Source organism: Aeromonas sp. FDAARGOS 1403 (assembly GCF_019047325.1).
In the GTDB taxonomy this organism is placed as follows: Bacteria; Pseudomonadota; Gammaproteobacteria; order Enterobacterales; family Aeromonadaceae; genus Aeromonas; species Aeromonas dhakensis.
The window spans coordinates 2,821,320-2,877,997 of sequence record NZ_CP077249.1; the positions used below are offsets into that span (position 1 = coordinate 2,821,320).

At 62.2% G+C, this 56,678-nt stretch carries 51 protein-coding genes and 1 other RNA gene (1 of these 52 only partly in view); 39 read left to right on the top strand and 13 right to left on the bottom strand.

Going from position 1 to position 56,678, the window contains the following annotated elements; translation table 11 throughout:
• The first annotated feature begins 118 nt into the window (after positions 1-118).
• Entirely contained in the window at positions 119-1,318 is a 1,200-nt protein-coding gene (gene emrD / locus I6L33_RS13350; protein WP_005299692.1) for a multidrug efflux MFS transporter EmrD, read from the top strand.
• A 149-nt stretch (positions 1,319-1,467) separates the two neighbouring features.
• On the opposite strand, the gene ssrS is transcribed toward emrD, so the two are convergent.
• A non-coding RNA gene (gene ssrS / locus I6L33_RS13355) (6S RNA) lies at positions 1,468-1,650 on the bottom strand.
• 16 nt (positions 1,651-1,666) lie between these two features.
• Positions 1,667-1,999 (bottom strand): cell division protein ZapA, encoded by a 333-nt coding sequence (zapA, locus tag I6L33_RS13360; protein WP_005299694.1) that lies wholly within the window; start codon positions 1,997-1,999, stop codon positions 1,667-1,669.
• Between the two features lie 173 nt (positions 2,000-2,172).
• On the opposite strand from zapA, the gene I6L33_RS13365 reads away from it, so the two are divergent.
• The 6 genes from I6L33_RS13365 to gcvP all read left to right on the top strand — a co-directional run bounded on the left by I6L33_RS13365 (position 2,173) and on the right by gcvP (position 10,680).
• The gene (locus tag I6L33_RS13365) at positions 2,173-2,742 is read left to right on the top strand and encodes a UPF0149 family protein (RefSeq protein WP_216972683.1); all 570 of its coding nucleotides are present in this window, start codon (positions 2,173-2,175) and stop codon (positions 2,740-2,742) included.
• Between the two features lie 183 nt (positions 2,743-2,925).
• Positions 2,926-4,143 carry a 2-octaprenyl-6-methoxyphenyl hydroxylase gene (gene ubiH / locus I6L33_RS13370; protein WP_216972684.1) on the top strand — a complete coding sequence of 406 codons (1,218 nt, stop codon included), beginning with the start codon at positions 2,926-2,928 and terminating at the stop codon, positions 4,141-4,143.
• Between the two features lie 88 nt (positions 4,144-4,231).
• Positions 4,232-5,467, top strand: a complete 1,236-nt coding sequence (locus I6L33_RS13375; protein WP_216972685.1) for an FAD-dependent 2-octaprenylphenol hydroxylase — start codon at positions 4,232-4,234, stop codon at positions 5,465-5,467.
• A 479-nt stretch (positions 5,468-5,946) separates the two neighbouring features.
• On the top strand, positions 5,947-7,044 hold the full coding sequence (gcvT, locus tag I6L33_RS13380; RefSeq protein ID WP_216972686.1) for a glycine cleavage system aminomethyltransferase GcvT: 1,098 nt from the start codon (positions 5,947-5,949) through the stop codon (positions 7,042-7,044).
• A gap of 116 nt (positions 7,045-7,160) precedes the next feature.
• On the top strand, positions 7,161-7,550 hold the full coding sequence (gene gcvH, locus I6L33_RS13385; protein ID WP_010634317.1) for a glycine cleavage system protein GcvH: 390 nt from the start codon (positions 7,161-7,163) through the stop codon (positions 7,548-7,550).
• A 253-nt stretch (positions 7,551-7,803) separates the two neighbouring features.
• Complete coding sequence (gcvP, locus tag I6L33_RS13390) at positions 7,804-10,680, top strand: aminomethyl-transferring glycine dehydrogenase (RefSeq protein ID WP_216972687.1); 2,877 nt, start codon at positions 7,804-7,806, stop codon at positions 10,678-10,680.
• A gap of 182 nt (positions 10,681-10,862) precedes the next feature.
• On the opposite strand, the gene I6L33_RS13395 is transcribed toward gcvP, so the two are convergent.
• Positions 10,863-12,161 carry an anaerobic sulfatase maturase gene (locus I6L33_RS13395; RefSeq protein ID WP_216972688.1) on the bottom strand — a complete coding sequence of 433 codons (1,299 nt, stop codon included), beginning with the start codon at positions 12,159-12,161 and terminating at the stop codon, positions 10,863-10,865.
• Between the two features lie 112 nt (positions 12,162-12,273).
• A complete protein-coding gene (locus tag I6L33_RS13400) occupies positions 12,274-13,815 on the bottom strand; it encodes an arylsulfatase (RefSeq protein WP_017765927.1) in 1,542 nt (513 codons plus the stop codon).
• 468 nt (positions 13,816-14,283) lie between these two features.
• Between I6L33_RS13400 and I6L33_RS13405 the strand changes: the two genes are divergently transcribed.
• Positions 14,284-15,033 (top strand): class I SAM-dependent methyltransferase, encoded by a 750-nt coding sequence (locus I6L33_RS13405; protein WP_216972689.1) that lies wholly within the window; start codon positions 14,284-14,286, stop codon positions 15,031-15,033.
• Positions 15,034-15,124: 91 nt separating this feature from the next.
• On the opposite strand, the gene I6L33_RS13410 is transcribed toward I6L33_RS13405, so the two are convergent.
• Positions 15,125-15,370 carry a hypothetical protein gene (locus I6L33_RS13410; protein WP_005299713.1) on the bottom strand — a complete coding sequence of 82 codons (246 nt, stop codon included), beginning with the start codon at positions 15,368-15,370 and terminating at the stop codon, positions 15,125-15,127.
• 109 nt (positions 15,371-15,479) lie between these two features.
• Positions 15,480-16,811: a GAF domain-containing sensor histidine kinase gene (locus I6L33_RS13415; protein ID WP_005299715.1), complete on the bottom strand. Its 1,332-nt coding sequence runs from the start codon at positions 16,809-16,811 to the stop codon at positions 15,480-15,482.
• 171 nt (positions 16,812-16,982) lie between these two features.
• On the opposite strand from I6L33_RS13415, the gene I6L33_RS13420 reads away from it, so the two are divergent.
• Positions 16,983-18,275, top strand: coding sequence for an MFS transporter (locus I6L33_RS13420; RefSeq protein WP_099358398.1), 1,293 nt, complete (start codon positions 16,983-16,985; stop codon positions 18,273-18,275).
• A gap of 63 nt (positions 18,276-18,338) precedes the next feature.
• Here the strand turns inward: I6L33_RS13420 and ahpF are convergent, their stop codons facing one another.
• The 3 genes from ahpF to I6L33_RS13435 form a co-directional block, all read right to left on the bottom strand.
• Positions 18,339-19,925 carry an alkyl hydroperoxide reductase subunit F gene (ahpF, locus tag I6L33_RS13425; protein WP_025201838.1) on the bottom strand — a complete coding sequence of 529 codons (1,587 nt, stop codon included), beginning with the start codon at positions 19,923-19,925 and terminating at the stop codon, positions 18,339-18,341.
• Between the two features lie 125 nt (positions 19,926-20,050).
• Positions 20,051-20,617 (bottom strand): alkyl hydroperoxide reductase subunit C, encoded by a 567-nt coding sequence (gene ahpC / locus I6L33_RS13430; RefSeq protein ID WP_005299724.1) that lies wholly within the window; start codon positions 20,615-20,617, stop codon positions 20,051-20,053.
• Between the two features lie 661 nt (positions 20,618-21,278).
• Positions 21,279-21,725 (bottom strand): CBS domain-containing protein, encoded by a 447-nt coding sequence (locus I6L33_RS13435; RefSeq protein WP_017765922.1) that lies wholly within the window; start codon positions 21,723-21,725, stop codon positions 21,279-21,281.
• A 211-nt stretch (positions 21,726-21,936) separates the two neighbouring features.
• Between I6L33_RS13435 and queA the strand changes: the two genes are divergently transcribed.
• From queA to nlpI, 7 genes are all read left to right on the top strand, one after another.
• A complete protein-coding gene (gene queA, locus I6L33_RS13440) occupies positions 21,937-23,004 on the top strand; it encodes a tRNA preQ1(34) S-adenosylmethionine ribosyltransferase-isomerase QueA (protein ID WP_010634307.1) in 1,068 nt (355 codons plus the stop codon).
• Between the two features lie 121 nt (positions 23,005-23,125).
• Positions 23,126-24,262, top strand: coding sequence for a tRNA guanosine(34) transglycosylase Tgt (gene tgt / locus I6L33_RS13445; RefSeq protein ID WP_010634306.1), 1,137 nt, complete (start codon positions 23,126-23,128; stop codon positions 24,260-24,262).
• 50 nt (positions 24,263-24,312) lie between these two features.
• Entirely contained in the window at positions 24,313-24,648 is a 336-nt protein-coding gene (gene yajC, locus I6L33_RS13450) for a preprotein translocase subunit YajC (protein ID WP_005299732.1), read from the top strand.
• Between the two features lie 18 nt (positions 24,649-24,666).
• Positions 24,667-26,520 carry a protein translocase subunit SecD gene (gene secD, locus I6L33_RS13455; protein WP_005299734.1) on the top strand — a complete coding sequence of 618 codons (1,854 nt, stop codon included), beginning with the start codon at positions 24,667-24,669 and terminating at the stop codon, positions 26,518-26,520.
• A gap of 9 nt (positions 26,521-26,529) precedes the next feature.
• Positions 26,530-27,477 carry a protein translocase subunit SecF gene (secF, locus tag I6L33_RS13460; RefSeq protein WP_005299746.1) on the top strand — a complete coding sequence of 316 codons (948 nt, stop codon included), beginning with the start codon at positions 26,530-26,532 and terminating at the stop codon, positions 27,475-27,477.
• Between the two features lie 99 nt (positions 27,478-27,576).
• On the top strand, positions 27,577-27,945 hold the full coding sequence (locus tag I6L33_RS13465; protein WP_010634304.1) for a rhodanese-like domain-containing protein: 369 nt from the start codon (positions 27,577-27,579) through the stop codon (positions 27,943-27,945).
• A 132-nt stretch (positions 27,946-28,077) separates the two neighbouring features.
• Positions 28,078-28,983, top strand: a complete 906-nt coding sequence (nlpI, locus tag I6L33_RS13470) for a lipoprotein NlpI (RefSeq protein ID WP_017765919.1) — start codon at positions 28,078-28,080, stop codon at positions 28,981-28,983.
• A gap of 197 nt (positions 28,984-29,180) precedes the next feature.
• Here the strand turns inward: nlpI and I6L33_RS13475 are convergent, their stop codons facing one another.
• Both I6L33_RS13475 and I6L33_RS13480 read right to left on the bottom strand, forming a co-directional pair.
• The gene (locus I6L33_RS13475; RefSeq protein ID WP_201988561.1) at positions 29,181-30,053 is read right to left on the bottom strand and encodes a U32 family peptidase; all 873 of its coding nucleotides are present in this window, start codon (positions 30,051-30,053) and stop codon (positions 29,181-29,183) included.
• Between the two features lie 12 nt (positions 30,054-30,065).
• Entirely contained in the window at positions 30,066-31,061 is a 996-nt protein-coding gene (locus I6L33_RS13480; RefSeq protein ID WP_005299752.1) for a peptidase U32 family protein, read from the bottom strand.
• 190 nt (positions 31,062-31,251) lie between these two features.
• Here I6L33_RS13480 and I6L33_RS13485 point away from each other — a divergent pair, with 190 nt between their 5' ends.
• Entirely contained in the window at positions 31,252-31,791 is a 540-nt protein-coding gene (locus tag I6L33_RS13485) for an SCP2 domain-containing protein (RefSeq protein ID WP_025201837.1), read from the top strand.
• On the opposite strand, the gene I6L33_RS13490 is transcribed toward I6L33_RS13485, so the two are convergent.
• A complete protein-coding gene (locus I6L33_RS13490; RefSeq protein ID WP_010634300.1) occupies positions 31,738-32,154 on the bottom strand; it encodes a hypothetical protein in 417 nt (138 codons plus the stop codon). The genes I6L33_RS13485 and I6L33_RS13490 overlap by 54 nt on opposite strands.
• 180 nt (positions 32,155-32,334) lie before the next feature.
• Here I6L33_RS13490 and trmJ point away from each other — a divergent pair, with 180 nt between their 5' ends.
• The 21 genes from trmJ to I6L33_RS22195 all read left to right on the top strand — a co-directional run bounded on the left by trmJ (position 32,335) and on the right by I6L33_RS22195 (position 51,582).
• Positions 32,335-33,063: a tRNA (cytosine(32)/uridine(32)-2'-O)-methyltransferase TrmJ gene (gene trmJ, locus I6L33_RS13495; protein WP_017765915.1), complete on the top strand. Its 729-nt coding sequence runs from the start codon at positions 32,335-32,337 to the stop codon at positions 33,061-33,063.
• A gap of 93 nt (positions 33,064-33,156) precedes the next feature.
• Positions 33,157-33,660: a Fe-S cluster assembly transcriptional regulator IscR gene (gene iscR, locus I6L33_RS13500; protein ID WP_011705634.1), complete on the top strand. Its 504-nt coding sequence runs from the start codon at positions 33,157-33,159 to the stop codon at positions 33,658-33,660.
• A 57-nt stretch (positions 33,661-33,717) separates the two neighbouring features.
• Positions 33,718-34,932 carry an IscS subfamily cysteine desulfurase gene (locus I6L33_RS13505; protein ID WP_005299763.1) on the top strand — a complete coding sequence of 405 codons (1,215 nt, stop codon included), beginning with the start codon at positions 33,718-33,720 and terminating at the stop codon, positions 34,930-34,932.
• A gap of 54 nt (positions 34,933-34,986) precedes the next feature.
• Positions 34,987-35,370, top strand: a complete 384-nt coding sequence (iscU, locus tag I6L33_RS13510; protein ID WP_005299770.1) for a Fe-S cluster assembly scaffold IscU — start codon at positions 34,987-34,989, stop codon at positions 35,368-35,370.
• Positions 35,371-35,385: 15 nt separating this feature from the next.
• Positions 35,386-35,709: an iron-sulfur cluster assembly protein IscA gene (gene iscA, locus I6L33_RS13515; RefSeq protein WP_005299772.1), complete on the top strand. Its 324-nt coding sequence runs from the start codon at positions 35,386-35,388 to the stop codon at positions 35,707-35,709.
• Positions 35,710-35,830: 121 nt separating this feature from the next.
• Positions 35,831-36,349: a co-chaperone HscB gene (gene hscB, locus I6L33_RS13520; RefSeq protein WP_201892101.1), complete on the top strand. Its 519-nt coding sequence runs from the start codon at positions 35,831-35,833 to the stop codon at positions 36,347-36,349.
• Between the two features lie 28 nt (positions 36,350-36,377).
• Positions 36,378-38,225, top strand: a complete 1,848-nt coding sequence (gene hscA / locus I6L33_RS13525; RefSeq protein WP_216972690.1) for a Fe-S protein assembly chaperone HscA — start codon at positions 36,378-36,380, stop codon at positions 38,223-38,225.
• A 1-nt stretch (position 38,226) separates the two neighbouring features.
• Positions 38,227-38,565 carry an ISC system 2Fe-2S type ferredoxin gene (gene fdx / locus I6L33_RS13530; protein WP_005299781.1) on the top strand — a complete coding sequence of 113 codons (339 nt, stop codon included), beginning with the start codon at positions 38,227-38,229 and terminating at the stop codon, positions 38,563-38,565.
• A gap of 157 nt (positions 38,566-38,722) precedes the next feature.
• Complete coding sequence (gene pepB, locus I6L33_RS13535) at positions 38,723-40,027, top strand: aminopeptidase PepB (RefSeq protein WP_216972691.1); 1,305 nt, start codon at positions 38,723-38,725, stop codon at positions 40,025-40,027.
• The gene (gene pepB / locus I6L33_RS13540; protein ID WP_010634294.1) at positions 40,024-41,307 is read left to right on the top strand and encodes an aminopeptidase PepB; all 1,284 of its coding nucleotides are present in this window, start codon (positions 40,024-40,026) and stop codon (positions 41,305-41,307) included. The genes pepB (I6L33_RS13535) and pepB (I6L33_RS13540) overlap by 4 nt, the downstream gene beginning before the upstream one ends.
• Before the next feature lie 272 nt (positions 41,308-41,579).
• Positions 41,580-42,008, top strand: a complete 429-nt coding sequence (gene ndk, locus I6L33_RS13545) for a nucleoside-diphosphate kinase (protein WP_005299787.1) — start codon at positions 41,580-41,582, stop codon at positions 42,006-42,008.
• A gap of 168 nt (positions 42,009-42,176) precedes the next feature.
• Entirely contained in the window at positions 42,177-43,280 is a 1,104-nt protein-coding gene (locus I6L33_RS13550; RefSeq protein ID WP_005299790.1) for a bifunctional tRNA (adenosine(37)-C2)-methyltransferase TrmG/ribosomal RNA large subunit methyltransferase RlmN, read from the top strand.
• 12 nt (positions 43,281-43,292) lie between these two features.
• A complete protein-coding gene (tapF, locus tag I6L33_RS13555) occupies positions 43,293-44,084 on the top strand; it encodes a PilW family type IVa pilus biogenesis/stability lipoprotein TapF (protein ID WP_017765910.1) in 792 nt (263 codons plus the stop codon).
• Entirely contained in the window at positions 44,074-45,015 is a 942-nt protein-coding gene (gene rodZ, locus I6L33_RS13560; protein WP_043170955.1) for a cytoskeleton protein RodZ, read from the top strand. Before tapF ends, rodZ begins: the two co-directional genes overlap by 11 nt.
• Positions 45,016-45,025: 10 nt before the next feature.
• The gene (gene ispG / locus I6L33_RS13565) at positions 45,026-46,141 is read left to right on the top strand and encodes a flavodoxin-dependent (E)-4-hydroxy-3-methylbut-2-enyl-diphosphate synthase (RefSeq protein ID WP_010634291.1); all 1,116 of its coding nucleotides are present in this window, start codon (positions 45,026-45,028) and stop codon (positions 46,139-46,141) included.
• Between the two features lie 138 nt (positions 46,142-46,279).
• Entirely contained in the window at positions 46,280-47,557 is a 1,278-nt protein-coding gene (gene hisS, locus I6L33_RS13570) for a histidine--tRNA ligase (protein ID WP_201876914.1), read from the top strand.
• A gap of 3 nt (positions 47,558-47,560) precedes the next feature.
• Positions 47,561-48,211 carry a tetratricopeptide repeat protein gene (locus tag I6L33_RS13575; protein WP_010634289.1) on the top strand — a complete coding sequence of 217 codons (651 nt, stop codon included), beginning with the start codon at positions 47,561-47,563 and terminating at the stop codon, positions 48,209-48,211.
• Positions 48,204-49,388, top strand: a complete 1,185-nt coding sequence (bamB, locus tag I6L33_RS13580) for an outer membrane protein assembly factor BamB (protein ID WP_010634288.1) — start codon at positions 48,204-48,206, stop codon at positions 49,386-49,388. Before I6L33_RS13575 ends, bamB begins: the two co-directional genes overlap by 8 nt.
• 74 nt (positions 49,389-49,462) lie before the next feature.
• The gene (der, locus tag I6L33_RS13585; RefSeq protein ID WP_005299803.1) at positions 49,463-50,962 is read left to right on the top strand and encodes a ribosome biogenesis GTPase Der; all 1,500 of its coding nucleotides are present in this window, start codon (positions 49,463-49,465) and stop codon (positions 50,960-50,962) included.
• Between the two features lie 107 nt (positions 50,963-51,069).
• Complete coding sequence (locus I6L33_RS13590) at positions 51,070-51,303, top strand: zinc ribbon domain-containing protein (protein WP_017765904.1); 234 nt, start codon at positions 51,070-51,072, stop codon at positions 51,301-51,303.
• Positions 51,304-51,393: 90 nt separating this feature from the next.
• Positions 51,394-51,582, top strand: a complete 189-nt coding sequence (locus I6L33_RS22195) for a hypothetical protein (RefSeq protein WP_017780036.1) — start codon at positions 51,394-51,396, stop codon at positions 51,580-51,582.
• A 77-nt stretch (positions 51,583-51,659) separates the two neighbouring features.
• On the opposite strand, the gene mltF is transcribed toward I6L33_RS22195, so the two are convergent.
• On the bottom strand, positions 51,660-53,150 hold the full coding sequence (gene mltF, locus I6L33_RS13595) for a membrane-bound lytic murein transglycosylase MltF (protein WP_216972692.1): 1,491 nt from the start codon (positions 53,148-53,150) through the stop codon (positions 51,660-51,662).
• A gap of 149 nt (positions 53,151-53,299) precedes the next feature.
• On the opposite strand from mltF, the gene purL reads away from it, so the two are divergent.
• Positions 53,300-56,678, top strand: the 5' portion of a protein-coding gene (gene purL / locus I6L33_RS13600) for a phosphoribosylformylglycinamidine synthase (RefSeq protein WP_216972693.1). It continues 527 nt past the right edge of the window; 3,379 of the gene's 3,906 nt are visible here — the first part of the coding sequence; its start codon is at positions 53,300-53,302; its stop codon lies off the right edge, out of view.

The following is a 56,678-nucleotide window of genomic DNA, read 5'->3' on the forward strand; positions in this document are numbered from 1 at the left end:
GGCCGGTGCGGGTTCTCCGCCTTGAGTTTTCACCTTTGATTGACCCTGTTTGTTGGATCCCCTCTGCGGTTTTCTGCCAGAGGCGGGCAGCCTTTCGATGATTTTTCGGGACTGAGATATGTATCGGCACAGTTTTTATCCGCTGTTTTTTCTGACCATTCTGATGGTCGCTGTGGGCCAGATGACCCAGACCCTCTACGTGCCCTCCATTCCCATGATGGCGGGGGACTTCAACGTGGCCTCCGGCCAGCTGCAGGCGGTGATGGCTTGCTACCTGATCCCGTACGGCCTCTCCCAGTTTGTCTACGGCCCCTTGTCGGATCGCATCGGGCGTCGTCCCATCATCATCATCGGCATGATGGTGTTCCTGGTGGGTACCCTGACCATCCAGCTGATCCCGAGTTTCATGGCGCTGCTGGCGGGCAGCTTCATCCAGGGGCTGGGGACCGGGGCCGGCGGCGCCATGAGCCGCACCCTGATGCGCGACCGCTACACCGGTGCCGAGCTCAACCGGGCCAACAGCCTGGTGAGCATGGGGGTGATCTTCTCCCCGCTGCTGGCCCCCGTGCTGGGTGGCTGGCTGACCGAGTTGTTCAACTGGCGTGCGGGCTACTGGTTCCTGTTCGGCTTTGGCGCCGTGGCGACCCTGGCCATACTGGCCTGGTTCGTCGAAACCTTGCCGGAGGAGGCCCGTCAGCAGCCGCTGCGAGTCGGTGCCGCCTATCGCCACGTGCTCGGCAACCCGCGTTTTCAGGGCAACCTGCTCTGCCTGATGGCGACCTTCGCCGGTCTGGCGGTGTTTGAAGCGGCCGCCGGCGTGCTGCTGGGAGACGTGCTCAAGCTGAGTGCCCGCACCGTCAGCGTGCTGTTCGTACTGCCGCTGCCCGGCTATCTGTTCGGTGCCTGGCTCTCCGCCAAGCTGAGTTTTCGCCTGAGCCAGGGCAAGCTGATGCGCCTTGGCATCGCCTTCCTGGCGCTGGGGTCACTCATCATCCTGCTGCCCGGTCTGTTCGGGATAGTGAGTGCCGCTTCCCTGGTGGGTGGGGCTGCCGTCTACTTCATCGGCAGCGGCATCCTCTATCCGACTGCCACCTCCTGCGCCATCGAGCCCTTCCCGGGCCAGGCGGGCACCGCCGGTGCCATCCTCGGTGGCATGCAGAACCTGGGGGCCGGCATCGTGACCCTGCTGGCGGCCTGCTTCCCGATGGAGGGGCAGGTGACCCTGGGCGCCATCATGACACTGATGGTGCTGATCGTGGCGCTGAGCTTCCTCTGGTTGCGCCACCACGGTTCGCCCCACGAGCAGATGGCCGTGTGAGCCTAATGATGTGAAAAGACCCGCCCGAGTTGGCGGGTTTTTTATGGGCCGCCGCTGGGGGCTGATATGCCGGGTGACGGAAGCGGGGGAGGGGACTGCCGCGCAGGCAAAGAAAAAGCCCGTCACACTGGTGACGGGCTTTTTGCTGTTGGTACCCCGGAGATGCCGTTGCCGGTTTGGGCCCTTGAACCGTCGGTTCAAGGCGGGGATCGGATCTGACCGCAGGCTTCTCGGTCGTGCCGAGCATGCGCAATAGCCAGAAGGCAGATCCCCTGTTTGGTATGAATATCGGCTCGGGGACTTGAACCGGCTGACAAACACCCCAGGGAATTTCAAAAACGTTGCGAGTTAGGGTTGTACGCCTTCGTCGCTGGATTCGCCATATTGTCCGTGCTCGATCAAGGCCGCTTCGATGGTGCGTTGCAGCATCTTGATCCGCTTGTCCATGGTCTCAGAGTATTGGTGATTCTTGTCTTTTTCAAGACAGAGCTCATGGCAGAAATTGAGTGCTGCCATCACCGCCAGCTGTTCATTGCTGGAGACCTTGGAGCGTTGACGCAGCTCGATGAGTTTATCAGTCAGCTGGTCGGCGGCCTGGCGCAGGGCATCCTGCTGTCCCAGGGGACAGGATACCTTGTAGGGACGTCCCAAAATGACGATTTCTACGGCCTCTGTGCTCATGCCTTCCTCAATACGGCGGAGTGTCATTCCGCCTTTATCCACGTGGACAACTGGGCGGGACTATATAGCGCAGATGCAGAAGTTTCAAGGCCTTGCTGGCTCTGGAAGGGGGAGAATGCTAGGATCCTGACCATTAATTCTGCATATTTGCCTGAACTTTGAGCGGATCTCCGATGAGCAAAACGAACCCCCTGAAATACGCGGCCGTGGCCGACCTGATGGAACAGCACGAGCTAATGGCAACGGCTGTAGAGGCCCATGGCGTGATCTGCGGTCTGGTGTGCGGTGGTGTGGCCCTGGACGACAAGAGCTGGCTGCCCCATTTCAACGATCTGGTCAACGACGGTTTCGGTCTGCCGGCCCCGGTGCGCCAGGTGATGACCGAGCTCTATCATGAGGTGATCGAGAGCCTGATGGCCCAGAAAGGGGTCGAGCTGCTGTTGCCAAGCGACGAAGCGCCCCTCGACGAGCGCATCGATTCGCTGGTGGACTGGTCTCAGGCTTTTCTAGCCGGTTTCGGCGTGGTGCAGCAAGAGCTCTCCAAGGCCTCCGAAGAGCTGCAGGAGATGATCCAGGACATCGCCAGCATCACCCAGGTCTCCGCCGAGTTCGATCAGGAAGATGAAGAGAACGAAGCCTCCTTCCTGGTGCTCTACGAGCACGTGCGCCTCGGGGTCATGATGGCGTTCGAGGAGTTTGGCAAGCGGCCGGATGCCCCGAGCACCCCGCCGACCCTGCACTGAGTCGAGCAAGTTCGAAAAAGAGCGCCTGGTGGCGCTCTTTTTACATCTGGATGTTGCCCGCGCCGGCCGGCTGTGATGAGGCAAGTAACGACAGGGACTGCACTTTTTTGCCCGTGGCTTCGCATCCCGACCCCACGCTTTGTGTTAGCATGACCCCACGTTTTCAGCTTTTCCCCTGATCTCATGTCTCAATCTGATCTGAACCACGTCGATGTGGCCATCGTCGGTGGTGGAATGAGCGGCGCCGTGCTGGCGCTCTCCCTCGCGGCCCTGCCAGGGCCCAAGCCCCTGCAGATCCTGCTGCTGGAGGCGAGCGCTCCCGAGCTCAATGCACACCCCGGCTTCGATGCCCGCGCCATCGCGCTCTCCGCCGGCACCTGCGAGGCGCTGACCCGGCACGGGCTCTGGCCCCGTTTTGCCCCCCATTGCAGCCCCATCACCCGCATTCATGTGTCGGATCGGGGCCACTTCGGCCAGGCCGGATTGACGGCTGCCGAGTATGGCCTGTCTGCCCTCGGCCAGGTGATCGAGCTGTCGGCGGCGGGCATCGAGTTGCAACAGGCGATCGCCGCCTGCCCGCAGATCCGCATGCTGTGCCCGGCCCAGCTCGAACGGGTGGAGCCGCTGACGGAGGGGGTGAACCTGACTTTGGCGGACGGCGAGCGTTATCAGACCCGTCTGCTGGTGGCGGCCGATGGCGGCAACTCCTTCGTGCGCCAGCAGTGCAAGCTGGCGGTGAGCCGTCACGACTACGGCCAGAGCGCCATCATCGCCACCGTCAAGACGGCCGAGGATCCGGCCGGTCAAGCATTCGAGCGTTTCACCCAAGGGGGACCGCTGGCCCTGCTGCCGATGCAGGGGGGGCTCTCCTCCCTGGTCTGGAGCGTGGCGCGGGATGAGGCGCCAGCCTTGATGGCGCTCGATGACGCCGCGTTTCTGACCCGCCTGCAGCAGGCCTTCGGCTGGCGCCTCGGCCGCTTCCTGCAAACCGGCCAGCGCCACGTCTATCCGCTGGTGCTGACGGTGGCCGACTACCCGCTGGCGCAGCGCACCGTGCTGGTGGGCAACGCCGCCCATCTGCTGCACCCCATCGCCGGCCAGGGCTTCAACCTCGGCATGCGCGATTTGGACCTGCTCACCCGCGCCGTCGGTCAGGCCCTGGCGGCGGGGGAGGATATCGGCAGCTTCAAGGTGCTAAACGGTTACTGGCAGCAGCGCAAGGGGGATCAGGCGCAGACGGTCTGGCTCACCTCCTCGCTGGCCCAGCTCTTCTCCAATGAGCACGACCCGCTGGTGGCGGGCCGCAACCTGGCGCTCTCCCTGATGGGGCGGCTGGCTTGCCTCAAGGCACCGCTGGCCTCCCGCACCCTGGGCTTTGTTGCCGACCTGTGCCGCCCCTGAGACGGGTCACAGCTTGCGTATTGAAGGGGTCAGCCTGCGGGCGTGCCCTCGCTGATCCCGGCGATCAGCCCTGAAAGGATATAAAACGATGCAGATGCAAAACGTGGATGTGGTGATTGTGGGGGGCGGCATGGTGGGCCTGGGGCTCGCCGCCGCGCTCAAGGGGAGTGCGCTCAAGGTGGCCGTGGTCGAGGGCCAGCTGCCGACCCCCGCGCTTGACGAGGCGCCGGACAACCGGGTCAGCGCCCTGAGTCTGGCCAGCCAGCGCATCCTGCAGCAGGTGGGGGCTTGGCGCGGCATTGAGGCCCGCCGCCTGCAGCCCTACGTGCAGATGGAGGTGTGGGAGCAGGACAGCTTTGGCCGGATTGCCTTTGATGCCGCCAGCCTGCGTCAGTCCGAGCTCGGCCACATCGTCGAGAACCGGGTCATCCAGCTGGCGCTGCTGGACGCTATCGAGGGGGCCAACAACATCCAGCTGCTGAGCCCGGCCCGGGCGAGCAGCCTGCAAAGCGGCGAGGCGGGCTCCCTGCTGCTGCTGGAAGATGGCCGCGCGCTGTCGGCCAAACTGGTGGTGGCGGCCGATGGTGCCCACTCCTGGGTCCGTCGGCAGGCTGACATTCCGCTCACCAGCTGGGATTACGGCCACCATGCCCTGGTGGCGACGGTACGTTGTGCCGAGCCCCACGAGGCGGTGGCGCGTCAGATCTTCACCCCCGAGGGGCCGCTCGCCTTCCTGCCCCTGTGGCAACCGGATCTCTGCTCCATCGTCTGGTCGCTGCCGGCCGCTCGTGCCGAGGCGCTCTGTCAGTGCGACGACGAGCAGTTCAACCGCCAGCTCACCACCGCGTTCGACGGCCGCCTCGGCCTGTGCCAGGTGGAAGGGGCGCGCAGCGCCATCCCGCTCACCGCCCGCTATGCCCGTGACTTTGCCCGCGAACGGCTGGTGCTGGTGGGGGATGCCGCTCACACCATACACCCGCTGGCGGGGCAGGGGGTCAACCTGGGGCTGCTGGACGCCGCCGCCCTGGCCGAGCAGATCCTGCGCAATCAGGCGGCGGGCAAGGATATCGGTCTGCTCGCCAACCTGCGCGGCTACGAACGCTGGCGCAAGAGCGAGGCGGCCAGCATGCTGGCTGCGATGGAGGGGCTCAAGCGGCTGTTTGCCGGTGCCAACCCGCTCAAGAAGCTGGTGCGCGGGGCGGGCCTGTGCGCCTTCGACCTGTTGACGCCGCTCAAGCAAAGCGTGATCCGGGCCGCCATGGGGTTAGAGGGTGAGTTGCCGGCCTTGGCCAAGGGGAACAATTTGCCGACCCGGCCGAAGTAAGAGGATGATCCGGGCCGCCATGGGGCTGGAGGGAGAGTTGCCCGCTCTGGCCAAGGGTGAAAAAATCTAATAATACTCGGGTGTTTTCACAACAAAACTAATGTGAGGAGGCTGATGACCCGGTTTGGGCATCAGCCTTTAATCTGGGCTGGCAGCGAAACGTTTTTCTCCAAATTGTGACGAAACGGTAAAAATCGAAATTTAATATCGTCATTACCGAGTTTGGTCTGTTTTTATCACTGTTTTTACCTTAGTGTCTGGAGTCTGTTGACTGGCGGTGGATTAGTTTTTTTTGAGCGGCATGCGCGTCCGCTTGGCATATAATCCGCTGCGTTCAAGGAATCACTCCGGCCTTGCGGGCCGGAACGAGCACAGACTCAGGCACTCTCTGCTCTTGCTGCGACCCCGGTGAACCGCCGGAGGGCGGCCGGGCGGGGCGGATCGTGAGTGTTGTCGCGAACGCTTAAGGAAACACAGCGATGATCCAGACTACAGTACTGCATCCCAAGCACCTGGAAGCCGGCGCCAAGATGGTGGACTTTCACGGTTGGGAAATGCCCATCAACTACGGCTCACAGCTGGAAGAGCACCATCAGGTGCGCACCGATGCCGGCATGTTCGACGTCTCCCACATGACCATCGTCGATTTGACCGGCGAGCGGGTCAAAGCCTTCCTGCAACACCTGCTGGCCAACGACGTGGCCAAGCTCACCCTCTTTGGCAAGGCCCTCTACAGCGGCATGCTGACCCCGGAAGGCGGCGTCATCGACGACCTCATCACCTATTACCTTGGCGAGACCTTCTACCGCCTGGTGGTCAACTCCGCCACCCGCGAGAAGGATCTGGCCTGGATCCGCCACCATGCCCAGGACTTCGGGGTGATCGTGACCGAGCGCCCAGAGCTCGCCATGATCGCGGTGCAGGGGCCCAACGCCAAGGCCAAGGCGGCCAAGGTGTTCAGCGCCGAACAAAATGCCGCACTGGAAGGCATGAAGCCCTTCTTCGGCGTGCAGGCCGGCGAGCTTTTCATCGCCACCACCGGCTACACAGGTGAAGACGGCTACGAGATCGTGGTGCCGCAAGAGCAGGCGTGCGATCTGTGGCAGGCGCTGCTGGACAACGGCGTGGCCCCTTGCGGCTTGGGTGCCCGTGACACCTTGCGCCTCGAGGCCGGCATGAACCTCTACGGCCAGGACATGGACGAAACCGTCTCTCCGCTGGCCGCCAACATGGCCTGGACCATCGCCTGGGAACCCAGCGATCGCCAGTTCATCGGCCGCGCCGCGCTGGAAGCCCAGAAAGCCGCCGGCAGCCAGCCCAAACTGGTGGGCCTGGTAATGGAAGAGAAGGGCGTGCTGCGCAGCGGCATGCCGGTCACCTTCACCACCGCCGCTGGAGAAGAGCGGGAAGGTGTGATCACCTCCGGCTCTTTCTCGCCCACTCTGGGCTACAGTATTGCCCTGGCGCGGGTGCCCCGTGATATCGGCGAGCAGGCCTCGGTGGAGATCCGCAAGAAGCTGGTCACCGTGAAAGTGACCAAGCCGGCTTTCGTGCGCAACGGCCAGAAGCTGGTATAACGACCCCATTGCGGCGAAGGGACTGCCCTTCGCCAGACCCCCTTGCCCCGGCAACGCCTGTCGAACGCGCCGGGGACAAGTGATCCAAGTGATCCAAGTGAATAAAGGAAGCACAAATGAGCCATATCCCGAGCGAACTGAAATATGCCACCTCCCACGAGTGGATCCGTGTCGAAGCCAACGGCGAGGCCGTGGTCGGTATCACCGAGCACGCCCAGGAGCTGCTGGGTGACATGGTGTTCGTCGATCTGCCGGAAGTGGGCAAGCAGGTCGGTGCCGGTGATGACTGCGCCGTGGCCGAGTCGGTCAAGGCCGCCTCTGACATCTACAGCCCGGTGAGCGGCGAGATCCTGGCCGTCAACGAAGAGCTGGAAGGCAGCCCCGAGCTGGTCAACTCCGACCCCTACGGTGCCGGCTGGCTGTTCCGCATCAAGCTGGACGACGCGGGCGAGCTCGCCAACCTGCTGGATGCCGAAGGCTACCAGAACGTGGTGGACGAAGAGTAATGCCCCCGGGCCCTGCCAATCGCGCAGGGCCCGTTTGTATGCATGCCCGTCGGCCAGGAGGCCGGCCGGCGAGGGTGAAGTCGTCCGTCCCGGTTTGCCCACGGCCAACCGGACAGCCGCAAGACGACCCCCTGTCGCTATGAGCGACATCCGGTGCCGGCAGGGGCCACCCTGCCACCCGAACATGAGTGAAGCCGGCCGAGGCCGGCTGTCAGGCACTTAGTTATCAGGACTTTTTATCAGGAATAGGGAAATGACCCAGTCACTGTTTGAACTCGAGCAAAAAACCGATTTCATCCGCCGTCACATCGGGCCGGGTGAGGAAGATCTGCGCGCCCTGCTGGCCGTGGTGGGCGCCGAGAGCCTGGACGATCTGATTGAGCAGACGGTCCCCGCCGCCATTCGCCGGCCGGGCCCGCTCGGCATCGGTGCCTCCATGACCGAAGTGGAAGCGCTGGCCAAGCTCAAGGGCTATGCCGCCCAGAACAAGGTGGCCAAGAGCTACATCGGCATGGGCTATCACGACACCCACGTGCCCCACGTCATCCTGCGCAACGTGCTGGAAAATCCGGGCTGGTACACCGCCTACACCCCGTACCAGCCCGAGCTGGCACAGGGTCGTCTCGAAGCCCTGCTCAACTTCCAGCAGCTGACCCTGGATCTCACCGGCATGGATCTGGCCAGTGCCTCCCTGCTGGATGAAGCCACCGCCGCCGCCGAGGCGATGGCGCTGGCCAAGCGGATGGCCAAGTCCAAATCCCACCTCTTCTTCGTGGCCGACGACGTGCACCCTCAGGTGATCGACGTGGTCAAGGAGCGGGCGGTTCACTTCGGCTTTGACGTGGCAGTCGGCCCGGCCGAGCAGGCCTGCGCCGAAGAGGTGTTCGGTGCCCTGTTCCAGTACCCCACCACCACGGGGGAAGTGAAAGATCTGCGGGCGCTTATCGCCGCGGTGCAGGCCCAGAAAGGGCTGGCCTGCGTCAGCGCCGACATCTTGTCGCTCCTGCTGCTCAAATCCCCGGGCGAGCTGGGGGCCGACGTGGTGCTGGGCTCGGCTCAGCGCTTCGGCGTGCCCATGGGCTACGGTGGCCCCCACGCCGCCTTCTTCGCCACCCGCGATGCCTACAAGCGCTCCATGCCGGGCCGCATCATCGGCGTCTCCAAGGATGCCCGTGGCAAGGCCGCCCTGCGCATGGCGATGCAGACCCGCGAGCAGCACATCCGCCGCGAGAAGGCCAACTCCAACATCTGTACCGCCCAGGTGCTGCTGGCCAACATGGCGAGCTTCTACGCCGTCTACCACGGCCCGGTGGGACTGAAAACCATCGCTTCCCGCGTGCACCGTCTGACCACCATTCTGGCGCTCGGTCTGAAGGCCAAGGGCGTGGCCCTCAAGCATGCCAGCTGGTTCGATACCCTGACTGTGCTGACGGGCGAGAAGGCTGCGCTCATTGCCAAGGCCGAAGGGCTCGGCATCAACCTGCGCGCGGATCTGGACGGTGCGGTGGGTGTCTCCCTCTCCGAGACCACCACCCGTGGCGATGTGGCCGAGCTGTTCGATCTGTTCCTGGGCACAGGGCACGGTCTGGACATCGAGGCCCTCGACAAGGCGGCCCAGGCCCATCACGCCATCCCGCAGGATCTGCTGCGCACCGACGCCGTGCTGACCCACGAGGTGTTCAACAAGTACCACTCCGAGACCGAGATGCTGCGCTACATCCACCGTCTCGAAGCCAAAGATCTGGCCCTCAACTACGCCATGATTTCGCTCGGCTCCTGCACCATGAAGCTCAATGCCACCGCCGAGATGATCCCGGTGACCTGGCCCGAGTTTGGCAAGCTGCACCCGTTCGCCCCGCTGGCCCAGGCCAAGGGTTATCAGCTGCTGCTGGCCGACCTCGAAAACTGGCTGGTGAAGGTGACCGGTTACGATGCGGTCTGCATGCAGCCCAACTCCGGCGCCCAGGGCGAATACGCCGGCCTGCTCGCCATCAAGAAGTACCACGAGTCCCGCGGCGAGGGGCATCGCGACATCTGCCTCATTCCGGCGTCCGCGCACGGTACCAACCCGGCCTCCGCCCAGATGGCGGGCCTGCGGGTCATCGTCACCGCCTGTGACAAGTCGGGTAACGTGGATCTGGACGATCTGCGCGCCAAGGCCGCCGAGGCGGGGGATCAGCTTAGCTGCCTGATGGTGACCTACCCCTCCACCCACGGGGTGTACGAGGAGACCATCAAGGAGGTGTGCGACATCGTTCACCAGCACGGTGGTCAGGTTTACCTGGACGGTGCCAACATGAACGCGCAAGTCGGGCTGACGGCGCCGGGCTTTATCGGGGCGGACGTGTCGCACCTCAACCTGCACAAGACCTTCGCCATCCCTCACGGCGGTGGCGGCCCGGGCATGGGCCCCATCGGCGTGAAGAAACACCTGGCGCCGTTCGTGGCCGGTCACGCCGTGGTCAAGACCGACAAGGAGAGTCGCAACAACGGCGCCGTGTCGGCGGCACCGTTCGGCTCGGCCAGTATCCTGCCCATCAGCTGGATGTATATCGCCATGCTGGGCGACGAGGGGCTGAAGAAATCCACTCAGGTGGCCATCCTCAACGCCAACTACCTGGCCAAGAAGCTGGGTGAATCCTTCCCCGTGCTCTACTCCGGGCGCAACGGTCGGGTGGCTCACGAGTGTATCCTGGATATCCGCCCGCTCAAAGAAGCGTCCGGCATCAGCGAGATGGATGTGGCCAAGCGCCTGATGGACTACGGCTTCCACGCGCCGACCATGAGCTTCCCGGTAGCGGGCACCCTGATGGTCGAACCGACCGAGTCGGAATCCAAGCGCGAGCTGGACCGCTTCGTGGAGGCGATGACCGCCATCCGTGCCGAGATCGCCAAGGTGCAGGACGGCCACTGGAGCCTCGCCGACAACCCCCTGGTGCATGCTCCGCATACTCAGGATGACGTGATGGACGCTGAGTGGAATCGTGGCTACAGCCGCGCCGAGGCGGTGTTCCCGTCGGACGCCGTGCGCGCCGCCAAGCTGTGGCCGTCGGTCAACCGCATCGACGACGTCTACGGCGATCGCAACCTGTTCTGCTCCTGCATCCCGACCGAGGACTACGCCAAGTAAGCGCAGAGGTGCTCAGCGTGACCTGGTAAACAATGACCTGGTAAAAAAGGCCCTGCATCGGCAGGGCCTGGTCGGGCAATAGGGCTGAGCAGAGCTATCAAGGTGTCAAAATCCGAAACCCGTTGGCGGGTTTCGGATTTTTTTATGGGCATTTGGTAGACCCGGAACCAGGGCCTGCCGGCTTATCTGCTCTGCTGCTGCGTCGTCAACACCTGGGCTATGCCTGCCAGTATGGGGGCGGCGTAGTCGAAGAAGTGCTTGATCCCGGGGCAGAGGTAGTTCAGGCCAAGCTCGCCATCCGGGGCCCTGACCAGGCGATTCTTGGGGCATTCGCCCCAGCAGAGCGTCAGGTAGGGGCACTGGCGGCAATATTCGGGCAGACTGTCCCGCTTGGACATGCCAAAGGCCTCCTGGCGGGTGGAGAAGGCCATGTGGCTCAAGGGGCGCTGTTTGATATCCCCCAGCCGGTACTCCGGATAGACGAAGTGATCGCAGGAGAAGACGCTGCCATCGTGCTCGATGGCCAGGGCCTTGCCGCAAAACTCGGCGGTGACGCAGAGCTGGGAGGGGTATCCCATGGTCTGGGCCACGGCGGTTTCGAACAGATTGACCAGTACGCGCCCCAGGTCGTTGTTGACCCACTCCTCGAACACGGTTGCCAGAAAGGTGCCCCAGTCATCGGGATCCACCGACCAGTCAGTGACGATCGACATGGGGTGACCGGGTTTGCTCAGCTCGCTGCCGACCAGGGGCAGCATGCTGTCGTTCCAGAATTGCGGGGCCGTGCGTTTGAAGTCGCTGGCCTCGACGCAGGGGGTGAACTGGATGTAGCTGGCCCCCAGCTCCCGGGTCAGAAAGCGATACACCTCGAGGGGATATTTTGCATTGTGCCGGTTGATGACGGTCAGGGCATTGAAGGGAACCTGATGCTGGCGCAGCAGCGCGGCCGCCGCCATCACCAGATCGAAGGTGGGTTTGCCGCTGCGGGTCACCCGGTATTTGTCGTGCAGTGCGCGGGGCCCGTCGATGGAGAGACCAACCAGAAAGCCGTGTTCCTTGAGAAACCGGCACCACTCGTCATTGAGCAGGATGCCGTTGGTCTGCAGGTCGTTGCGGATGCTGACCCCGGGCGGGCAATGCTGTTGTTGCAGCGCCACTATCCGGCGAAAGTAGTCGATGCCGAGCAGGGTCGGTTCACCGCCCTGCCAGGAGAAGACGATCTCGTCGCCATCCTGCCCCTCTATGTAGCTGCGGATGAAGGTCTCCAGCGTCTCTTCATCCATCCTGGGTTGTCTCGGTTGATGGAGCAGATCTTCCTTGTGCAGGTAGAAGCAATATTGGCAATCAATGTTGCACTTGGAGCCACCCGGTTTGGCCATGACGTGGAAGCGGCGGGCATAGGCGCCGCTGCTGTCACGGCTGGCGGTTTTGAGCGGGGTGACGTCCAGGTGCGTGGTGTCACGGGTCCGGATCTTGTTCATCGTTACTCTGCTGGTGGCGGCGGGCGAGGTCGGTCCGGGGTGGGTGCCTGACGAGGTGCCCAGCTCTGCCGCATGAAGAAGATGGCGGAGGGATAACCCTCCGCCGCGTGGTTTACTGCTGAGTTTTCTGCATGGCTTCCTGAATGACCTTGGCCATGTCGAAGGTGGTACTCCCCTGAACCGGCGGATACTTGACCAGGGTGTTGACGTGCTCGCCGACCATCTCGCTGACCGGTGCCAGCATCCAGGACATCTTCTGCAACAAGTGGCCGTTGGCATCGACGGAGTCGTAACTCTCGAACGGATCGGCTCTCAGGTTGTAGAGCTTGGGCTTGGAGAGCGGGGTGAGGTTGTCATAGTAGTTTTCGGCCACCGCGAAGTGGAACTTCCAGGGGCCGACTCGCACCGCAGAGAGCTTGTCCTCGAAGTAGTAGAAGATGGAGTCGCGAGCCGACTCCTTGCTCTTGCCTTCCCAGTAGGCGAGGTTGTTGACGCCATCTATGTACTGCTTCTTCTCGTCCATCATCTTCTTGTTGACGTCGGGGACACCCGCTGCCGCCGCCAGGGTGGTGAAGAGATCCTGGTGACCCTGGATGCCGTTGAGCACGCCACCCGCCGGGATCTGGGCCGGCCAGCGCGCCATCATGGGCACCCGGACGCCCCCCTCATAGGTGGTCATCTTCTCGCCGCGAAACGGCGTGGTGGCGCCATAAGGCCAGGAGGAGTGTTCCGGACCGTTGTCGGTGGTATAGATGACGATGGTGTTCTCTTTCAGCCCCCGTTTTTCCAGCTCGTCGAGCAGATAGCCGATGTCGCTGTCGTGCTGCATCATGCCGCTGCCATGGTAGTCGTATTCGCTGGTGTACTGCTCGGCTGCGTAGCGCCACTTGTCGTTGAGACGGGTATAGAGGTGCATGCGGCTGGTGTTGACCCAGGTGAAGAAGGGCTTGTCTTCCTTGATCGAGCCGTCGATGAACTTGAGGGCGGCCGGGATCATCTCGGCGCGGTCGAACTCCTTCATCCGCTCCTGACCCAGCGGGCCGGTATCGGTGCACTTCTGTTTGCCGACTTCGCCGAAACGCGGGTCAACCGTCTTGTCTTCGGTCTCGGTGGCATAGCAGTGCAGGACGCCGCGGGTACCGAACTTCTTGCTGTACGCCTCGAGCGAGCCTGAATACTGTTTGGCAAAATTCTGGTAATCCCGTTGCTCGTGTTCTTCCTGGGTATTGAGGTGATAGAGGTTGCCGAAGAATTCGTCGAAGCCGTGGACGGTCGGCAGGGCAAAGTTGTGATCCCCCAGGTGGTTCTTGCCGAACTGACCGGTCTTGTAGCCGACGGCTTTGAGCACTTCGGCCAGAGACGGGGACTCTTTCTTCAGGCCCAGGGCGCCACCTGGCATGGCAACCGTCGTCATGCCGGAGCGAATGGGGTACTGGCCGGTCAGGAAGGCGGCGCGGCCCGCCGTCGAACTCGGCTGGGCGTAGTGATCGGTGAACTTGATCCCCTCCTTGGCGATCCGGTCGATGTTGGGGGTGGTGTAACCCATGGTGCCCATGCCATAGGCGCTGACGTTCTGCCAGCCGATGTCGTCACCGAAGATGACCACTATGTTCGGTTTATCCGTTTTTGCCATGACGCCGGCAGAGAGGATCATGCTCACCGCCGCCGATATTTTCCCTAGTTGCATCTTTTCGCTCCGTGTAGGCTCAGAAAAAAACCTCGTTGGCCGAACGACTTGAGCATTCATGACACGGCGGCCCGTTGAGCCCGGGGGCCTCATGCGAAGAATGACGCGGCAAGCCCCCAGCTTATTACTTAACCGTCAACTAATAACCTGAATGTCAGTTGTGCCGTGTGCAGAGTGTGATGGCGATCCCATGTCGCCGAGCAGACCTGCGTGATCGAGTTGTGCGTGGCAGGCGTGGCAGGAAAAGGGTGAGGCGCCTCTTTATTCCGGTGCCATGACAGGTCAATCTGGTCAGATAGATGATGTGCCACCCGCTCAGAAGGGGGGCATGGGTCTGTGCCCGCTGCGACCGGATGACCACGAGGTGCATCGGTATGGGGGCGCTGGCAAGCAGCGCAGCAGCGCCATCAGGTGGCGACATGGCAGGAGAGAGGAATGGACAATACCGAACGATTTTCAGCTCGCGTTGAGGCTTATGTGAAATACCGCCCCGGCTACCCGCCGGCCATGCTGGACTTTCTGGCCGATGAACTGGCCATGGGACCCGCTAGCCAGGTGGCCGACATAGGAGCGGGCACCGGTATCCTGACGGCGCTGCTGGCCCCTCGGGTGGAGCGGGTCTGGGCAGTGGAGCCGAATCAGGAGATGCGCGAGGCGGCGCAGCAGTTGCTGGCCGGGGTTGCCAATGTCGGCTGGTCTGACGGCCGGGCCGAGGTCACCGGTCTGCCGGATGGCTGTGTGGATCTCATCACAGTGGCCCAGGCGTTTCACTGGTTCGATCGTCCCGCCTTCAAGCAGGAGTGTCGGCGCCTGCTAAAGCCAGGTGGCAGAGTGGCCCTTATCTGGAACGACAGGCTGACTGACACCCCGTTTCTCAAGGCCTACGAGGCGGGGCTGCGCACCTATTCGGGGGACTATGCGGAGGTCAATCATCGCAATCTGGGGGAGGCGGATTTTGCCGCCTTCTTCGAGGGAGATTACCGGCTCGAGCGCTTCGCCAACCGTCAGCTGTTCGATCTCGACGGGGTGCTGGGGCGGCTCAACTCTTCCTCCTATGCCCCGGTGGCCGGTTCGCAGGCCCATACCGAGTTGACGGCGCTGATTGCCCAGGAATTTGAGCGCCACGCCGTCAACGGCGTGATTGCCTTCAACTACAACACCCTGCTCTACAGCGGCCGGGTGTAGCCGGGTCAGATAAAAGCGGCCCCTCGCATCCGGGACGAGGGGCCGCAAGGGGGCAGGGCAATTGGCTCGCTGCCAGTGGGTTGCCGCCGGGCTAACCCTTGTTCAGGCCCAGCATGGCCATCGCCTTGGCCAGGGTATCGACGGATTCCTGATGCTTGCCCGCATTGTGCAGCGCTTCGCCTTCGGCACGCAGTTTCTTCACCTGTGCCAGTTGCTCGGTGCTCAGCGGCGGAGACTTGGCCAGGGCATCGTCAATCTTCTTCATGTCGGCGGGACAGTGAAAGGCGAGCACACTGCCGGTAAAGAGCAGGGTTAACAGAAACAGGGCTGGTTTCATCTTGATTACCTCGCTGGTGGACATCAGCAAGGATAGACCTCACCGCCGCCCTTGTGTTGGCCGGCATCGCAACTCAATTCACTCTGCGAGAGGGGCTGAGTTCTGCCTCTCAGACGCGGCCAGGGGCAATGCGGGGAAAGGAGAGGGTAAAGCAGCTGCCTTTGCCCGGCGCCGAGCGAGCCGTCAGGCCACCACCCAGCACCGAGGTGGCGATGCGGCGGCAGATGGAGAGCCCCAGTCCGGAGCCCCCCTTGCCCAGGGTGGTGGTAAAGAAGGGATCGAAGATGTGGGCCAGTACGTTGGGCGCCATGCCGCGACCGTTGTCCAGCACTTCCAGATGAATGGATTGTTGGTCCTGATGGGCCCGGATCTCGATGCGTCCATCCTGGCGATCCCCGATGCCATGGAGGAGGGCGTTGTGGATCAGGTTGAGCAGCACCTGGCTGAGGGGGCCCGGGTAGCTGTCGCAGAGCAGCTCCTCGTCGATGAGATTGTGCAGCACGACCTGCTCAAACCCGGGGCCGGCCTTGAGGTTGGCCAGGTTGTCGTCGATGAGGCGCCTGAGATCGAAGCTGCGCCGGCTCTCCGAGGTCTGCTCGATGGCCACCTGCTTGAAGCTGCTGATCAGCTTGGCCGACTGGGTGATGGCCTGCAGGGCCAGCTCGCTCATCTCCTGGCTGGCGTGCACAAACTCCTCCAGCGTGGTGCGACGGATAGTCTGAGCCCCCAGCTGGGCGGCCAGCTGCCGGGTTTGCTCCTGCAGGGCCGTGGTGGCGATCAGGGCGTTGCCGATGGGGGTGTTCAGCTCATGGGAGATGCCGGCCACCATGGCTCCCAGCGCCGCCAGGGTTTCGGTGTGGATGAGCTCCTCCTGGGTTTTTTTCAGACTGTCGAGGGTGTGGGTCAACTGCGACTTGTGCTGCTCCAGCTCTTCTTGCGTCTCTTGCAGACGAATATTGTCGTAGAGGGTGTGCATGCCCTGCTGCACCGAATCACGAAACTGCAGGAGCAGTTGCCGGTAGAGGCCGCCGTAGTCGTTCTCCTCCCGGCTCAGCACGCAGATGGTGCCGAAGAGTCTGCCATCGGGCCAGCAGAGCGGCAGACCGCAATAGGAGATCATGCCGACTTTGATGTCCGGATTGTGCTGCCATTCGGGATCCTTGAGGGCATTGGGCACCAGGAGCTCCTGGCGGGTATCCATGACCCGTTCGCAATAGAGGCCGGAGTCGAGGTGCTCGCGGGCCCCGGCCGGATAGCAGTTGTCCGGCGTCTGGCTGGTGATGAACACTTCTATCTCGCGAGGGTGTACCCGCATGATGAGCCCGGCCGGCACGTGAAACAGCTCAGCCATCAGGTTGACGGTCTTCTGCCAGGAGAGACGCAGGGAGTCCGGGATCTCGAACTCGGGGGCGATCGGGTACTTGGATAGGCTCGCAGACATGAAGGCGTTCCTGTTTGCTGGGGCTGGGGTGAGTGGACTGTATTCCCATTCTAGTTGTCCGGCGCGGGCCCTGCGTGTCATGAGTTGACTGATCCCGCGGGGTTGAAGCGAGCGGGAAGCAAACGGTACCATGACTGTTTTGCTCACAATTGCGCCAACCAGGGAGACCCCATGACACTCGCAAGGTTCCTCTCACCCCTGACCAGCCTGGTGATCTTCATTCTGGGTCACGGCATGTTCAACACCCTGCTGACGGTGCGCCTCTCTGCCGAGCAGGTATCGGCCCAGGCCATCGGCCTGGTCTCGGCCGCCTATTTCGGCGGTCTGGTGCTGGGGGCCTTCGTCAATGCCCGCCTCATCATCCGGGTGGGCCATATCCGGGCCTATGCGGCCTATGCCTCCCTGCTCTGCTTTCTGTTTCTGCTGCACGGCATGGTGGTGGAGCCGCTCAGCTGGGCGGCGCTGCGGCTGGTGGGTGGCTTTGCCACCGGCGGCCTGTTCGTGGTGCTGGAGTCCTGGATGCTGGTCTCCAGCACCCCGGCCAACCGGGGCCGGCTGATGTCCCTCTACATGATCCTGCTCTACGGCTCCCTGGCGCTGGGACAGCTGCTGCTCAAGTGGGTGGATCCCATGGTGCTGACCCCGTTCGCCCTGTGCGCCATGGCGGCGACCCTGTCGGTGATCCCGCTGGCTATCTCCCGGGTGGCGACCCCTGCCATGGTGGCGCCCCAGCCGGTCGGCGTCTTGGAGCTGGTGCGGCTCACTCCGGCGGGGATGGGCAGCAGCTTTACCTCCGGTCTGGTGCTGGGGGCCATCTATGGCCTGCTACCGCTCTATTTCACCGACAGCGGCTCGTCCCTCTCCCAGGTGGCGGAGATGATGGCGCTGGTGATCCTGGGGGGCATGTGCCTGCAGTACCCCATCGGTCGCCTCTCCGATCGTTACGACAGGCGAGGGGTGATCCTGCTGCTCGGCGCCGTCTTGGCGCTGCTGGCCCTGTTGATGGTGCTGCTGCCGGATGCCTGGCGCGGCCCCGCCGAGGGGGGGCTGGTGTTCCTGCTGGGAGGAATGGCGTTCTCCATCTATCCCCTGAGCCTCAGTCACGCCTGCGACGAGCTGCGCCCGGATCAGGTGCTGGGGGCCAATCAGGGGCTGCTGCTCGCCTACAGCCTGGGGGCCATGACCGGGCCGCTGCTGGCACCGTTTGTCATGGCGCAGTTCGGGCCAGAGGGGCTGTTCGTCTACTTTGCCCTCTGCGGTCTGCTGCTGGCAGGCTATCTCGGCTGGCGCAAGCGGCAGCGGGCCCCCATTCCGCTGGCCGATCATCAGGTCTTCATCCCGGTGCCGCCCAATACCCCCATGACGGCGGAGCTGGAGCCCAGAACGGATCTGGACGGGGAGGCGGTGCCCGCCAGCTATGCCACGCCCGAGCCGGATGAGGTCCAACCGTCGAAAGCCGGCTGAGCCTTTTCGCACCGATAAAAAAAGCCGACTCTGTGAGTCGGCTTTTTGTCCATCTGGTCGCTATCAGGCGGTCACGGCGTCGGCCTTGGTCGCAGCGGCTTCTGGCGCCGGGTTGCGAATGAGGTAATCAAACGCCCCCAGCGCGGCGGTCGCCCCTGCGCCCATGGAGATGATGATCTGCTTGAACGGCACTGTGGTGGCATCCCCTGCGGCGTAGACGCCGGGCAGGGAGGTGGCGCCCTTGGTGTCGATCTCTATTTCGCCAAAGCGGGTCAGGGCCACTTCGCTCCCTTTGAGGAACTCGGTGTTCGGCACCAGGCCTATCTGGACGAAGATGCCGGCCACCGCCAGGTGCTTGATCTCGCCTGTGGTGCGATCTTCGTAATCCATGCCCACCACCTTGCTGCCATCACCGATCACTTCGGTGGTGCGGGCACTCATGATGATGTCGATGTTGCCCATGGAGCGGGCCTTCTTCTGCAGCACCTCGTCGGCACGCAGGGTGTCGGCGAACTCCACCACGGTGACGTGTTCGACGATGCCTGCCAAGTCGATGGCCGCCTCGATGCCGGAGTTGCCGCCACCGATCACGGCAACCCGCTTGCCCTTGAAGAAGGGGCCGTCACAGTGCGGGCAGTAGGCCACGCCCTTGGTGCGGTACTCGAGCTCGCCCGGCACGTTCAGATCGCGCCAGCGGGCACCGGTCGCCAGGATCACGGCGCGGCTCTTCAAGGTGGCGCCAGAGGCGAGATCCACGTTGACGTAGCCATCACGGCTGATGGCGGCGGCGCGCTGCTCGGTGATCACTTCCACGCCGTACTGCTTGACGTGCTGCTCCAGGCTGGCGGCCAGCTTGGGGCCTTCGGTGTAGGGCACGGAGATGAAGTTCTCGATGCCGACGGTGTCCATCACCTGGCCACCGAAACGCTCGGCGACGATGGCGGTGCGAATGCCTTTGCGGGCGGCATAGATGGCCGCTGCGGCGCCGGCCGGGCCACCACCGACAACCAGCACGTCGTAGGGGGCTTTTTCGTTGAGTTCTTCAGCCTTGCGTTCGGCGGCGCCGGTGTCGAGCTTGGCGACGATCTCTTCGAGCGAAATGCGGCCCTGGCTGAACGGCTGACCGTTCAGGTAGACGTTCGGTACCGCCATGATCTGGCGCTCGTTGACCTCGTCCTGGAACAGGGCGCCGTCGATCATGGTGTGGGTGATGCCGGGGTTCAGGGTCGCCATCAGGTTGAGCGCCTGCACCACGTCCGGGCAGTTGTGGCAAGAGAGCGAAATATAGGTCTCGAAGTGGAACTCGCCCTTCAGATTGCGGATCTGCTCCTGCACGGCCGCATCGGCCTTGGAGGGGTGACCGCCGCTTTGCAGCAGGGCAAGCACCAGGGAGGTGAATTCATGACCCATGGGGATGCCGGCAAAATGAACGCGCGGGGCTTGGCCCTTCGGCGCGACGCTCATGGAAGGCTTGCGGGCATTGGTGCCAGAGGTCTGGGTAATCTTGGGGGACATCTCGGCGATCTCGCTGGCCAATGCCAGCAGTTCGGCGGATTTGTCGCTGTCGTTGCCGGACACGCTGATCTCGATGGGATTGACGATGTACTGCAAGTAACCGTTGAGTTGTTGTTTGAGGTTGGTATCTAACATGGTCGAATTCCTTCTTGTTGAATGCGGGTCGGCGTTTTGTCAGGCCAGAAAGCAGACCGGCGCCTGTTCTGAGGTCCGTAAACAAAACCGGCCCTTGAACGGGCCGGTCTTCAGAGCGGGGAGGCTTAGATTTTGCCTACCAGATCCAGGGACGGGGCCAGGGTGGCGTCGCCTTCTTTCCACTTGGCCGGGCACACTTCACCCGGGTGAGCGGCAACGTACTGGGCAGCCTTGACCTTGCGCAGCAGCTCCAGAGCGTCACGGCCGATGCCGCCAGCGTTGATTTCAACGATCTGGATGATGCCCTGCGGGTCGATGACGAAGGTACCGCGGTCAGCCAGACCAGCTTCTTCGATCATCACGCCGAAGTTGCGGGTGATGGTGCCGGTGGGGTCGCCGATCATCGGGTACTGGATCTTCTGGATGGTGTCAGAAGTGTCGTGCCAGGCCTTGTGGGTGAAGTGGGTGTCGGTGGAGACGGCGTAGATCTCGACGCCCAGCTTCTGGAATTCGGCGTAGTTGTCAGCCAGGTCGCCCAGCTCGGTCGGGCAGACGAAGGTGAAATCAGCCGGGTAGAAGAACACCACGGACCACTTGCCTTTCAGGTCAGCGTCAGACACCTGAACGAATTTGCCATTGTGGTAGGCGGTGGCGTTGAACGGCTTGATTTCAGTGTTGATGTAGGTAGACATGTATTTGCTCCTTGGTGATGTACATGTGCTCGTCCGGTAGTGAAGAGTCGTGCCAGACGAGGCGTTTAACTTTCGATGGGTTCATCATAGGGGCTTTTCCTAATCGGTCAAAGCCGCAATTTTGAATCACTTAAATCGACTTATTAGATAAACCACCTCTGCTGTACCTAACATGAATATCGCCAGCATGCAGAGATAACTCCTTGTCGAGATTCAACATCTGTGCGCGACCTCGGCTTTTCAAGGGGAGAGGGGAGAGGGCCGTCAAGTCGTGGCGCAGAGGGGCGTCGGGGGGGAGCAAACGGGCGGCGCGAGCGTGCCAGGTGAAGGGGAGGGGTACAACGCGGATAAAAAAATCCCGGCGTCGTCGCAAGGACAAGGCCGGGTCATCAAACAAGGAATGGCTATATAAACAAAAGCTTTACAGCAAAGACTAACTACGGGGTGTGCAAACTTGCAGACAAATGAGAGGAAGAGGATGGGTGCACAATCCCTCGTCTCCCCCTCGGCAACTATTGCATGGCGGTCATGATAGTGTGATGCAGATCACAAAGCAAGCTGGTGGTGTAATTTTTCAGTCAAAATGAAAGTGTTTCACCATTTATGCCGATAATTCAGGCTGAAAACGCTTTTATTGTAATTTAATTACAGGTTTCGCAGATCAAAAGTCATCAGATGGCTCCTGCTCTTCCATCAGCTCCAGCAGATTGATGGCCACGGCAATGAAGTCCGACTCGGTGACTATGCCTACCAGCTTGTGCCCTTTGAGTACCGGCAGGCAGCCATATTTGTGGCGCTGCAGATAGAGGGCCGCCTCCTTGATGCCGGCATGGGGATCCACGCTCGCCACCTGGCGGGTCATGATCTCGTCGAGCTGCACGCTGTCGGTGAACTCCGCCTCCCGCTCCGGATTGATCAGCAGCAGCTTGGATTCGCGGGTGGCCAGGATATCGGAGAGGGTGACCAAGCCCAGCAGATGATGGTGGTCGTCAACGATGGGAATATGGCGGATCCGCTCCTGCTGCATCAGGTCCATCGCCTGTTTGACGCTGTTTTCCGGACCCAGGGTGAAGGGGTGTTCAGTCATGATCTCGGATAGGGTCATCATGGTGGGCCTCCTTGTGTATCTGCTTTCACCCTAGCCCAGCCCCCTTCGGCAAAACATGATCAGGGTCAATACAAAACCTTAAAGGTTTCTTAACTGGCCCTGCTTCACATAATTGCTCGCTATCCCTTGTCTCTCTTGGGTTTTTGGTCTTTTGGGTTGCCTTGCAAGAGGGGGATAACTAGACTAGCCGCCGATTCCCCCGAGGTGAAAGATGCAAGTATCCGATTTTCATTTTGATCTGCCAGACGAGCTGATTGCCCGCTATCCGATGGCGGAGCGTACCGCCAGTCGTCTGCTGCAGCTCGACGGTCAAACCGGCGCCCTGCGCCACGGTCAATTTGTCGATGTGCTGGACCAGCTCAACCCCGGTGATCTGCTGGTGTTCAACAATACCCGGGTCATCCCTGCGCGCATGTTTGGCCAGAAGGCCAGCGGCGGCAAGCTGGAGGTGCTGGTGGAGCGCATCCTGGACGAGCACAGCGTGCTGGCTCACGTGCGCTCATCCAAGTCCCCCAAGCCAGGTACCCGCCTGATCCTGGATGCCGGAGCCGACGGCGTGCCCGTCGAGGCCGAGATGCGCGCCCGCCACGACGCCCTGTTCGAGATCCACTTCCTGGACCCGCGCCCGGTGCTGGAGATCCTGGAAGCCATCGGCCACATGCCGCTGCCTCCCTATATCGATCGTCCCGACGAGGATGCCGACAAGGAGCGCTACCAGACCGTCTACAACCAGAAGCCGGGTGCCGTGGCGGCGCCGACCGCCGGCCTGCACTTCGACGAGCCGCTGCTGGAGAAAATTCGTGCCAAGGGCGTGGAAACGGCCTTCGTCACCCTGCACGTGGGGGCGGGCACCTTCCAGCCGGTGCGGGTGGACAAGATTGAAGATCACCACATGCACTCGGAATACGCCGAAGTGCCGCAGGAGGTGGTGGACGCCATCGCGGCGACCCGTGCCCGCGGCGGCCGGGTGATTGCGGTGGGGACCACCTCGGTACGTTCGCTCGAGAGTGCGGCCAAGGTGACCCTGGCCCAGGGCAAGCCGCTGGCGCCGTTTTTCAGCGACACCGACATCTTCATCTTCCCGGGTTACCAGTTCCAGGTGGTCGATGCCATGGTCACCAACTTCCATCTGCCCGAGTCGACCCTGATCATGCTGGTCAGCGCCTTTGCCGGCTATGACAACGTCATGGCCGCCTATCAGGCCGCCGTGGCCGAGCAGTATCGTTTCTTCAGCTACGGGGACGCCATGTTCGTCACCCGTCGCCGGGCAGCGGCTTAAGCGGCTGCCCTTCAGAAGCCGTTCAGGACCTGATCGTCAGGATCTCGGCCGGCTTCTTGTACCGGGCCGGTGCGGCCCTACTATTTGTCAGACTGTTTCTCTGACTGAAACCGAGGTAGCAATGAAATTTGAACTGAAAACCACCGACGGCCGTGCCCGTCGCGGTCAGCTGGTATTCGAGCGCGGTACCGTGCAGACCCCGGCCTTCATGCCGGTCGGCACCTACGGCACCGTCAAGGGGATGACCCCGGAAGAGGTACGCGAGACCGGTGCCCAGATCCTGCTTGGCAACACCTTCCACCTCTGGCTGCGCCCGGGGCAGGAAGTGATGCGCGCCCACGGCGATCTGCATGACTTCATGAACTGGCAGGGCCCGATCCTGACCGACTCCGGCGGTTTCCAGGTGTTCAGCCTGGGGCACATCCGCAAGATCACCGAGGCGGGGGTGCACTTCCGTCACCCCATCAACGGCGAGAAGATCTTCCTCGACCCCGAGAAATCCATGGAGATCCAGTACGATCTGGGCTCCGACATCGTGATGATCTTCGACGAGTGCACGCCGTACCCGGCCACTTACGAAGAGGCGCGCAAGTCGATGGAGATGTCCCTGCGCTGGGGCAAGCGCTCGCGCGACAAGTTCGATGCACTGGGCAACAAGAACGCCCTATTCGGCATCATCCAGGGCTCCGTGTACGAAGATCTGCGGGATGTGTCGCTGGACGGTCTCTTGGAGATCGGCTTCGACGGCTACGCGGTCGGCGGTCTGGCGGTGGGTGAGCCCAAAGAGGACATGCATCGCATCCTCGAGCACGTCTGCCCAAAAATTCCGGCCGACAAGCCACGCTACCTGATGGGGGTGGGCAAGCCGGAAGATCTGGTGGAAGGGGTGCGCCGCGGCATCGACATGTTCGACTGCGTGATGCCGACCCGCAACGCCCGCAACGGTCACCTGTTCACCACCGACGGGGTGGTCAAGATCCGCAACGCCAAGTATCGCGAGGACACCAGCACCCTGGATGCGGACTGCGACTGCTACACCTGCAAGAACTACACCCGCAGTTATCTGTACCATCTGGACAAGTGCAACGAGATCCTCGGTGCCCGTCTGAACACCATTCACAACCTGCGTTATTACCAGCGTGTGATGCAGGGTTTGCGGGACGCGATCGAGCAGGGTAAATTAGACGACTTTGTAACTGAGTTTTACCGTCGGCAAGGGAAGCCCGTGCCTCCGTTAGCTGAAAATGACGTGAAATAACAACGATTTATAAGCTAGTTATCAAATTTACATCAATAAGAGGTTGTTAAATGAGCATTATCTCCAAGGCATATGCAGAAGGCGCGGCTCCGGCGGCACAGGGTGGTGGCATGGAAATGATCATCATGCTGGCCGTGTTCGGTCTCATCTTCTACTTCATGATCTATCGTCCCCAGGCCAAGCGTGCCAAGGATCACCGCAATCTGATGAGTTCCCTCTCCAAGGGTGACGAAGTGCTCACTTCCGGCGGCCTGGTCGGCAAGATCGCCAAGGTTTCCGCCGACAGCGAATACATTGTGCTGTCCCTGAACGATCAGACCCAGGTCACCATCAAGCGTGATTTCGTCTCTGCCGTTCTGCCCAAGGGTTCTATCCAGTCCCTCTAATCTCCCGAGGAGCACAGCGTGTTAAATCGCTATCCGCTGTGGAAATACCTGATGGTGATCGTGGTGATCGCCATCGGTTTTCTATATGCAGCCCCCAATCTTTACGGCGAAGACCCGGCCTTGCAGATCTCTGCCAGCCGGGGTGCCGAAGTCAAGCTTGATACCCTTGACCTGGTGAAAGCGACCCTCGACGAGGCGAAGATCCCGGTCAAGCATGCGGCGTTCGAACACGGCTTCATTCTGATCCGTTTCAAGAACACCGAAGAGCAGCTCAAGGCGCGCGATCTGGTCGCCAACAAGCTGGGTGACAACTTCATCACCGCGCTCAACCTGGCGCCTTCCACCCCTGCCTGGCTCGAAGCCATTGGTGCCAACCCGCTCAAGCTGGGTCTGGACCTGCGTGGCGGCGTGCACTTCCTGATGGAAGTGGACATGGCCGAAGCGCTGGCCAAGCAGCAGGAGCAGATGGTGCAGGATTTCCGCTCCGAGCTGCGTACCCAGAAGATCCGTTACTCCGGCGTGCGCCGGGTCGGTGATCAGGTACAGGTGGTCTTCCGCGACGAAGCCGACCAGAGCAAGGCGGTCTCCTTCCTGCGTCGTCAGAACCCGGATCTCACCTTTACCACCGAGCAGAAGGGGGACGAGTTCGTCCTGCTGGCCTCCTTAAGTGAAGCCAAGGTCAAGGAGGTGAAGAAGTACGCCCTCGAGCAGAACATCACCATCATCCGCAACCGGGTGAACGAACTGGGTGTCGCCGAGCCGCTGGTACAACAGCAGGGTGCCGAGCGCATCGTGGTGGAACTGCCTGGTATCCAGGACACCGCCCGTGCCAAGGAGATCCTGGGCGCGACCGCGACCCTGGAATTCCACATGGTCGATGAGACCGCCGACATCCAGGCTGCGGCCGACGGTCGCGTACCGCCGAGCTCCAAGGTCTACAACGATCGCAACGGTCGTCCGGTGGTGCTGCAAAAGCGCATCATCCTGACCGGTGACCACATCGTGGGTGCCCAGTCCGGTTTCGACGAATACAGCCGTCCCCAGGTCAACATCAAGCTCGATGGCCAGGGTGGCAACAAGATGGCCAACTTTACCAAGGACAACGTCGGTAAGGGCATGGCCACCGTATTCATCGAATACAAGCCGGTCGGTCAGCCGGGTCCGGACGGCAAGCGCAAGTTCCGCAAGCAGGAGGAGGTGATCAACGTCGCCACCATCCAGTCGCGCCTTGGCAGCCAGTTCCGCATCACCGGCATCGACAACGCCAACGAAGCCCACAACCTGGCGCTGCTGCTGCGTGCTGGTGCGCTGATCGCCCCGATCCAGATCGTGGAAGAGCGCACCATTGGCCCGAGCCTGGGTCAGCAGAACATCGACAGCGGTATGGAAGCCATCGGCTGGGCCATGCTGGTGATCGTGCTGTTCATGGGGATCTACTACCGTGCCTTCGGTTGGGTGGCCAACATTGCCCTCTCCATGAACCTGGTGCTGATCGTCGGCATCATGTCGATGATCCCGGGGGCCACCATGACCCTGCCGGGCATCGCCGGTATCGTGCTGACGCTGGGCATGGCGGTGGACGCCAACGTGCTGATCTACGAGCGCATTCGTGAAGAGATCCGCAACGGCCGCGGCGTGCAGCAGGCGATCCACCTGGGCTTTGATCGGGCATTCTCGACCATCGCCGACTCCAACATCACCTCGCTCATCACCTGTGTGATCCTGTTCGGTATCGGTACCGGCGCCATCAAGGGCTTCGCCCTGACGCTGGGGATTGGTCTGAGTGCGTCCATGTTTACCGCCATCACGGTATCCCGCGCCATCATCAACCTGGCCTGGGGTGGTCGGCGCCTCGACAAGCTGCCGATCTAAGGAAGAGACATGTTTCAGATTCTACATTTTGAAAAGCCCATCCCCTTCATGCGCTTTGCCAAGCCGGGTGTGGTCTTCTCTACCCTGCTGATGGTGATCTCCCTGTTCTTCCTGTTCGATCGGGGTCTGAACTGGGGTCTGGACTTCACCGGCGGCACCACCATCGAGGTGGGCTTCCAGCAGTCGGTGAGCCTGGAGAAGATGCACGAGGTGCTGGACGAGCAGAAGATTGAAGGGGCGACCCTGCAACACTTCGGCTCCAGCCGTGACGTGCTGGTGCGCCTGACCCCGAAAGAGGGGGTCAAGGTGGAGCAGCAGGGCAACGAGGTGCTGGCGGCCGCCAAGGTGATCGATCAGGGCGCCGTGCTCAAGCGCGTGGAGTTCGTCGGCCCCTCCGTGGGTGACGAGCTGGCGACGGACGGTGCGCTGGCCATGCTGGCCTCCATCATCTGCATCATGATCTACGTGGCGGTACGCTTCGAGTGGCGTCTGGCCATGGGCGGCATCCTCTCCCTGGTGCACGACGTGGTGATCACCCTGGGCGTCTTCGCCTACTTCCAGTACGAATTCGACCTGACCGTGCTGGCGGCCTTGATGACCCTCGTGGGTTACTCCCTGAACGACACCATCGTAGTGTTCGACCGCCTGCGGGAGAACTTTCGCAAGGTGCGCAAGGGGGATACCGAGTACATCCTGGATCTCTCCATGACCGAGACCCTGAGCCGGACCATCATCACCTCCGGCCTGACCTTCGTGGTGGTGCTGGCGCTGCTGCTCAAGGGCGGTCCGCTGATCCACGGTTTCTCGGTGGCCATGGTGATCGGTGTGGCGTTTGGTACCTACTCCTCCATCTATGTGGCGAGCTCGTTCGCCATGTTCTTCGGGGTCAAGCGGGAGCACATGCTGCCGACCCAGGTGGAGAAAGAGGGCGCGGATCAGCAAGAGATCCTGCCGTAAATGACAAGGGCGCCACGAGGCGCCCTTTCTCTTATCATCCGGGTGAGCCATTATGACGGTTTCACCCACGGCCATTGGCCAAGAGGCAAGGAGCAAGCCATGCAACACAATCCCCGTTTTCTGGCGCTGGTAGAGGCCATTCGCCCCCATGTGAAGGAGACCGACGTGCACCAGATCAAGCGCTGGCAGGAGGAGGGGCGCACCTTTCACCTGGTCGACGTGCGGGAAGAGAGCGAGTGGGCCAGGGGCCATCTGCCGGGCGCGACCTACCTCGGGCGCGGGGTGATCGAACGGGATATCGAGACTCGTTATCCGGATCCCGACACCGAGCTCTACCTCTATTGTGGTGGCGGTTTTCGCTCCATTCTGGTGGCGGAGAACCTGCAGAAGATGGGCTACGGCCGGGTGGTCAGCGTGGATGGTGGCTTTCGGGGCTGGTGTGATGCCGGATACCCTGTCGAATCCTGATTTATTTGAGGGAGAGAGGCTCAGCCACATGACAAAGTGTCGGCTGACCTTTACCATATGCCGGGTCAAGCGTAAGCGTCGGAGTGTTCATTGAACGTCAGGAAAGGGATTGGATACCTCCTTGGTATCCTGTTGCTGCTCCCCATGTGGGGTTGCAGCAGTAGCAGTCAGGTTCAAACGCCTCAAGTTCCCAAGCCGCAACCCGCTTCACTGGTATTGGCGACCCCCCTGCAGGTCTCTTACCAGAGCGAGTTGGCGTTGGCGCGACTCGGGCAGATGCTCAGTGAGATGGAATTGACCACCGAGCAACGGGCCGAACTGTTTTATGAGCGTGCTGTCGTGTTTGACCGGGTAGGCTTGCGCTCTCTGGCGCGGCTGGATTTCAACCGTGCCCTGCGGGAGAAGCCGGATTTCGCCGAAGCCTACAACTTCATCGGCGTCTATCTGGTGCAGCAGCAGAATTATGACGAAGCCTACGAGGCATTTGATTCCGCCCTCGAGCTGGCTCCCGATTATGACTATGCCTATCTGAACCGTGGTATTGCGCTCTATTACGGCAATCGCCCCGAGCTTGCCGCAGCCGATATGAAGCGCTTCTACGAGGCGCAGCCGGAAGATCCCTACCGGGTGATCTGGCTCTATCTGGCCGAGCAGAAGCTCAATGCGCCGGCCGCCATGAGCCGGATGCGCGAGCGGCTCAACAAGTATGACGACGACGCCTGGAACTGGGATCTGGTGCGCCTCTATACCGGCGAGCTCAACGCTACCCAGTTGATGGGCAATGTGGTGAAAGGGGTGAAGGACAACCGGGAGCTCGCCGAGCGCCTGTGCGAGACCTACTTCTACCTTGGCAAGTTCGAGCTGGCCAGGGGCAATCGCAAGGAGGCCATCAGCTACTTCAAGCTGGCGCTGGCCAACAACGTGTATGACTTCATCGAGCACAGATATGCCCTGCTCGAGCTGGAGCTGATGGCGCGCAAACCCCTGCCGCCCGGCGCCCAGAGTGCCCAGGGCAAGAGCAGCAAGCAGGCATCCTGAATCTTGCTGGCTGTCGCCGCTTTGAACGATATGGAAAAGGCCTCATAGCGAGGCCTTTTTGCTGTTTGGGTGTCAGGTTTTACGGCGCCATTGCATCGGAATCGGCATCGGAATCGGCATCGGAATCGGAATCGGAATCGGAATCGGAATCGGAATCGGCCAGTGACCACCGTGCCCGCCCGCCAGTAAGGGCGCAATTACTGCGCCAGCATCATGCCGGGGATCTGGCGCCAGTAGCCGTTGCAGTCCCGCTCCTGCTGCAGGGGCAGGGGGGCCTGACCCCGTTCGTTGGCCTTGAAGCGATCCAGCATCGTCAGGGTATCCAACCCCTCGGGGGAGAGCCGTACCACATCCACCAAACCCTCCATGCCGGCCAGATCGTTGCCCAAGTTGTAGCAGTAACCGGACTGGGTCTGGATGCCGTTGAGGTTGAACACCTTCTGCCCCTCGCGACTGCTGGCGAGCCGGCCGGTGGGGTAGTCGATGCAGGCCAGTTCACAGTTGTCCTTGGGCCGATCGAGGGAGCGGGCGGTGAAGCAGCGCGCCGAGTAGGCAAGCGGCAGGTGGCCGTAGGCGAACACCTCCACCTCGAACTGCTGACGGGCGCTGCCGAGATCCTGATTGAGCTGCACCAGCCAGTCGCGCGACAGCTCCACCGGCATCACCCAGCGCTGCATCCCCTGTTTGAGCAGCATGCGCAGCACGTCGGCGTTGTAGGCGTTGATGGCGGGGCCGCAGACGAACGGCAGCCCGGCCTCGCTGGCGAGCTGGACCGCGCCCAGATCGTTGGCCTCGATCATCAGCTCGCCGTTGTCGACCAGCCGCTTCACCTCCTTGAGCTCGGAGGGGGCGGAGATGAGCGCCAGGGTGGAGAGCACCGCCTGCTTGCCGGAGCCCGCCACCTGACGGGCGAGGGCAATCCAGTCATCCGCTTTCAGTTCGCGGCGCTTGCTGCAGACGGTTTCCCCCAGATAGACGATGTCGGCCTGGCTTTGGGCGACCGCCTGATAGAAGGCCTGGGTGTCGGCCTTGGGCCAGTAGAAGAGCAGGGGGCCGAGAGAGAATTTCATGAACAGGGCTCCTTATTGCCACTGGCGATGATAGGCGCCGAGGGTGGTCTGGCTTCCCTCGGAGACGCGGGCGAGCTGGGCATCCCACTCGGCCTTGACCCGATAGGCCTCTGGGTTGGCCTGATAGGCATCGATGGCGGCGCGCCAGACCCGGGTTACCTGCTCCACGTAGGCGGGGCTGCGTTGACGCCCCTCGATCTTGACCGACTGGATGCCGGTCTGGAACAGCTCGGGCAACAGGCCCAGGGTGTTGAGGCTGGTGGGCTCCTCCAGCGCGTGGTAGGTCTGACCGTCCACCTCGAAGCGCCCCTTGCACAGGGTCGGGTAGCCGGCGTTCTCCCCCGGGCCGTAACGGTCGATCAGCACCTCGTTGAGGCGAGACTCGAGGCCGCTTGGGGTCTCTTCCCAGCGCACGAACTTGGCCGGTGAACAGGCACCGACGGTGTTGGGGCTCTCGCCGGTCATGTAGGAGGAGAGGTAGCAGCGCCCCTCCGCCATGATGCAGAGGCTGCCGAAGGCGAAGACTTCGAGGCCGACGTCGGTCTCGCGGGCCAGCTGTTTCACCTGGTGCATGGAGAGCACGCGGGGCAATACCACTCGTCCGACGTTGAAGTGCTGCTGGTAGAAGCGGATGGCGGCGGCGTTGGTGGCGCTGGCCTGCACCGAGACGTGCAGCTCCAGATCCGGGTAGCGGCGGCTGGCATAATCGAGCACGGCGAGATCGGCGATGATCAGGGCATCGGCTCCCAGTGCGGCGCCCTTGTCCACCGCCTGCTGCCAGCGGGCATCGGAGCCCGGGTGGGCGAAGGTGTTGATGGCTATGTGCAGCTTGCGGCCATGTTGATGCACGTAGTCGACCGCTTTCTCCAGCTTGCTGTCGGTGAAGTTGAGCCCGGCGAAATGGCGGGCGTTGGTGTCATCCTTGAAGCCGATATAGACGGCATCGGCCCCATTATCCACGGCTGTTTTCAGTGCCGGCAGACTGCCTGCCGGACAGAGTAATTCCATCGGTACGCTCCGAGAGGGCAAAAATGCAAAAAAGTGGCCCGATTGTATTCACCGGCGTCCTTCCACTTTTTGACCTGAGGCAGCTTTGTGTGGCTTTACCCTTCTTGAGGTAAGTGGGCACAAGTTTGATTTCCAACAGGATCATGGCGCCGACCCTGTGTTTGAATGCGCAAAAAACTGGGAGTTCATCGTGTTCAAACAACTGCAGCATCGCCTGGTCGAACAGGCCCCCCGCTTCTTGCGCCATCCCCTCAAGCTGGTGCCCTTTGCCCTGCAACAGCATTTGATGGAGCGCCTGCTGGCCAGCGTCTTCAAGGAGGCCATCGCCGATGGCGACTTTGCATTTCTGGCCGGCAAGTGGCTCAAGGTCGAGGTATCGGATCTCGAGCTCTGCTGGTTCATCAGCGAACAGGAGGGCAAGCTGGTGGTGGCCCGTCACTGTGAACAGGCAGATGTCTGCTTCAGCGGCAGCAGCAACGATCTCATCTTGATCGCCGGTCGCAAGGAAGACCCCGATTCTCTCTTCTTCCAGCGCAAGCTGAAAATAGAAGGCAATACCGAGCTGGGACTGGAGGTGAAAAACCTGATGGACAGCCTGGATCTGGACGGGTTGCCGAGCCTGGTGCGCTATCCGCTGATGGATCTCGCCACTTTTATCGAGCAGGCCAGGGCCAGCTCAGCGCAAGAGGCGCATTCTGCGCCGGCGGGTGGGGTGGCGTCTCAGCTGTGAGGCGAGCCCCTCGGCATGATGGCGATAGTGGTTGCGGGCCCACAGGCAGCGCAGGGCCCAGAGGCAGGGCAGCAGCGCCAGCAGGGCTCCGGCGCCTTGCTGGCGTGACAACAGCAGACCCAGCACCAGCCAGAGGAAAGGTTGGGCCTCGTAGAGCCACTCCGGCTGCAGCCAGACCTTGTTTGGGAAGATGACCAGGTCGGTGCGCCGATAGCTGGAGCGCATCATCCAGCTGGCGGCCCCGGCGACAAACAGCAGGCCTCCCGCCAGCCAGAGCAGCGGGGAGTGGCTGAGCGCGATGATGCCGATGGCTGCCAGCAGATAGCAGGCCGGCAGCTTCTCATAAAGCCAGCGCGGACACATGTGGTCTCCTCTCTTTCACCTTCCCATCCTCCAAGTTTAGCCTGCCCTTATGCCCGCCTCATGCCGCTTTGTTCTACAAACCGGCGCAATAGTTGTGAAATGGAGCGCCATTTACGGTGCCAAAATAGCGATTGGCTATGTTACAATTGCGCGCCATTTTTGACTGAAGATTGACTGGGCATGTTGGATCAGATTCGTATCGTGTTGGTAAACACCTCTCACACCGGCAACATGGGGTCTGCGGCACGCGCCATGAAGACCATGGGCTTGAGTCAGATGGTGCTGGTTGATCCGCAAGCCCTGCCTGATGGCAATGCCAATGCATTGGCTGCCGGTGCCAGCGACATCCTGGCCAATGCCCGTGTTGTGGCGACGCTGGATGAAGCCATCGCCGACTGCGGCCTGGTGATCGGTACCAGTGCCCGTTCCCGCACCCTGAGCTGGCCCATGCTGGATCCCCGCGAAGCGGGCGAGAAGCTGGTGGCCGAGGGGATGCAGCATCCGGTGGCGCTGGTGTTTGGCCGTGAACGTACCGGCCTCACCAACGACGAGCTGCAAAAGTGCCACTACCACGTGGCCATCCCGGCCAATCCCGAGTACAGCTCCCTCAATCTGGCCATGGCGGTGCAGACCCTCTGTTATGAGGTGCGCATGCACTGGCTGCAGCAGCAAGAGCAAGCAGGCGACAGCGGGATGGCAGTGGAGTATCCCAGTGCCGATCAACTGGAAGGTTTTTATCAGCATCTGGAACAGACGCTGCTCAAGACCGGCTTCATCACCGATGACCACCCGGGGCAGGTGATGAACAAGTTGCGTCGCCTGTTCAACCGGGCACGTCCGGAGGCGGTGGAACTCAACATTCTGCGCGGCATTCTGACCTCGGTGCAAAAACCCAGGCCGCAGGATTAAACCCGACTGAATTACTCAACCATATACTTGACTGATTTAGTCGGGTATGTGACCATATGCCCATATTGATTGGTTCGCAAGACGGTAAGGCATATGAGACTGACCTCAAAAGGACGTTACGCTGTGACTGCCATGCTCGACGTGGCGTTGCATGCAGAGCAGGGGCCTGTGCCCCTGGCTGATATTTCAGAGCGCCAGGGCATCTCCTTGTCCTATCTGGAGCAACTGTTTGCCCGGCTGCGCAAGCATGGCCTGGTAAGCAGCGTGCGTGGCCCCGGTGGCGGCTATCGCCTCGGTCTGGCCCCGAATGCCATCTCGGTCGGTCAGGTGATCACCGCGGTGGATGAATCGGTGGATGCCACCAAGTGCCTCGGCAAGGGCGGCTGCCACGGCGGCACCCAGTGTCTTACTCACTCCTTGTGGCGTGACCTGAGCGAGCGGATCTCCAGCTTCCTGGGGGATATCACCCTGGCCGAGCTGGTTGATCAGGCGGATGTGCGCCGTATTGCCGGCAAGCAAGACGAACAGATGAAAACCGTGTTGTCCCTGGTTGATCGGGCAGAACGCGGCGATGTGAGCTTGAAAGTCCAACTATAAACAAACGTGCTTTCCACAGCCGGTCGATGTGTGACCCAGGCTGTAACGGAGAAAAACATGAAACTGCCTATTTACCTTGATTATTCGGCAACCTGTCCGGTGGACCCGCGTGTCGCAGAAAAAATGATGCAGTGTCTCACCATGGATGGCCTGTTCGGCAATCCAGCTTCCCGTTCCCACCGTTTCGGCTGGCAAGCCGAAGAGGCGGTCGACCTGGCCCGTAATCAAGTGGCAGAGCTGATCGGTGCCGACCCGCGCGAGATCGTCTTCACCTCCGGCGCCACCGAGTCCAACAACCTGGCCATCAAGGGCGTCGCCCACTTCTACGCCGGCAAGGGCAAGCACATCGTTACCTCCAAGACCGAGCACAAGGCGGTACTGGATACCTGCCGCCAGCTGGAGCGCGAAGGCTATGAGGTGACCTACCTCGAGCCGATGCCCAACGGCCTGTTCACTCTGGAGCAGATCGAAGGCGCATTGCGTGATGACACCATCCTGGTCAGCATCATGCACGTCAACAACGAGATCGGCGTGGTGCAGAACATCGCCGCCATCGGCGAGCTGTGTCGCTCCCGCAAGATCCTGCTGCACGTGGATGCAGTACAGAGCGTGGGTAAAATTCCGGTGGACGTGGAAGCGCTCAAGGTTGACCTGCTCTCCATGTCTGCTCACAAGGTATATGGCCCGAAAGGCATTGGTGCTCTCTACGTGCGCCGCAAGCCGCGTGTGCGCCTGGAAGCCCAGATGCACGGTGGCGGCCACGAGCGCGGCATGCGTTCCGGCACCCTGCCGACCCACCAGATCGTCGGCATGGGCGAAGCCTTCCGTATCGCCAAAGAAGAGATGGTGAGCGAAGGTCAACGCATCATGGCCCTGCGTCAGCGTCTGTGGGACGGCATCAAGGATATCGAAGAGGTCTACATCAACGGTGACCTGGAACAGCGTGTACCGGGCAACCTCAACGTCAGCTTCGCCTATGTGGAAGGGGAATCCCTGATCATGGCGCTCAAGGATCTGGCGGTCTCTTCCGGTTCTGCCTGTACCTCGGCCAGCCTGGAGCCCTCCTACGTGCTGCGCGCCCTGGGCCTGAACGACGAGCTGGCGCACAGCTCCATCCGTTTCAGCATGGGTCGCTTCACCACCGAAGAAGAGATTGATTACGCAATCAAGCTTATCCGTGACTCCATCGGTCGTCTGCGCGAGATGTCTCCCCTGTGGGAGATGTACAAGGACGGCGTCGATCTGAACACGGTCGAATGGGCTCATCACTGATCCTTGCCAAAAGAGCAAGTGTTTGGTGAACAACGGAATTAGCAGGAGTTAGATATGGCTTACAGTGAAAAAGTAATCGACCACTACGAGAATCCACGTAACGTAGGCGGCTTCGACAAGAACGATCCCAGCATCGCTACCGGCATGGTCGGTGCGCCGGCCTGTGGTGACGTGATGAAGCTGCAGCTGAAGATCAGCGACGACGGCATCATCGAAGATGCCAAGTTCAAGACCTATGGTTGTGGCTCTGCCATCGCCTCCAGCTCTCTGGTGACCGAGTGGGTCAAGGGCAAGACCCTGGACGAAGCAGCCGGCATCAAGAACACCGACATCGCCGAAGAGCTGGCGCTGCCGCCGGTGAAGATCCACTGCTCCATTCTGGCCGAGGATGCCATCAAGGCCGCCATCGCCGATTACAAGCAGAAGAAAGGTCTCTAAGGTCAGGAGCGCAGTATGGCCATTACCATGACAGATGCCGCAGCGGCACGGGTTTCCTCTTTTCTGGCCAACCGGGGCAAGGGCATCGGCCTGCGCCTCGGCGTCAAGACCACTGGCTGTTCCGGTCTTGCCTACGTGCTCGAATTTGTCGACGAGCTGGCGGATGAAGATCAGGTATTCGAGCAGGACGGCGTCAAGATCATCGTCGATGCCAAGAGCCTGATCCACCTGGATGGTACCCAGCTGGACTTCGTCAAGGAGGGCCTCAACGAGGGCTTCCAGTTCAACAACCCCAACGCCAAGGGCGAATGTGGTTGCGGCGAAAGCTTCAGTGTCTGAGATGTTTGCTACACCTGATTGCGCATGTGTTGAACCGGCCGGCCACGGCCAGTTCAACCACGCCGTCCCGTTTGCCGAGGGCGAGCAGGACGGCGGTCGCATCAGGGTCTAAGAGGTCTGCATGAATCATTTCGAGCTGTTTGGGCTGGTGGAAGGCTTCGAGCTCGATACCCGTCAGTTGGCGGATACCTACCGTCAGTTGCAAACCCAGTTCCATCCCGATCGTTTTGCCACGGCTCCCGAGCGGGAACAGCTGGCCGCGGTGCAACGTGCCGCCCAGATCAACGATGCCTTCACTACCCTCAAGGCGCCTCTGCGCCGAGCCGAGTACCTGCTCTCCCTGCGTGGTACCGATATCCGCGGCGAACAGCAGACGCTGCAAGATCCCGCTTTCCTGATGCAGCAACTGGAGTGGCGCGAGCGGCTGGCCGATCTGAAAGGCGAAGCCGACCCTGAGCGGGCCATCAAGGATTTTCGCCAGGAGATCAGGCATGATCACCAGCAGTTGATGCAGCAGCTGACCCTGAGCCTCGCCACCTGCGATGATCCGAAGGCCGCTGACTGTGTTCGCAAGCTCAAGTTTGTCGACAAGCTCCTCGAGGAGCTGGAACGATTCGAAGACTCCCTGTTCGAGTCTTGATCCTTTAACGCTGGAAGTTTGATTACCCATGGCATTACTGCAAATCGCCGAGCCCGGCCAGAGCGCCGCACCTCATCAGCACAAGCGTGCCGTCGGCATCGACCTTGGCACCACCAACTCGCTGGTCGCCGCCGTGCGCAGCGGTCAGGCCGACACCCTCTGTGACGAGCAGGGGCGTGATCTGCTGCCCTCCGTCGTGCATTACCAGGCCGACACCATCCGGGTCGGCTTCGATGCCAAGCGCGAGGCCGCCCTCGACCCGCACAACACCATCGTCTCCGCCAAGCGGATGATGGGCAAGGCGCTGGCCGACATCGATACCCGCCAGCAGCCCTACGAGTTCGTGGCGGCCGACAACGGCATGCCGCAGCTGCAGACCCGTCAGGGGTTGGTCAACCCGGTGCAGGTCTCGGCTGAGATCCTGAAAAAACTGGCCGAGCGGGGCGCCGCCGCCCTGGGTGGCGATCTCGACGGTGTGGTGATCACAGTGCCCGCCTATTTCGACGACGCCCAGCGCCAGGGCACCAAGGATGCGGCCAGACTGGCCGGTCTGCACGTGCTGCGCCTGCTCAATGAACCGACCGCCGCCGCCATCGCCTATGGCCTCGACTCCGGTCAGGAAGGGGTGATCGCCGTCTACGACCTGGGTGGCGGTACCTTCGACATCTCCATTCTGCGTCTGCATCGCGGGGTGTTTGAGGTGATGGCCACCGGCGGCGACTCGGCCCTCGGCGGCGATGATTTCGATCACCTGCTGGCGGACTGGCTCAAAGAGCAAGCTGGGTTGTCCGGTCAGCTCGATGCCCGTACCCAGCGCGAGCTGCTGGACGCCGCCGCCGCCGTCAAGCACGGCCTCACCGATGCCGATGCCGTTGCCTGCGCCTTTGCCGGCTGGCAGGGCTCCGTCACCCGCAGCCAGTTTGACGAGCTGATCCAGCCGCTGGTCAAGCGCACCCTGCTGGCCTGTCGCCGCGCCCTGCGCGATGCGGGTCTCGAACAGGAAGAGGTGCTGGAGGTGGTGATGGTTGGCGGCTCCACCCGGGTGCCGCTGGTGCGCGAGCTGGTGGGGGAGTTCTTCCAGCGCATGCCACTGACCAGCATCGACCCCGACAAGGTGGTGGCCATCGGTGCCGCCATCCAGGCCGACATCCTGGTGGGCAACAAGCCCGATGCCGAGATGCTGCTGCTGGACGTCATTCCGCTCTCTCTGGGTCTTGAGACCATGGGCGGCCTCGCCGAGAAGGTGATCCCGCGCAACACCACCATTCCGGTGGCCCGCGCCCAGGAGTTCACCACCTTCAAGGATGGCCAGACCGCGATGGCGATCCACGTGGTGCAGGGCGAACGCGAGCTGGTGGCTGATTGCCGATCCTTGGCCCGCTTCACCCTGACCGGCATTCCGCCCATGGCGGCCGGCGCGGCCCACATTCGCGTCACCTTCCAGGTGGATGCGGACGGTCTGCTGTCGGTCAGCGCCATGGAGAAATCCTCCGGCGTACAGGCCGAGATCCAGGTCAAGCCCTCCTACGGGCTAGGGGAGGACGACATCCTCAACATGCTGAACGCCTCCATCGCCAATGCCCAGCAGGACATGGACGCCCGCATGCTGGCGGAGCAGCAGGTCGAGGCCGACCGGGTGGTCGAGAGCCTCAACGCCGCGCTGGCCGCCGATGGCGAAGCGCTGTTGAGCGCCGCCGAGCGGGCCGAGCTGGATGCCGCGATCAATCATCTGCTGACCATGCGCAGCACGGGTACCACCAACCAGATCAAAGAGGCCATCGAGGCGGCGGATGCTGCCAGTGGCGAATTTGCAGCCCGCCGGATGGATGCCTCCATCCGCAAGGTGCTGACCGGACAAAACGTCAACAAGGTGTAATATGCCAAAACTGATTATTCTGCCCCATCCCGAGCTCTGTCCGGACGGCGCGGCCCTCGAAGGCGCGACCGGTGAAACCATTCTGGACATCGCGCTGCGCAACGGCATCGAGATCGAACACGCTTGCGAGAAGTCCTGCGCCTGCACCACCTGCCACTGTGTGGTCCGGGAAGGATTCGACTCCCTCGAGCCGAGCGACGAGCTGGAAGACGACATGCTGGACAAGGCGTGGGGACTGGAGCCGGAATCCCGTCTCAGCTGCCAGGCCAGACTGGCGGACGAGGATCTGGTGGTGGAACTGCCCAAGTACACCCTGAATCTGGCGTCTGAGCGCCACTGATGACCCCTTAATTACACATGAGTGAATTGCGCGTGCAGCATCTCGTGGTGCAGTAATGATATGGTGAAGGCCGTGACCCTTGAGGGCGCGGCCTTTTTTGTGCCCGCGATCTCCTTATTCGTTGATGAAAGTGCCAATAAAAAGGAAGCAAGAGAACATGGCTGACATGATGAACGTACGGTTGTCTTCCCAGGCTGCTGCCGCCCACTGGGGCGAGGGTGCCCTGCTCAGTTTCAATGGCGACGAAGCCAATCTCCATCTGGGCAGCGGCGGCCAGGAGAAGGAGGCGCTGCGCGCCATCCAGCGCGCTGCCAGACGCCTCGAGTCGAGCGGCATCAAGCGCGTCAAGCTGGTGGGTGAGGGCTGGGATCGGGAGCGTCGCTACGCCTTCGCCCAGGGCTTTTATGCCGCCAAGGGCGTGCGCGAGCTCGACTTTGGTGAGCAGTCAGCGCAGGAGGCTAGTGAGCTGGAAGCCCTGCTCAAGGCGGCCCGCTGGGTGCGCGAGGTGACCAACGGCTGCCCGCAGGAGATCTATCCCATGAGCCTGGCGGAGTCCGCCCTGTTGCTCATTCGCAGCCTCGCCGGTGACAAGGTGACCGCCCGCATTACCGCCGGGGAGGCGCTGCAGGAGGCCGGTCACATCGGGATCTGGTCGGTGGGCCGTGGCAGCGAGCGCGAGCCGGTGCTGCTCGAGCTCGACTACAACCCGACCGGGGATGCCAATGCTCCCGTGCTGGCGGCCCTGGTGGGCAAGGGGATCACCTTCGATTCCGGTGGCTACTCCATGAAGTCCTCCGACAACATGCTGCCGATGAAATCCGACATGGGTGGCGCCGCCATGGTGACCGGCGCGCTGGCGCTGGCCATCAGCCGTGGCCTCGACAAACGGGTCAAGCTGATCCTCTGCTGCGCCGAGAACCTGGTCTCCGGCCACGCCTTCAAGCTCGGCGACATCCTCACCTATCGCAACGGCATCTCGGTCGAGATCCAGAACACCGACGCGGAAGGCCGTCTGGTGCTGGCCGATGGCCTGCTGGCCGCCAGCGAAAGCGGGGCAGCCTACATCCTCGACGCCGCTACCCTGACTGGCGCCGCCAAGACTGCGCTGGGTCGCGACTACAACGCCGTGTTTGCCCTCGATGAGGCCGAGCAGGCGCGCGCGCTGGCGGCCGCCAAAGCCGAAAACGAGCAGGCCTGGGCGCTGCCGCTGGAGCCCTGGCACGCGGGCCAGCTCACCTCCGCCTTTGCCGAGCTGGGCAACGTGGCCTCTGCCGAAGGCACCGCTGGCGCCACCACGGCAGCCGCCTTCCTGTCGCGCTTCGTGCGTGATGAAGGCAAGGGCTGGGTGCACCTGGACTTGGCCGCTTCCTATCAGAAGTCGGGCAACGATCTGTGGGCGACCGGGGCCAAGGGCCACGGTCTGCGCACGATTGCCCGCTGGTTGCAGGAGGTGGGCGCATGAACGTCTGGTTGAGCCGAGAATTTGCGCCGGCCGAGTGGGGGGAGGGGGCGCTGCTCTCTCACCGCGCTGATGGCATGGTGATCCATCTGGTGACTGCTACCCCCTTGCTGGACATCCAGCAGGCGGCGCGGCGCCTGTGCAGCCAGGGGATCCAGCAGGTGGTGCTGGCCGGTCACTGGGAGCGCGAGCAGCAGTGGGCCTTTGCCCAGGGGCTGCAGACCCCCAAGGCGGAGGTGGCGCTGCAGTGGGCTACCTCGTCCGAAGAGGACAGGGAGGAGCTGGAAGCGCGCTGGCTGTGCGGGCGCTGGGTGCGAGAGATGACCAATGCTACCCCCGAGCAGCTGGGACCGCTGGAGCTGGCGGTCGAAGCCGCCGCCTTCCTCACCGAACTGGCCCCCGACAAGATCAGCCATCGCATCCTCAAAGGGGAGGCGCTGCAACAGGCGGGCTGGGTCGGTCTCTACCAGGTCGGTCGTGGCAGCGAGCGCGAGCCCGTGATGCTGGAGCTGGACTTCAACCCAGGCCGGGATCCCAAGGCACCGGTGGCCGCGGCCCTGGTGGGCAAGGGGATCACCTTCGACTCCGGCGGCTACTCCATGAAGACCTCCCAGGGCATGCTCACCATGAAGCACGACATGGGCGGCGCCGCCATCGTCACCGGCGCGCTGGCGCTGGCCATCCTGCGCGGCCTCGACAAGCGGGTGAAGCTTATCCTCTGCTGCGCCGAGAACCTGGTCTCGGGTCACGCCTACAAGCTGGGTGACATCCTCACCTACAAGAACGGCACCACGGTGGAGATAGTCAACACCGACGCCGAGGGGCGCCTGGTGCTGGCCGACGGTCTGCAACTGGCCGGGGAGTCGGGCGCGCCGCTGGTCATCGACGCCGCCACCTTGACCGGGGCGGCGGTGATGGCGCTGGGCGGACGCTACAACGCGCTGTTTGGCCTCGACAAGGGGCTGGTGAGCCGCGCGATGGCCTATGCGGATGCGGAGCAGGAGCCTGCCTGGCCGCTGCCGCTGGAGCCCTGGCACAGCCAGCAGTGTCCGTCCCACTATGCCGACACCGCCAACAGCCGCCCCGTGCCGGGTGGTGGCCCGGGCGGCGCCTCCAATGCGGCCGGCTTCCTCTCCCGCTTCGTGGGCAATGAAGGGCGAGGCTGGTTGCACGTGGATCTCGCTGCCTGCTTCAGCGACAACGGCGACAATCTGTGGGCGCCCGGGGCCAATACCCTGGGGATGCGCACCATCGCCCACACCCTGCTGGCGGAGACCCGCTGAGAGGACCACATCAAGGGCACCTGAGGGTGCCCTTTCCCATGCTGCAGAAGATGGGCAATAGCCAATGTTTCAGGGGGTTAGCATGGTGATCGTGCGCAAGCGCACATTTTTTCCTGCCGGCCTGGGCCAAGATGAGTGGTGATGTTGTTTTAGGGATGGAATTGTTTAATAAAAAGTTGCTTTTCTGTGTGTTATTTCGGTTTTTGTTTACGTATAATCGCCGCCGAACATGGATTCTAACAATAAATCTCTGTAGTTAAGGAAAGATCTCAATGGCCATCGAACGTACCTTCTCCATCATCAAGCCGGACGCCGTCAGCAAGAACCTGATCGGTGCCATCTACAACCGTTTCGAGAGCGCTGGCCTGAAAGTCATCGCTGCCAAGATGCTGCACATGAGCAGCGAACAAGCCGCCGGTTTCTACGCCGAGCACCAGGGCAAGCCTTTCTATGACGGTCTGGTCAGCTTCATGACCTCCGGCCCCGTCATGATCCAGGTGCTGGAAGGCGAAGAAGCCATCCGTCGTCACCGTGAAATCATGGGCGCCACCAACCCGAAAGAAGCCCTGGCCGGCACCCTGCGCGCCTGCTACGCCGAGAGCATCGATCGCAACGCCGTGCACGGTTCCGATGCGCCGGCCTCTGCCGCTCGTGAAATCGCCTACTTCTTCTCTGACGCAGAGATCTGCCCGCGCGGTTGATTTTCGTCAGCAGAATCTCAAGGGAGCCTCGGCTCCCTTTTGTTTTTTGGTCATTCGGTCAATATCCCCTTATTCTCCAGGTGGAAAGCCGGACCCATAATTTGTACAATGCCGCCCCCTGACGTAGGTCAGCCGATAATTTATGAAGTGTGTGAGCTGAGGCCCTTGATGAGCGAAACAAAAACCAACCTGCTGGATCTCGATCGGGATGCCATGCGTGCCTTCTTCGTCGAACTGGGCGAGAAGCCGTTCCGGGCAGATCAGGTAATGAAGTGGATTTATCACTTTGGTTGTGATGATTTCGATCAGATGAACAACGTCAACAAGGTGCTGCGCGAGCGTCTCAAGGAGATCGCCGAGATCCGGGCGCCGGAAGTGAGCCGCGAACAGCGCTCCTCCGACGGCACCATCAAGTGGGCGCTGCAGGTTGGCGGCCAGGAGGTGGAGACCGTCTACATCCCCGAGGACGATCGGGCGACCCTGTGTGTCTCTTCCCAGGTGGGCTGCGCCCTGGAGTGCAAGTTCTGCTCCACCGCCCAGCAGGGCTTCAACCGCAACCTGAAAGTCTCCGAGATCATCGGTCAGGTGTGGCGTGCCGCCAAGATCGTCGGCGGCAAGCGTCCCATCACCAACGTGGTGATGATGGGCATGGGCGAGCCGCTGCTCAACCTCGCCAACGTGGTACCGGCCATGCGCCTGATGATGGATGACTACGGCTACGGCATCTCCAAGCGCCGGGTCACCATCTCCACCTCCGGCGTGGTGCCGGCACTGGACATGCTGGGCGACCAGATCGACGTGGCGCTGGCCATCTCCCTGCACGCCCCCAACGACAAGCTTCGCTCCGAGATCATGCCGATCAACGACAAGTACAACATCGAAGCCTTCCTGGCCGGTGTGCGTCGCTACCTCGGCAAGTCCAACGCCAACGGCGGCCGGGTCACGGTGGAGTATGTGCTGCTCGATCACATCAATGACGACATGCAACATGCCCACGAGCTGGCCAAGGTGCTCAAGGACACCCCGAGCAAGATCAACCTGATCCCGTTCAACCCCTTCCCGGGCAACCCCTACGGCAAGCCGAGCAACAGTCGCATCGACCGTTTCTCCAAGGTGCTGATGGAGTACGGCTTCACCGTCATCGTCCGCAAGACCCGTGGTGACGACATTGATGCGGCCTGCGGCCAGCTGGTGGGGGAGGTGATCGATCGCACCAAGCGCACCATGAAAAATCGGATGCAACAGGATGGGATTTCCGTCAAAATGGTTTAACTTGCTAAGCCATTGTATAGTCAGGGAATGGATACACGTACATTGATCGTAGTGGCAGCGCTCTGTGCGCTGCCAGGCTGTGTTACCGAGACCACTTACGCTGGCCAGAATTCCACCCAGCGTGAGGTCGGTCCCGACCTCAAGGCGGCAGCCCAGACCCGTCTGGATTTGGGCATCCAGTATCTGCAGCAGGGCAACGCCGAGCAGGCCAAGTTCAACCTTGATCGCGCCCTCCAGTACGACGCCGCCAATCCTCAGGTTTACATCGGTTTTGCCTACTTCTACCAGCAGGTGCAAGATTACAAGGCAGCCGAAGCCAGTTACCAGAAAGCCCTTGCCGTGGATCCGTCCAATGCTGACGCGATGAACAACTATGGCGCCTTCCTTTGCAATCGCGGTCGTTTCGACGAGGCGGAGAAAGCCTTCCTGCAGGCCGTCAGCCAGCCGAACTACATCAAGATCGCCGATACCTATGAAAACGCGGCACTTTGCGCCGCGCAAAATCGCAGAAATGATAAAGCAAGCGAGTACTATCGCTTGGCCTTGGGGTATAATCCCCGCAATCCAAGGTTATTGCTGGACATGGCGGAGCTTTCCATGAAAGATGGCAAGCTGCCTGATGTGCAGGCCTATCTCGCCCGTTTTGCCGATGTATCGGACGAGAACGAGAACAGTCTCTGGTTGAGATTGCGGCTGGCGCAGGCCATGGACAAACCGGCACTACTTCACCAATTCGGGACTGAGCTGGTAAGGCAATATCCCACTTCGCAACAAGCCAAGCGTTACTTAGCCAATGACTACTGAACAGCCACACGATTTCCAAGACGACTCCCAGGCAGTTGGCCCAGGCCAGCTGCTGCGCAACGCCCGTGAACAGCTCGGTTGGACGCGAGAACAGGTTGCGTCCCGCATTCACCTTCGTCTGACCCTGATTGCCGCGATCGAATCGGATACGTATGACAAACATACCTCCCATACCTTCATCCGCGGCTATCTGCGTACCTATGCCAAGCTGGTCGGTATTCCGGAAGAGACCATCCTCGCCGCTTATGACAAGCTGGGCCTGACGCCGCCCGACAACATCGACATGCAGAGCTTCTCCCGCCGCTCCCGTCAGCAGGCCAACGACAGCCGCCTCAAGGTTGTCACCTGGCTGGTGATCCTGGTGCTGATCGCCCTCTCCGTCGTCTGGTGGTGGCAGAGCACGGCGCGTCGCTCCGCCGGTGACGAGGCCCTGGCCGCGACCGAAATGGGCGCAGCCCGCAACACCAATACTCCGAGCGCCACTCCGGCCGTCGATGTTGCCGAGCCGGTACTGGCTCCTGCCGCTTCCGCCGCCGCAGACGCTGCCGTAACCCCCGTGGTGAGCGATGCCGCTGCGACCACTCTGCCGGCGGATGCCAGCAGCGCCGTGGCGACCACCACTGCCGAGACCTCTGCCGCTGCCGCCACGCAACCGGCTGACGACACCGCCGCGAGCGAGCCTGCCAAGGTGCCCCAGCTCAAGATGAGCTTCACCGCCGACTGCTGGCTGGACGTCAAGGATGCCAATGGCAAGACCCTGTTCAGCGGCCTCAAGAAGGCCAATGACGAACTGGTACTGGAAGGACCCGAGCCGCTCAAATTCATCATTGGTGCGCCCATGGCCATCAATATCGAATACAAGGGCAAGTCCATCGACATGAGCCGTTACAACAACGGCCGGACTGCTCGCCTCTCACTGCCGCAGGAGTAATCTGTCCGCCATGTCCGCTCACGAATCTCCCATCATTCGTCGTAAATCCAGGCAGATCATGGTCGGCAACGTACCGGTCGGGGGCGATGCCCCCATCACGGTACAGACCATGACCAACACCAAGACCACGGACGTGGCCGCCACCGTCGAGCAGATCCAGCGGATCGAGCGGGTCGGTGCCGACATCGTCCGGGTCTCCGTCCCCACCATGGAGGCGGCGGAAGCGTTCAAGCTCATCAAGCAGCAGACCCGCATCCCCATCGTGGCCGACATCCACTTCGACTACCGCATCGCCCTCAAAGTGGCCGAATACGGCGCCGATTGCCTGCGCATCAACCCGGGCAACATCGGCAACGAGGAGCGGGTGCGCGCCGTGGTGGACTGTGCCCGCCACTACAACATCCCGATCCGCATCGGCGTCAACGGCGGCTCGCTGGAGCGGGACATCCAGGAAAAATATGGCGAACCCACCCCCGAGGCGCTGCTCGAGTCAGCCATGCGCCACGTGGATTACCTGGATCGCCTGAACTTCGACAACTTCAAGGTGAGCGTCAAGGCCTCCGACGTCTTCCTGGCGGTCGGCGCCTATCGCCTGCTGGCCAAGCAGATCGAACAGCCGCTGCATCTGGGCATCACAGAGGCGGGCGGTTTTCGCGCCGGCGCGGTGAAGTCTGCCATCGGTCTTGGCATGCTGCTGAGTGAAGGCATCGGTGACACCCTGCGCATCTCGCTGGCGGCCGATCCGGTGGAAGAGATCAAGGTGGGCTTCGATATCCTCAAGTCCCTGCGCATCCGTTCCCGCGGCATCAACTTCATCGCCTGTCCCTCCTGCTCCCGCCAGGAGTTCGACGTCATCGGCACCGTCAATGCGCTGGAAGAGCGGCTCGAAGACATCATCACTCCGATGGATGTCTCCATCATCGGCTGCGTAGTGAACGGTCCGGGGGAGGCGCTGGTCTCCGATCTGGGCCTTGCCGGGGCGGCCAACAAGAGCGCCTTCTACGAGGGTGGTCAGCGGGTGGACCGGCTCGACAACAAGGATCTCATCCCGACCCTGGAGCGCCGCATTCGCGCCCGGGCCGCCATGCTGGATCCGGCCAACCAGATCCAGGTGGACGAGGGTTGAGCAACCAAGGGCCACTCAGGGTGGCCCTGTCTTTAGGTTGCTGATTTTACATCCCGCATTGGAACACCCTGATTTTACCTCGGGGTCGAAAATCCCTATAATGCGGCCAAATTTTACCTCTTTTTCTCGAGTATCAACGTGGCAAAACAGATCCAAGCTATTCGCGGTATGAATGATTGCCTGCCGGAGCAGAGCCCGGTATGGCAGAAAGTAGAACAGATCCTGCGCCAGGTCGTGGCCAGCTATGGCTACAGCGAAGTGCGCATGCCAATTGTCGAGCAGACCCATCTGTTCAAGCGCGCCATCGGTGAAGTGACCGACGTGGTCGAAAAAGAGATGTACACCTTTGAAGACCGCAACGGCGACAGCCTGAGCCTGCGTCCGGAAGGGACCGCCAGCTGCGTGCGTGCCGGTATCGAGCACGGTCTGCTTTACAACCAGGAACGCCGGATGTGGTACATGGGCCCCATGTTCCGTCACGAGCGCCCCCAGAAGGGCCGTTATCGCCAGTTCCACCAGTTCGGGGTCGAGCTGTTTGGCATCAACGGGCCGGACATCGATGCCGAGCTCATCATGCTGACCCATCGCCTGTGGCGCCTGTTCGGCATCCAGGATCACGTCACCCTGCAGCTCAACACCCTGGGTCAGAGTGCCGAGCGTGCCGCCTATCGCGATGCGCTGGTCGCCTACCTGGAGCAGTACAAGAGCGAGCTGGACGAAGAGAGCCAGCGCCGCATGTACAGCAACCCGCTGCGGGTGCTCGACTCCAAGGACGAGAAGGTACAGGCCATCCTGGTGGGCGCGCCGCGTCTGTTTGATCACCTGGGCGAAGAGAGCCTGGCCCACTTCGAGGGGCTCAAGCGCCTGCTCGAGTCTGCCGGCATCAAGTACGAGGTGAACGAGCGTCTGGTACGCGGCCTCGACTACTACAACCTCACCGTGTTCGAGTGGGTCACCAACAGCCTGGGTGCCCAGGGCACCGTCTGTGCCGGTGGCCGCTACGACGGCCTGGTGGAGCAACTGGGCGGTCAGCCGACCCCGGCGGTGGGCTTTGCCATGGGCATGGAGCGTCTGGTGCTGATGCTGGAAACCCTCGAACTCAATGCCGACATCCGCCCGGCGGTGGATGTCTATCTCTGCATGGTAGGTGAGGGTACTGAACAGGCCGGTTTCCAGCTGGCCGAGCGGCTGCGCGATGCGCTGCCGGATCTTCGCCTGATGAGCCACTGCGGCGGCGGCAACTTCAAGAAACAACTCAAGCGTGCCGACAAGAGCGGCGCGGCCATTGCCCTGATCCTTGGCGAGACCGAGGTGCAAAACGGGGAGATCACCATCAAATATCTGCGTGGCCAGGCCGAGCAACAGACCGTCACGGTCGACGCCGCCATTGCCCTGCTGGCAGCGAAAGGAGAGTAAGCTGTGGAAGTTTATACCACCGAAGAACAACAGGTTGAGGTCATCAAGAACTGGTGGAAAGAGAACGGAACCTCGGTGATCGCAGGAACTGTTATCGGTCTGGTTGGACTCTTTGGCTGGCGCTACTACAACGAGCATCAGCAGACCACCCAGGAAGCCGCCTCCCAGGCTTACAACGAGATGAGCGCCCAGCTGGCCAAGGGTGACGCGGCCGGCTTCGAGCAGGCACAAAGCTTCATCAGCGCCCACAAGGGCGACTCCTACGCCGAGCTGGCGGCGCTGCAACTGGCGGCGGCCGCGGTCAAGGCGGACAAGCTGGATCTGGCTGCCGAGCAGCTGACCCAGGTGGCTACCAGCGGTGACGAGAGCATTCGTCCCATCGCTGCCCTGCGTCTGGCCCGGGTGCTGAACGATCAGGGTAAGGCCGACGAAGCGCTGGCCCAGCTTGGCAAGATCAACAACGACGCCTTCAAGGCCCAGGTGGCCGAAGTGCGCGGCGACATCCTGCAAAAGCAGGGCAAGAGCGAAGAGGCTCGCGATGCCTATCAGGCGGCGGCCGATGCCGGCGGTCTGCAGAGCAGCGCCGAGCTCAAGCTGAAGATGGACGATCTGGCGTTGCCAGCGGTGACCACGGGTGAGGCTCCGGATGCGTAATCTGTTCAAGATGGTGGCGTTGGGGGCTGCGGTCTCCTTCGCCCTGCAGGGTTGCTCCCTGTTCAGTTCGGAAGAGGATCTCAACCCCATGGCTCCGCTGCCCAAGGTCGAGTCCGCGTTCACCGCCGATACTGCCTGGTCCTCCTCGGTGGGTGACGGCATCGGTGACTTCTACTCCCAGCTCAAGCCGGTGGTGGAAGAGGAGCGCATCTATGCGGCGGCCCGCGACGGTGATGTCACCGCCTTTGACCGCGAAAGCGGCAAGGAGCTGTGGAGCGTCGATCTGGCGGATCTGCCAATCAACGCCGACAAGCGCAGCGCCCGCCTCTCCGGTGGCCTGGTCTCCCGCTACGGCAAGCTGTTCCTGGGCTCCGAGAACGGGGTGGTCTACGCCCTGAACGAAGAGAACGGGGAAGTGCTGTGGCAGACCACGGTACCGGGTGAAGTGGTGGCGAGCCCCGCCGTCGAGGATGGCCGGGTGGTGGTACTGACCACTTCGGGTCGCCTGGTGGCGCTCGATACCGACGAGGGCAAGCTGCAGTGGACCCTGGCGGAAGAGCAGCCGCCGCTGACCCTGCGCAGCGCCGGAGCCCCCATCATCACCAACGGCGCCGTGCTGTACGGCCGCGCCGATGGCAAGGTGGGCATCGCCCTGCTGAGCAACGGCCAGCCGGTGCGCCAGTCCAAGGTGGCCGACCCGCGCGGCGCCACCGAGCTCGACCGCATGGTGGACGTGGATGCCACGCCGCTCATCGCCGGCGATGAGCTCTATGCCATCGCGTATAATGGCCAGTTGATGGCGCGCAAGCTGATGAGCGGCGACGAAGTGTGGAAGCGCAAGTATTCCGGCTACCGCGACATGGCGGTGACCGGCAATGCCATCGTGCTGACCGACAGCCGCAGCCATCTGTTTGCGGTCGACCGTCGCAACGGTCTCGAGCTGTGGTCCAACACCCAGCTGGAAAACCGCACCGTGACCGCCCCCGTCATCATGGGTGACTATGTGGTGGTCGGCGATGTGGAAGGTTACCTGTATTGGCTGGATCGGACCGACGGGTCCATCAAGGCCATGCAGCAGCTCGACAGCAGTGGTCTGTACGCCGCCCCCCTGGTGGACGGTGACACCCTGTATGTGCAGAGCCGTGGCGGCAAGCTGTACGCTGTCAAGCGTCCCTGATCGCCCGATAATGTGAATATCCGGCTCCTGGTCTTCGGACCCGGAGCCTTTGTCGTCTTGAGAATGAGGCTTTTATGACTCCTGTAGTAGCCCTGGTGGGCCGCCCCAACGTGGGGAAATCCACCCTGTTTAACCGCCTGACCCGTACCCGGGACGCCCTGGTGGCCGACTTCCCCGGTCTGACCCGGGACCGCAAATATGGCCAGGCGAAGCTGGGCGAGCTGGAATTTATCGTGGTGGATACCGGTGGTATCGACGGCACCGAAGAGGGGATCGAGCTGAAGATGGCCGAGCAGTCCCTGCTGGCCATCGAAGAGGCCGATGTGGTGCTGTTCATGGTGGATGCCCGCGCCGGTCTGACCGCGGCGGATCAGGCCATCGCCGAGCACCTGCGCAAGACCCACAAGAAGGTGTTTCTGGTGGCCAACAAGACCGACGGTATCGACGGTGACTCCGCCGTCTCCGAGTTCTACGGTCTGGCCCTGGGCGAGGTCTACCAGATGGCGGCCGCCCACGGTCGCGGCGTATTGAGCCTGCTCGAGCTGGCGCTGGCCCCCCATCTGGAGACCTTGGTCGAAGCCGCCGGCGAAGAAGCTGAGCTGGATGAAGAAGAGGAAGACTTCGACGAAGAGGCCCTGCTGCGCATGGTGGCGGCCGGTGAACTCGACACCAAGGAGGACACCAAGGAGACCCCGTTCGCCGACCTGCCCATCAAGTTCGCCATCGTCGGTCGCCCCAACGTCGGCAAGTCGACCCTGACCAACCGCATGCTGGGTGAAGATCGGGTCATCGTCTATGACATGCCGGGCACCACCCGCGACTCCGTCTACATCCCGATGGAGCGCGACGAGCAGAAGTACGTCATCATCGACACCGCCGGCGTGCGTCGTCGCGGCAAGGTGCACGAGACGGTGGAGAAGTTCTCCGTCATCAAGACCCTCAAGGCGATTGAAGATGCCAACGTCTGCCTGCTGGTGATCGACGCCCAGGAGACCATCACCGATCAGGATCTCAGCATCCTCGGTTTCGTGCTCAACACCGGCCGCTCCGTGGTACTGGTGGTGAACAAGTGGGATGGTCTGGATCAGAAGGTGAAAGAGGACGTCAAGAACGAGCTTGATCGTCGTCTGGGCTTCATCGACTTCGCCCGCGTGCACTTCATCTCCGCCCTGCACGGCAGCGGCGTCGGCCACCTGTTCGAATCCATCCAGGAGGCCTACCAGTCCGCCACCCGCCGTACCAGCACCGCCATGCTGACCCGCATCATGCAGATGGCGCAGGAAGACCACCAGCCGCCCATGGTGAACGGTCGCCGGGTCAAGCTGAAGTATGCCCACGCCGGTGGCTACAACCCGCCGCGCATCGTGATCCACGGCAACCAGCTCAACGATCTGCCGGACTCCTACAAGCGCTACCTCATCAACTACTTCCGCAAGTCGTTGAAAATCATGGGGACGCCGGTTCGGGTCGAGTTCCAGGAGTCGGTCAACCCGTTCGAGGGCAAGAAGAACACCCTGACCCTGAGCCAGGAGCGCCAGCGCAAGCGCCTGCTCAAGGCCAAAGCCAAGAAATAAGGCCCAGCGGCTGCCCTCACCGGCAGCCGTTTTTCTAGTGGTCTTGAAGGGGAGGGGAATGTGCAGTGGGGTCGCCCAGTGCACATTCACTTTGCAAGGAGCCAACCATGAGTCAACTTGTCTGCCCTGCCTGCCAGGGCGAGCTGGACAGCCGCAGCCGCGAGACCACCTGTGGTCAGTGCCAGGCCCGTTACCAGATCCGGGCGCTCTGCCCGACCTGCCGGCAGGAGCTGGAGCGGCTCAAGGCCTGCGGTGCGGTGGATTACTTCTGCAACCACTGCAACAACCTGGTGTCGAAGCGGGCGGTGCTCTTCGAGGTGAGCCCGCTGACAGGGAATTGAGGCAATAAAAAACCCGGCGAATGCCGGGTTTATGCTGTGTGCTCTGCTATCAGCAAGGTGAAGGAACGGTTTCGCCGCCATATCTTGCGTTTGATCTCGTTGAGCTTGAGCTTGCGTCTGGGGCTCCAGCCGCACCTTGTCTTCTTGACCAGTGTCGTTCTTCTGCGAGCTCGCATCTTGGTCTCCTCCCATGGGGTGGCCATCCCGGCCTTGGGTGATGATGGGAGCCTATCTGAAAGTGCTGTCATCCGAGTGCAAGTGGATGAAATAGCGCGATAAAAACAGATTCGGATAGGCTCCGGTGTGGTCGGATGGTAACAGAGAAACCACCCGAAAAACAAACCTGTCAACAGGGATCAGCGCAGGGTGATCTGCTTGACCACCTCGGCGATGACGGTGGGACGTTCGGCACTGGTCGGCTCGCTGCTGTCATCCTCATCCAGCTCTTCGCGGCGATGGGCCTTCTGCTGCTCGTTGTCGAGCCAGAGCAGGCTCTGGTAGTACTGGCGCACGTTGTTGACGTAGTTGCGCGCCTCGCCGCCGCGGGCATAGCCGTAGCGCACCTTGCGGTGCCAGCGCGACTGCTGCAGCAGCGGCAGCACCTCTTTCACGTCGCTCCAGGCGTCCGGATTCTTGCCGAGCTCCTTGGTCAGGCGGCGGGCATCCATCATGTGGCCGTAGCCGATGTTGTAGGCGGTGAGGGCAAACCACACCTTCTCGTCATCGGGCACCGAGGCGGGCACCTTCGCCATCATCTGCTCGAGATAACGGGCGCCCCCCTTGATGCTCTCCTCCGGGTGCAGCCGGTTGTTGACCCCCATCGCCTTGGCGGTGGGCTCGGTCAGCATCATCATGCCACGCACCCCTGTGTAGGAGCGGGCCTCCGGATCCCAGTGGGACTCCTGATAGCTGATGGCGGCCAGCAGGCGCCAGTCCACCAGGTTGGCGTGGGTCTTGAACAGATCCTGGTACTTGGGCAGCAGACTCTTGGCCCGCTGCAGGAAGGTGCGGGTGTCGACGAAGTCGAAATTCTGCACGTGGCCGAAGTACTTCTCGTCGAGCTTGGCGATGGCTCCATCCATGAAGCGTTGGCCGAAGAAGTCGATGATGCTGGCGTAGAGGCTGTCGTCCGGCAGCTTGGTCATGGCCCAGGCCACGGTCTGGTTCTTGGCGAGCGTCATTCCCTCGGTGAGCTCTGGGTAGTAGCGCTGGGTACGGGCCAGCACGGTATCCTGCACTACCGTGTAGTCAATCTTGCCGTCGGCCACCTGCTTGAGCAGCTCCTCCACGTCGGCGTCCCGGTTGGTGCTCCACTTGAGGTTGGGGTGCTGCTTGGCCAGCTCCTTGAGCAGATCCTCCCCGGTGGAACCGGCAGGCACCACTATGTTGCCCTTGAGATCGCCGATGTCCCTGGGCTTGGGGGAGCCGTTGCGATAGACCAGCTTGGGCGAGACCTGGTAGAAGCCGGGGCCGAAGCGAAACAGCTGGCGCCGCTCCGGGGTGATGACGATGGCGGCCGCGGCCAGATCGAGCTTGCCCTTCTTGAGCAGATCCACCAGCTCGGCGGTGGAGTAGACAGGCACTATGGTCAGCTTGACCCCCAGCCAGTCGGCATAGCTTCTCGCCAGCTCGTAATCGAACCCCTGGGCGGTGTCGTCACGCTGGTAATAAGAGGTGGGGCCGTAGATGGTGCCAACCCGGATCTCGCCCCGCTGGCGGATCTGCTCCAGCTGGCTGGAGGGGGTGTAGAAGTCGCAACCGACCAGGGTCAGCAGCAACATCAGCCCGATAAACAGTCGAAAAATGCAGCGCAAGTAGGTGAGTACCCTTGTTGAAAAAATCGGCATTTGTCAAAAAAGAGGCACCTTTATACCAGAGAGTGTGGACCGAGTCACACTTGGCAAAACAAGAAAAACGTTTGTCCGCCGTCGGCCTGATCCCTATAATACGCGCGTCTCAATTCCCCCCCACTTCAACACTTGGTGAGAAAGGTCATATGGATATCTTGCGTGGTGCCCCCGCACTGTCTGAGTTTCGTGTCCAAAAACTGCTGCAACGCTTCGCGCAGATGAAACAGGAGAGAGGAGTAGAGATAGAGGATGTCTATGCCGAATACGTGCACTTCGCCGAGCTCTCGAGCCTGCTGTCGCCCCCGGAGCGAGCGACCTTGGGCCAGCTCCTGCGCTACGGCCCGACCATCCCCGAACACACCCCCAGCGGTCAGCTGTTTCTCGTTACCCCCCGCCCCGGCACTATCTCCCCCTGGTCTTCCAAAGCAACCGACATCGCCCACAACTGCGGCCTGACCCAGGTCAAGCGGCTCGAGCGCGGCATCGCCTATTACGTGCAGGCCAAGGGTGAGCTGAGCGCTGCCCAGCGCGCCGACGTGGCCGCCGTGCTGCACGACCGCATGATGGAGACGGTGTTTGGCGAGATGAACGAGGCCGCCGCCCTGTTTGCCCATCAGGAGCCGCGCCCCTTCACCCAGGTGGATTTGCTGGCTGGTGGCCGCGCCGCCTTGGCCGAGGCCAACGTGGCACTGGGTCTGGCGCTGGCCGACGACGAGATCGATTACCTGGTGGAGAACTTCACCCGGCTGGGTCGCAATCCCAACGACATCGAGCTCTACATGTTTGCCCAGGCAAACTCCGAGCACTGCCGCCACAAGATCTTCAACGCCGACTGGACCATCGACGGTGAGCAGCAGCCCAAGTCGCTGTTCAAGATGATCAAGAACACTTTCGAGCAGACGCCGGATCATGTCCTGTCTGCCTATAAAGACAACGCCGCCGTGATGGAAGGGAGCCAGGGTGGCCGCTTCTTCCCGAGCCCCGCCAACGGCGAATACCAGTACCACCAGGAGCAGGTCGACATCCTGATGAAGGTGGAGACCCACAACCACCCGACCGCCATCTCCCCCTTCCCGGGCGCCGCTACCGGCTCCGGCGGCGAAATCCGCGACGAGGGTGCGACAGGCCGTGGCGCCAAGCCCAAGGCGGGCCTGGTAGGCTTCTCCGTCTCCAACCTGCGCATCCCCGGTTTCGAACAGCCCTGGGAGCAGGATTTCGGCAAGCCGAGCCGCATCGTCAGCGCCTTTGACATCATGCAGGAGGGGCCGCTTGGCGGCGCCGCCTTCAACAACGAGTTCGGCCGTCCGGCCATTCTCGGTTACTTCCGTACCTTCGAAGAGGAGGTGCCGAGCCACAACGGCGTCGAGGTGCGTGGCTACCACAAACCCATCATGCTGGCGGGCGGCATCGGCAACATCCGCAGCGAACACGTCCAGAAAGGGGAGATCCCGGTCGGGGCTGCCCTCATCGTGCTGGGTGGCCCGGCCATGAACATCGGTCTGGGCGGCGGCGCCGCATCCTCCATGGCCTCCGGTCAGTCGGCAGAAGATCTCGACTTTGCCTCGGTGCAGCGCGACAACCCCGAGATGGAGCGCCGCTGCCAGGAGGTGATCGATCGCTGCTGGCAGTTGGGGGACGACAACCCCATCGTCTTCATTCACGACGTGGGCGCCGGTGGCCTCTCCAACGCCATGCCGGAGCTGGTGAGCGACGGCGATCGCGGTGGTCGTTTCGATCTGCGCGCCATTCCGAACGACGAGCCGGGCATGAGTCCGCTGGAGATCTGGTGCAACGAATCCCAGGAGCGCTACGTACTGGCGGTGGCCAAAGAGAAGCTGCCGCTGTTCAAGGCGCTGTGCGAGCGTGAGCGTGCACCCTATGCCGTCATCGGCAGCGCCACCGAAGAGAAACACCTGACCCTCTCCGACCAGCACTTTGATAACCACCCCATCGATCTGCCGCTGGACGTGCTGCTCGGCAAGACCCCCAAGATGCACCGCGACGTAGCGAGCCTGCCGGCCCAGGGCAAGGCACTGCAACTGGATGGCATCACCCTCGGCGACGCCGCTGAGCGGGTATTGCGTCTGCCCACCGTGGCGGAGAAATCCTTCCTCATCACCATCGGCGATCGCAGCGTGACGGGCCTCGTTAACCGCGACCAGATGGTCGGCCCCTGGCAGATCCCGGTGGCCGACTGCGCCGTCACCGCCGCCACCTACGACAGCTACCACGGCGAAGCCATGTCCATGGGCGAGCGCACCCCGGTGGCGCTGCTCTCTCATGCGGCTTCCGCCCGTATGGCGGTGGCCGAGGCCCTGACCAACCTGGCGCCGGTCCACATCGGCTCCCTCAAGCGGGTCAAGCTCTCCGCCAACTGGATGGCCGCTGCCGGTCACCCGGGCGAAGATGCCGGTCTCTATGAGGCGGTCAAGGCGGTGGGCGAGGAGCTCTGCCCGGTCCTTGGCATCACCATCCCGGTGGGCAAGGACTCCATGTCCATGAAGACCCGCTGGCAGCAGGATGGCCAGGAGCAAAGCGTCACCTCGCCGCTCTCCCTGCTCATCTCCGCCTTTGCCCGGGTCGAGGACGTGCGCAACACTGTCACCCCGCAACTGCGCAGCGATCTTGGTGAGACCGACCTTATCCTCATCGACCTTGGCAACGGCAAGCAGCGCCTCGGCGCCTCCGCCCTGGCCCAGGTCTATCGCCAGCTGGGTGACAAGGCGCCGGACCTGGACAACCCGGTCCAGCTCAAGGGCTTCTTCAACGCCATTCAGGCACTGGTGGCCGATCGCAAGCTGATCGCCTATCACGATCGCTCCGATGGTGGCCTCTTCGTCACCCTGGTGGAGATGGCCTTCGCCGGTCACTGCGGCCTCGACCTGCAACTGGATCGCATCGGTGGCGGCCTGCTGCCGGCCCTGTTCAACGAGGAGCTGGGTGCCGTCATCCAGGTGCGTCGTGAAGACAAGGAAGCGGTGATGACCCTGTTGGCCGGTCATGGTCTGGCGGCCTGCTCCCACGTGCTCGGCACGGTGCGCGAGGGGGATCTCATCACCCTGCAGCGGGCCGGTCAGGAGGTCTATCGCGCCAGCCGCACCGCCCTGCGTACCATCTGGGGCGAGACCAGCTGGCAGATGCAGCGTCTGCGCGACAACCCGGAGTGCGCGGATCAGGAGCACGTCGCCCGTCAGGACGCCACAGATCCTGGCCTGCAGGCCAAGCTCAGCTACAACCCGGCCGAGGACGTGGCTGCACCCTACATTGCCCGCGGGGTCTCCCCCCGTCTGGCGGTGCTGCGCGAGCAGGGGGTCAACTCCCACGTGGAGATGGCGGCGGCGTTTGACCGTGCCGGCTTCACCGCCGTCGACGTACACATGAGCGACATCCTCGAAGGCCGTATCAAGCTGGAGCAGTTCCAGACTCTGGTGGCCTGTGGCGGCTTCTCCTACGGCGACGTGCTGGGGGCGGGCGAGGGCTGGGCCAAGTCCATCCTGTTCAACGAGGGCGCCCGCGAGCAGTTCC

What these genes read in the sequence shown, in the direction of transcription:
- emrD (WP_005299692.1), top strand. Translation starts at nt 119, where the DNA reads ATGTATCGGCACAGTTTTTATCCGCTGTTTTTTCTGACCATTCTGATG.
- zapA (WP_005299694.1), bottom strand. Translation starts at nt 1,999, where the DNA reads ATGAGCACAGAGGCCGTAGAAATCGTCATTTTGGGACGTCCCTACAAG.
- I6L33_RS13365 (WP_216972683.1), top strand. Translation starts at nt 2,173, where the DNA reads ATGAGCAAAACGAACCCCCTGAAATACGCGGCCGTGGCCGACCTGATG.
- ubiH (WP_216972684.1), top strand. Translation starts at nt 2,926, where the DNA reads ATGTCTCAATCTGATCTGAACCACGTCGATGTGGCCATCGTCGGTGGT.
- I6L33_RS13375 (WP_216972685.1), top strand. Translation starts at nt 4,232, where the DNA reads ATGCAGATGCAAAACGTGGATGTGGTGATTGTGGGGGGCGGCATGGTG.
- gcvT (WP_216972686.1), top strand. Translation starts at nt 5,947, where the DNA reads ATGATCCAGACTACAGTACTGCATCCCAAGCACCTGGAAGCCGGCGCC.
- gcvH (WP_010634317.1), top strand. Translation starts at nt 7,161, where the DNA reads ATGAGCCATATCCCGAGCGAACTGAAATATGCCACCTCCCACGAGTGG.
- gcvP (WP_216972687.1), top strand. Translation starts at nt 7,804, where the DNA reads ATGACCCAGTCACTGTTTGAACTCGAGCAAAAAACCGATTTCATCCGC.
- I6L33_RS13395 (WP_216972688.1), bottom strand. Translation starts at nt 12,161, where the DNA reads ATGAACAAGATCCGGACCCGTGACACCACGCACCTGGACGTCACCCCG.
- I6L33_RS13400 (WP_017765927.1), bottom strand. Translation starts at nt 13,815, where the DNA reads ATGATCCTCTCTGCCGGCGTCATGGCAAAAACGGATAAACCGAACATA.
- I6L33_RS13405 (WP_216972689.1), top strand. Translation starts at nt 14,284, where the DNA reads ATGGACAATACCGAACGATTTTCAGCTCGCGTTGAGGCTTATGTGAAA.
- I6L33_RS13410 (WP_005299713.1), bottom strand. Translation starts at nt 15,370, where the DNA reads ATGAAACCAGCCCTGTTTCTGTTAACCCTGCTCTTTACCGGCAGTGTG.
- I6L33_RS13415 (WP_005299715.1), bottom strand. Translation starts at nt 16,811, where the DNA reads ATGTCTGCGAGCCTATCCAAGTACCCGATCGCCCCCGAGTTCGAGATC.
- I6L33_RS13420 (WP_099358398.1), top strand. Translation starts at nt 16,983, where the DNA reads ATGACACTCGCAAGGTTCCTCTCACCCCTGACCAGCCTGGTGATCTTC.
- ahpF (WP_025201838.1), bottom strand. Translation starts at nt 19,925, where the DNA reads ATGTTAGATACCAACCTCAAACAACAACTCAACGGTTACTTGCAGTAC.
- ahpC (WP_005299724.1), bottom strand. Translation starts at nt 20,617, where the DNA reads ATGTCTACCTACATCAACACTGAAATCAAGCCGTTCAACGCCACCGCC.
- I6L33_RS13435 (WP_017765922.1), bottom strand. Translation starts at nt 21,725, where the DNA reads ATGATGACCCTATCCGAGATCATGACTGAACACCCCTTCACCCTGGGT.
- queA (WP_010634307.1), top strand. Translation starts at nt 21,937, where the DNA reads ATGCAAGTATCCGATTTTCATTTTGATCTGCCAGACGAGCTGATTGCC.
- tgt (WP_010634306.1), top strand. Translation starts at nt 23,126, where the DNA reads ATGAAATTTGAACTGAAAACCACCGACGGCCGTGCCCGTCGCGGTCAG.
- yajC (WP_005299732.1), top strand. Translation starts at nt 24,313, where the DNA reads ATGAGCATTATCTCCAAGGCATATGCAGAAGGCGCGGCTCCGGCGGCA.
- secF (WP_005299746.1), top strand. Translation starts at nt 26,530, where the DNA reads ATGTTTCAGATTCTACATTTTGAAAAGCCCATCCCCTTCATGCGCTTT.
- I6L33_RS13465 (WP_010634304.1), top strand. Translation starts at nt 27,577, where the DNA reads ATGCAACACAATCCCCGTTTTCTGGCGCTGGTAGAGGCCATTCGCCCC.
- I6L33_RS13475 (WP_201988561.1), bottom strand. Translation starts at nt 30,053, where the DNA reads ATGAAATTCTCTCTCGGCCCCCTGCTCTTCTACTGGCCCAAGGCCGAC.
- I6L33_RS13480 (WP_005299752.1), bottom strand. Translation starts at nt 31,061, where the DNA reads ATGGAATTACTCTGTCCGGCAGGCAGTCTGCCGGCACTGAAAACAGCC.
- I6L33_RS13490 (WP_010634300.1), bottom strand. Translation starts at nt 32,154, where the DNA reads ATGTGTCCGCGCTGGCTTTATGAGAAGCTGCCGGCCTGCTATCTGCTG.
- trmJ (WP_017765915.1), top strand. Translation starts at nt 32,335, where the DNA reads ATGTTGGATCAGATTCGTATCGTGTTGGTAAACACCTCTCACACCGGC.
- iscR (WP_011705634.1), top strand. Translation starts at nt 33,157, where the DNA reads ATGAGACTGACCTCAAAAGGACGTTACGCTGTGACTGCCATGCTCGAC.
- I6L33_RS13505 (WP_005299763.1), top strand. Translation starts at nt 33,718, where the DNA reads ATGAAACTGCCTATTTACCTTGATTATTCGGCAACCTGTCCGGTGGAC.
- iscU (WP_005299770.1), top strand. Translation starts at nt 34,987, where the DNA reads ATGGCTTACAGTGAAAAAGTAATCGACCACTACGAGAATCCACGTAAC.
- iscA (WP_005299772.1), top strand. Translation starts at nt 35,386, where the DNA reads ATGGCCATTACCATGACAGATGCCGCAGCGGCACGGGTTTCCTCTTTT.
- hscB (WP_201892101.1), top strand. Translation starts at nt 35,831, where the DNA reads ATGAATCATTTCGAGCTGTTTGGGCTGGTGGAAGGCTTCGAGCTCGAT.
- hscA (WP_216972690.1), top strand. Translation starts at nt 36,378, where the DNA reads ATGGCATTACTGCAAATCGCCGAGCCCGGCCAGAGCGCCGCACCTCAT.
- fdx (WP_005299781.1), top strand. Translation starts at nt 38,227, where the DNA reads ATGCCAAAACTGATTATTCTGCCCCATCCCGAGCTCTGTCCGGACGGC.
- pepB (WP_216972691.1), top strand. Translation starts at nt 38,723, where the DNA reads ATGGCTGACATGATGAACGTACGGTTGTCTTCCCAGGCTGCTGCCGCC.
- pepB (WP_010634294.1), top strand. Translation starts at nt 40,024, where the DNA reads ATGAACGTCTGGTTGAGCCGAGAATTTGCGCCGGCCGAGTGGGGGGAG.
- ndk (WP_005299787.1), top strand. Translation starts at nt 41,580, where the DNA reads ATGGCCATCGAACGTACCTTCTCCATCATCAAGCCGGACGCCGTCAGC.
- I6L33_RS13550 (WP_005299790.1), top strand. Translation starts at nt 42,177, where the DNA reads ATGAGCGAAACAAAAACCAACCTGCTGGATCTCGATCGGGATGCCATG.
- rodZ (WP_043170955.1), top strand. Translation starts at nt 44,074, where the DNA reads ATGACTACTGAACAGCCACACGATTTCCAAGACGACTCCCAGGCAGTT.
- ispG (WP_010634291.1), top strand. Translation starts at nt 45,026, where the DNA reads ATGTCCGCTCACGAATCTCCCATCATTCGTCGTAAATCCAGGCAGATC.
- bamB (WP_010634288.1), top strand. Translation starts at nt 48,204, where the DNA reads ATGCGTAATCTGTTCAAGATGGTGGCGTTGGGGGCTGCGGTCTCCTTC.
- der (WP_005299803.1), top strand. Translation starts at nt 49,463, where the DNA reads ATGACTCCTGTAGTAGCCCTGGTGGGCCGCCCCAACGTGGGGAAATCC.
- I6L33_RS13590 (WP_017765904.1), top strand. Translation starts at nt 51,070, where the DNA reads ATGAGTCAACTTGTCTGCCCTGCCTGCCAGGGCGAGCTGGACAGCCGC.
- mltF (WP_216972692.1), bottom strand. Translation starts at nt 53,150, where the DNA reads ATGCCGATTTTTTCAACAAGGGTACTCACCTACTTGCGCTGCATTTTT.